Source organism: Streptomyces sp. 35G-GA-8 (assembly GCF_023534745.1).
In the GTDB taxonomy this organism is placed as follows: Bacteria; Actinomycetota; Actinomycetes; order Streptomycetales; family Streptomycetaceae; genus Streptomyces.
Genome location: NZ_JAMHJQ010000002.1, coordinates 411,938 through 469,608 on the forward strand (window position 1 = coordinate 411,938; position 57,671 = coordinate 469,608).

Sequence of the window (57,671 nt, forward strand, 5' to 3'; positions counted from 1 at the left end):
CCCGGGAGAGGGTGCGGGCCCACGCGCGTGGTGCCCTGCGGAGAGGCGGGATTCAGCCCGCGAGGATGGCGCGGGCGAGCCCGGCCGTCTCGGTCGGCGTCTTGCCGACCTTCACACCTGCGGCCTCCAGGGCCTCCTTCTTCGCCTGGGCGGTGCCGGAGGAGCCGGAGACGATGGCGCCGGCGTGGCCCATGGTCTTGCCCTCGGGCGCGGTGAAGCCCGCGACGTAGCCGACGACCGGCTTGGTGACGTTCTTGGCGATGAAGTCCGCCGCGCGCTCCTCGGCGTCGCCGCCGATCTCGCCGATCATCACGATCAGGTCGGTGTCGGGGTCGGCCTCGAACGCGGCGAGCGCGTCGATGTGCGTCGTACCGATGACCGGGTCGCCGCCGATGCCGACGGCCGAGGAGAAGCCGATGTCACGGAGCTCGTACATCATCTGGTAGGTCAGCGTGCCGGACTTGGACACGAGACCGATCCGGCCGGGCTTGGTGATGTCGCCCGGGATGATGCCCGCGTTGGACTGGCCGGGGGTGATCAGGCCGGGGCAGTTCGGACCGATGATCCGGGTCTTGTTACCCTTGCTGCCCGCGTACGCCCAGAAGGCGGCGGAGTCGTGCACCGCGATGCCCTCGGTGATCACGACGGCCAGGCCGATCTCGGCGTCGATCGCCTCGATGACGGCGGCCTTGGCGAAGGCCGGCGGCACGAAGACGACGGACACGTCGGCGCCGGTCTTCTCGATGGCCTCGGCGACGGAGCCGAAGACCGGTACGGACGTGCCGTCGAAGTCGACGGACGTGCCGGCCTTGCGCGGGTTCACACCGCCGACGATGTTGGTGCCGTCAGCGAGCATGAGCTTGGTGTGCTTCATGCCGGTGGCGCCGGTCATCCCCTGGACGATGACCTTGCTTTCCTTGGTCAGGAAAATAGCCATGGTGTTGGAGTCCCTGTCCCTTACTTCGCAGCCGCGAGCTCGGCGGCCTTGTCGGCCGCGCCGTCCATGGTGTCCACGCGCTGCACGAGCGGGTGGTTGGCGTCGGACAGGATCTTGCGACCCAGCTCCGCGTTGTTGCCGTCCAGACGCACGACCAGCGGCTTGGTGACGTCCTCGCCCTTGGTCTTGAGCAGCTCAAGGGCCTGGACGATGCCGTTGGCGACCTCGTCGCAGGCGGTGATGCCACCGAAGACATTGACGAACACGGACTTGACGTCCGGGTCGCCGAGGATGATCTCCAGGCCGTTCGCCATGACCTCGGCGGAGGCGCCGCCGCCGATGTCGAGGAAGTTGGCGGGCTTCACGCCGTTGTGGGCCTCACCGGCGTACGCGACGACGTCGAGGGTCGACATGACCAGACCCGCGCCGTTGCCGATGATGCCGACCTCGCCGTCGAGCTTGACGTAGTTGAGGTTCTTGGCCTTGGCCGCGGCCTCCAGCGGGTTGGCGGCGGCCTTGTCCTCAAGTGCCTCGTGCTCCGGCTGGCGGAAGTCGGCGTTCTCGTCGAGCGAGACCTTGCCGTCGAGCGCGATGATCTTGCCGTCACCGGACTTGATCAGCGGGTTGACCTCGACGAGGAGGGCGTCTTCCTTGATGAAGACGGTCCACAGCTTCTGCAGGACGTCGGCGACCTGGTCGGCGATCTCGGCCGGGAACTTCGCGGCGGCGACGATCTCGGCGGCCTTCTCGGGCGTGCAGCCCTCGTTGGCGTCGACCGGGATCTTGGCGAGCGCGTCGGGGTTCTCCTCCGCGACGACCTCGATCTCCACGCCGCCCTCGACGGAGGCCATGGCGAGGAAGGTGCGGTTGGTGCGGTCCAGCAGGAAGGAGACGTAGTACTCCTCCGCGATGTCCGCGGTCTGGGCCAGCATCACCTTGTGGACCGTGTGGCCCTTGATGTCCATGCCCAGGATCTGACCGGCCTTCTCGACGGCGTCCGCCGGGTCGGCGGCCAGCTTCACGCCACCCGCCTTCCCGCGCCCGCCGACCTTGACCTGCGCCTTGACGACGGCCTTGCCGCCGAGCCGCTCGGCCACCTCGCGAGCCGCGTCAGGCGTCGTGATGACTTCACCGGCCAGCACCGGTACACCGTGCTTGGCGAAGAGGTCCCTCGCCTGATACTCGAACAGGTCCACGCGTGTCCGTCCCTTGTGTCTTTTAAACCGCAGCCTGGTGATCGCGGGTTCGTTGTCTGCGTGGGCGTGCCGCGAAGGGCAACGTGACTGCGCTGTCACAGAGGGAGGCGTACTCGCTGTCCGGTACGCGGCATGTCCGTCTCGCAGGTTATCCCCGTGAACCGTGGCTCCCTAAATCAAGGATCACAGATGAGCGGTGATACCTGTCACAGAGCGGAGAGACGCGTCACACCAGGCGCGGGAGCCCTCCGTATCACCGGGAGATCACCGGGAGACCGCCCGGCTCGGCAGCTCCTTGTCCGGCAGGGGAAGGGGACGCTTCTCGATCGCCGCCGCCATCACCTCCGGGAAGAGATCGGGGGTGCAGGCGAAGGCCGGCGCACCGAGCGCGGCGAGGGCCGCCGCGTGCTCGCGGTCGTACGCGGGCGCTCCCTCGTCGGACAGCGCGAGCAGCGCCACGAACTGCACGCCCGACGCCTTCATCGCCGCGACGCGCTTGAGCATCCCGTCGCGTATCCCGCCCTCGTAGAGGTCGCTGATCAGGACGACCACGGTGTCCGCGGGCCGGGTGATCCGCGACTGGCAGTAGGTGAGCGCGCGGTTGATGTCGGTGCCCCCGCCGAGCTGCGTGCCGAACAGCACGTCGACGGGGTCGTCGAGCTGATCCGTGAGATCGACGACGGCGGTGTCGAAGACGACGAGCCGGGTGGCGAGGGAGCGCATGGAGGCCAGGACAGCGCCGAAGACGGAGGCGTAGACGACCGAGGCCGCCATCGAACCGGACTGGTCGATGCAGAGGATCACCTCCTTCTTCACGGACTGCGCGGCGCGGCCGTAGCCGATGAGCCGCTCCGGCACCACCGTGCCGTGCTCGGGGAGGTAGTTCTTGAGGTTCGCGCGGATCGTACGGTCCCAGTCGATGTCCCGGTGGCGCGGCCGGTTGACGCGCGCGGACCGGTCGAGCGCGCCGGTCAGGGTGGCGCGGGTACGGGTGGCGAGCCGCTTCTCGATGTCCGCGACCACCTTGCGCACGACGGCGCGCGCCGTCTCCTTGGTCGTCTCGGGCATCGCCTTGTTGAGCGAGAGCAGTGTGCCGACGAGATGGACGTCGGCCTCGACGGCCTCCAGCATCTCCGGCTCCAGGAGCAGCGCGGAGAGCCCGAGCCGGTCGATCGCGTCACGCTGCATGACCTGCACGACGGAGCTGGGGAAGTACGTACGGATGTCCCCGAGCCAGCGGGCGACGGCGGGCGCGGAGGCGCCGAGCCCGGCGGAGCGGTCGGTGCCGGCCGCTCCGCCCTTCTCCTTGCCCGAGCCGTAGAGGGCGGACAGCGCGCCGTCCATCGCCGCGTCCCTGCCGGAGAGCGCGCGGCCCGTCCCGTCGGCGCTCTCGCCGCCGAGCACCATCCGCCAGCGGCGCAGCCGCTCGTCGGCGGCGCGGTCCGTGCCGTCGGTGCCGACGCCGTCGCCCATTCCACCGCTCATCCCGCCGCTCATCCCGCCGCTCGTCGCGCCGCTCATCCCGTCGCCTCCAGAAGGTCGTCGCTGTCGTCGGTGGTTCCGCTGCCTTCGGCGCCCAGCAGCAGACGGAGCACCGGCAGTACGGCGTCCGCGCGCGCCTCGTCGAGCCCCGGGCCGAAGCCGGGCGCGGCGGCCTCGGACGCCACCGGGCCGCCCTGCGCGGGCCCGCGTCTGACCAGCTCGCCCAGCGTGCGCCGCACGCCCGGCTCGTACGCGGAGAACGTGCGGCGCAGCAGCGGGAGCACATCCGTGAAGGCCTCGGCCGACACCCCGGTCAGCCAGGCGTCCACGAGGCCGAGGAGGCGTTCGTCATGGACCAGGAGCATGCCGCCCGCGCTGCTCCCCGCCTGCCGGCGCCCCGCACCGGCCGGTCCGCCGACGAAGCCCTCGATCCAGGCCGCCGCGTCGGTCGGCGGCGTTCCTGGCGAGAGCGCGAGCCCCATGAACCGCGCGGCCTCGTCCTCGGCGAGCCGGCCGTCGTCCAGCAGCAGCCGGGCGGCCCGGCCCCTGATCACCCCCGGGACGGTGTCCCGTCCGGCGAGCTTGTGCAGGACGGCTTCCCAGCGCCCGGCCAGATCCCGGCCGCGGTCGTCCGGGAGGAGGCCGACGGCGATATGGACGCTGTCGAGATGCCCCCGCATCTCGGCCGCTCCGTCCGCGTCGAGCCCCGCGCAGGCGGGCGGCAGACCGACGCAGATCCGCTCGGCCAGCCCCGCAGCCACCTCACCGAGGGCACCGGTGTCGGTGGAGCGCACGTCCCCGTACCGCAGCGAGCGGGCCAGCGCGGGCAGCGCCTGGGCGAGCCGGCCGACGTCGGCGTCGAGCGCGGCGCGATCGGCCAGGGCCCGCATCACCACGGGCAGGGCGTCGGGAAGCGCGGCGAGCAGACAGCGCTCGGCCAGCGCCGTGACCTCCGCGAGCGCGGTCGCGGAGAGGGCCCGTGACTCGGCCTTGGCGGTGGCGGCGGAGAGCACGGTCGTGCCCCATACACCGGCCTCCGCGACCCGTACGTACAGCTCGGGCTCCCAGCGCAGCCGCCAGGTCTCCCGGAACGTGCCGGTGCTCCCCCGCCCCGCGGCCGGTTCGCCCCAGTCGATACCGAGCAGTCGCAGCCGGTGCAGGAGCCTGCCGCGCTCGGCGTCGGTCTCCTTACGGAGGTCGAGGTCCAGCTCGCGCTCCAGCGCCTCCGGCTTGAGCCGCAGCGTGCGCTGGAGCGCGGTCAGATCCCGCTGGAGCGGCACGGCGGGGGCCGCGTCCGGAACCTCACCGAGCACCTCGCCGACGATGAGCCGGTCGTGGATGAGGCCGAGCGGCACATCCGATCCCTCGCACATCACGGCCCGGACCGCGTCGGTGGTCTCGGTCAGTCCGGCGAGCGGACGTCCGCGCATGGCGGCCAGCGTCTCGGCGAGCCGTACCGCCTCGATGACATGGGCCGAGGAGACGGTCCTGTCCTCCTCCCTGAGCAGACCGGCGACCTTGGTGAGCCAGCGCTCCACGGGGCGGTCGGGCACACCGAAGAGATGCCCGTACCAGCCGGGCGAGTCGATGCCCGCGCCGTAGCCGCTGTGCCGGGCCAGCCTGCGGTGGGTCCAGGGCACCCATGTCATCCCGGTCTTGACCTTGGGCAGGCCCTTCAGCAGCGCGCGGTCCGCGGCGGCGGTGGTCTTCCGGCCGAGCGCGGGCACATGCCAGGCACCGCAGACCACGGCGACGCCGTCGTCCCCGAACTCCTTGCGCGCGGCCCTGAGCCGACCGCGCATATGGGCCTCACGGACGAGATCGCGCCGGGGTCCGCCGTCGCCGTACCGCTCGCGCAGCGCGCCCATGGCCTCGGCGACGGCGGCGAACGGCGCGAAGGGGTCGTCCGCGCCGCCCGCGCCCTGATGCTCGACGACGTCCTCCCACCAGCGCTCGGGGTCGTCGTACCCGGCGGCCTCGGCGAGAACGGCGAGCGGATCGATCCGCAGGCTCGCGTCGTCCCGGGACGCGTCGGACTCGGCGGGGTCGTCGGACTCGGCCGACTCGGCGTCGCCGGAAGCCTCGTCCGCCGCGGCGAGCGCCAGTGAGTGCGCGGCGGGCAGATCGATGAACCGGGCCGGTACGTCATGCGCCAGCGCCCAGCGGATCGCGACCCACTCCGGGGAGAACTCGGCCAGCGGCCAGAACGCCGCGCGCCCCGGATCGTCCACCGCGTGCGCCAGGAGCGCGACGGGCGGGCGCATCGCCTCGTCGGCGGCGAGCGCCAGCAGCGCGTCCCCCTCGGGCGGGCCCTCGATGAGGACGACCCGGGGCGCCGCCGCGTCGAGCGCCGCCCGTACCGCACGCGCGGACCCAGGCCCGTGATGCCGGACCCCGAGCAGCGTCGGTCCGTGCGCCGTGGTCACGCGCTCACCTCGCGGCAGGCGCGGTAGAAGTCCTTCCAGCCGTCGCGCTCGCGGACCACCGTCTCGACATACTCCTGCCAGATCACCCGGTCCGCCGCCGGGTCGCGGACCACCGCGCCGAGGATGCCCGCCGCGACATCGCCCGGCCGCAGCACGCCGTCCCCGAAGTGGGCGGCGAGCGCGAGGCCGTTGGTGACCACGGAGATCGCCTCGGCCGTGGAGAGCGTCCCCGAGGGGGACTTGAGTTTCGTACGGCCGTCGGTCGTGACGCCGTCGCGCAGTTCACGGAAGACCGTGACGACCCGGCGGATCTCGTCGATGCCCTCCGGCCCGGCAGGCAGATCGAGCGAGCGTCCCATCTGGTCCACCCGCCGGGAGACGATGTCGACCTCGGCCTCGGGGGTGGCCGGCAGCGGCAGGACCACGGTGTTGAAGCGGCGGCGCAGCGCGCTGGAGAGGTCGTTGACCCCCCGGTCGCGGTCATTGGCCGTGGCGATCAGATTGAACCCCCGGACGGCCTGCACCTCTTGTCCCAGCTCGGGGACCGGCAGGGTCTTCTCCGACAGGATCGTGATGAGCGAGTCCTGCACATCGGCGGGGATACGGGTCAGCTCCTCGACGCGCGCGGTCATCCCCTCCGACATGGCCCGCATCACCGGACTGGGCACCAGCGCGTCACGGCTGGGGCCGTGGGCGAGCAGCTGCGCGTAGTTCCAGCCGTAGCGGATCGCCTCCTCGGGCGTGCCGGCCGTGCCCTGCACGAGCAGGGTCGAGTCGCCGCTGACGGCCGCCGCGAGATGCTCGGACACCCAGGTCTTGGCGGTGCCCGGCACACCGAGGAGCAGCAGCGCCCGGTCGGTGGCGAGCGTGGTGACCGCCACTTCGACGATCCGCCGCGGTCCCACGTACTTCGGTGTGATCACCGTCCCGTCGGCCAGCGTGCCACCGAGCAGATACGTGGCCACGGCCCAGGGCGACAGCCGCCACCTGACGGGCCGCTGCCGGTCGTCGGCCGCGGCCAGCGCTTTCAGCTCGTCGGCGAACGCGTCCTCGGCGTGCGGGCGCAGCGCCTCCTCGGTCCCGGCGGGCGCGGTGTTTTCGGGCACGGTCATGGATCCCCCTCCAGATCGGTCGACCGGATGTGAGTTCCACGGTGCACCACGCCACTGACAATCGACCGTCGCCGCGGGCCGGGCGGGACCTCGCGGACGCGCCCGCGTACGAGGGGAGTTGCCGACGACGGCGATCACCGGTGATGACCGGTGCGGGGAGTTACCCGGCGATCGGGGACACCGCGATGCAGCCGCCCGCCGCGGCCTTGCCCGCGTCCGTCTCCTCCTTGATGACCTCACCCTTGTAGATGATCTTGCAGGTGACCTCGGCGCCTGCCGGGTCCAGGGCGGTCGGCATGACGCCGGGCGGCATGATGCCGCGCAGCGTGACCGTCTTCGTCCACGGCAGCGTGGGCTTCTCGACCGTCTCGATCTTGGGTTCCATGGCCTCGCCGCCCCCGCCGTGGTAGTCGATCGTGTCGATGTTCTTGCCGGTGACCTCGTAGGTGACCTCGTAGGTCTCGTTGACGGCCTTGTCGACCTCGTCGGTCACGGCCTTGTCCACCCGCTCCGCGGCCTCGGAACAGGCGCCGAGGCCCAGCGCGAGACCGGTGACGGCGAGGGTGGAGAGGGCGGCGCGGACAGTGCGGTTCATTGGTGATCCCCCCGGATCGTGGCGTAGGAAGCTCGCACGATATAGCAAAGAGAAAGTAAAGTCATGCTGCCGTTTGTTCGTTGAATCCGCAGGTCAGAGCGATTGTCAGTGGGGCGCTCTAACGTCGTGGACATGAATCAAACGGGGGTGCGCTGGACGACGGAACAGGTGCTCGCTCTTGCTCCTGACGAAGCGTCACGCAAAGCGGGCAACAAACTGAGCACGGCCGGACCGTGGTCGGAGGCGGGCAGCGGCTCCGCGGGGGCCGTGTGGGGTCTGTGCAAGGGCAGCGGCAGTAAGCCGTATCAGACCATTGTGGACACAACGGGCCCTGCCTACAAGTGCAGTTGCCCCAGCCGGAAGTTTCCGTGCAAGCACGCGCTGGGGCTGCTGCTGCTCTGGGCCGCGGACGAGCGAAGCGTGCCGGAGGCGGCGGAGGAGCCCGGCTGGGCCGGGGAATGGCTCGAAGGGCGCCGGAAGAAGAGCGAGGAGCGGGACGCGGGGGATGCCGGCGCGGCCGGGTCCGGGAAGCCCGCCGATCCCGAGGCCGCGCGGCGCAGGGCGGAGCGCAGGGCCACCCGGATCAGCGCGGGTGCCTCGGAGCTCGACCAGCGGCTGACGGATCTCCTGCGCGGCGGGCTGGCCTCGGCGGAGCAGTCGGGGTACGGGCTGTGGGAGGAGACGGCGGCCCGCATGGTCGACGCGCAGGCGCCGGGGCTCGCCGGCCGGGTGCGGGAGCTGGGAGCCATCCCCGGCTCGGGCCCCGGCTGGCCGGTACGACTGCTGGAGGAGTCCGCGCTGCTGCATCTGCTGACCACGGCATGGCTCGGCCGCGACCGGCTGCCGGAGCCGCTGGCGACGACGGTACGTACGAGGATCGGTCTCCCGTCACCGGCCGGGGGTCCGCCGGTCAGGGACCACTGGCTGGTCCTGGCGCAGTACGACTCCTCGGACGGCAAGCTCCTCACCCGCCGGATCCGGTTGTACGGACGGGATTCGGGGCGTTCCGCGCTGCTGCTCGCCTTCGGCGCGGCGGGGCGCTCCCCGCAACTGGGCCTGCCGGTCGGCCTGATGATCGAGGCCGAGATCACCCCGCACGGCGGCGCGGGGCAGCTACGGGCCGACTGGGGGCGGCAGTTCGGCGCCCCGGCCCCGATCCCGGGACCGCCGCCCGGCGGCTCCACGACAGCGGCGATAGAGGCGTACGGCGCGGCGCTGCGCGCGGATCCCTGGCTGGACGCCTGGCCGGTGACGCTGACCGACGTCATACCCGTGCCGGCGCCGGGCGGTGGCTGGCAACTGGCGGACGCGGACGGGGAATCCGCGCTGCCCATCACGGGCTCGGCCCTCTCGGGGCCCGGTCCCTGGAAGCTGGCCGCGCTGTCCGGCGGCGGTCCGGTCACGGTCTTCGGCGAGTGCGGCCACCGCGGCTTCCATCCGCTCGCGGCCTGGGCCGAGGACGGTGCCGCTCATCCGCCGGTCCCGCTGACCTGACGGTCCCGCCGGCCCGACGGTCCCGCTGGCCCGACGGTCCTGCCGCCCTGACCGTCCCGCTGACCCGACGGTCCTGCCGCCCTGGCGGCCCCGTTCACCCATTGGTCCCGCTCAGCCGACCGCGCCGACAACGGAGGGCTCCATGACGGACACGACTCGCACCATCGACCCGGCCGGCCCCACCGGCACGCCCCGCGTCACGACGCTCTGGGAAGGGCTGGTCACCTCCGCCCTGCTCGGTACGGAGCGCCGCACCCCGCCCACGGAGATCCTGGCCCCGGGCAAGGAGGCGCCGGTGGCCCTGCTGGACGCCGCCGCGCTGCACACCGTACGGCGCAGGGCCGGGCTCCTTCCGGCGCGCGCCGCCGCCCGCCCGGAGCGCGCGCCCCACGACGGCCGGGCGCGGCTGCCGGAGGCGGCGGGACGACGGCTCGGCCAGCTGCTGGCCGACCGTTCGGGGTCCTCCGGCGGAGGGCGGCGCGGCGCGGCGCCCGACCTCACCGAACTGCTCCCGCAGTGGCTCGCCGCCGCGAATGAGCACGGCTACCGCGCGCCCGCCGCCGTACTGCCCGCGCTGCTCGACGCGGCCCGCGCGCGTACCGATCTGCGACCGCAGGCGCTGACGTTCGCCGGGCCGCGCGGGCTCTGGCTCGCCCGGCTCAACCCGGAGTGGAAGTTCGCGCTGCGGGGTGCGTCCGGCGGAGCCCTGCTGCCCGATCCACGGGACGGCGAGGCGGTCCGACTGCTCTGGGAGGAGGGCCTGTTCGCCGAGCGGGTCGCGCTGCTCGCCGCCGTACGGGCCCATGACGCGGAGGCTTCCCGGGCGCTGCTCGCCTCGACCTGGACCACCGAGCGCGCCGAGGACCGGCTGATGTTCCTCGACTCGCTGCGTACGGGGCTGTCGGGGGCCGACGAGCCGTTCCTGGAGCGGGCCCTGTCGGACCGCAGCCGCAACGTCCGCCATACCGCCGCCGAGTTGCTCTCCGCGCTGCCGGGCTCCGCCCTCGCAGGAAGGATGGCGGCCCGCGCGGCGACCTGCGTCAGCATGGACCGTACGGGCGGCGGACAGGTCATCTCGGTGGAGGCGCCGCACGAATGCGACGCGGACATGCAGCGCGACGGCGTGGTCCCGGCCCCGCCGGCCGGCCGGGGGGAACGGTCCTGGTGGCTGGGCCAGTTGGTCGAGGCGGCCCCGCTGGCCACCTGGCCCGCCAGGCTGGGCGGCCGTACCCCCGAGGAGATCGTCGCGCTGCCCGTCCTGGACGACTGGGCGGCCGAACTGCACGCCGCGTGGTGCCGGGCGGCCGTACGGCAGCGGGACGCGCGCTGGTCCACGGCCCTGCTGGGCGCCCCGGCCGCCTCCCCGGCCGCCGGCCCCGGCACCTCGTCACTGGCGGAACGGGCGAAACTCCTGGCCACGCTGGAGCCCGCCGAACGAGCCTCCTGGGTGGCCGCGTTCATAGCCGCCCACGGTCTCTCGGAGGCGTTCCAGCTGCTCGGCGTCTGCGCGGTGCCGTGGGCGGAGCCCCTGGGCCGCGCGGTCGTGGACGCGCTGGACATCGCCCGGGACGCGGGAAGCTACCCCTGGAGCTTCAGCGGGGTCATGGGCCTCGCCGAGCGATGCCTCGACCCCGCAGAGGCGGGCCGGCTGGAGCTGCTCACCGCGGCCCAGGACGAGCCGGAGGACGCGTCACCGGGCGCGGGCGGCTACTGGTCGGAAGCCTTCCTGCGACTGGTCTCCACGCTGCGTCTGCGCGCGTCGATGCTGGCGGAACTCAAGGGACTCGACGGGCTCGACGGGCTCGACAGATCCGACGGGTCCGGCGGATCCGGCGGGTCCGACGACCTCGGCCACGTCGCCGAACTCACCGAACCCGCGACGCCATGAACGACGGCGCGCGTCACACGCCCTGGCGGACATTGGCGTTGACCCACGTGACGATGGAGGTCGTCGTCGCGCCGGGGGTGAAGATCTCGGCCACGCCCAGCTCCTTGAGCGGGGCGATGTCCGCGTCCGGGATGATGCCGCCGCCGAAGACCTTGATGTCCGCCGCGTCCCGGTCCTTGAGCAGTTCGATCACCTTCGCGAAGAGCGTGTTGTGCGCCCCGGAGAGAATCGACAGACCGATCGCCTCGGCGTCCTCCTGGATCGCGGTGTCCACGATCTGCTCGGGCGTCTGATGGAGCCCCGTGTAGATGACCTCCATCCCCGCGTCCCGCAGCGCTCGCGCGATCACCTTGGCCCCGCGGTCGTGTCCGTCGAGCCCCGGCTTCGCCACCACCACCCGGATCGGCCCGCCGGCCGCGTGCGCTCCGCTCGTCCCGTCCTGGCTCCGCGACTGATTCTCCGGATGCTGATTCTCCGGATCCCAGGCCACACCCATCACTGCCTCCACATACCGACCGCACTGTCATTGGCACGGGTCCCCGCGCCCCGGTCCGGTCGGGACCGGGCACACGGAAGTGAACGAACGTTATCCACAGCATCCCGCACGCGGCTGTTTCGCGGAGGACGGCGAGGGGGAAATCACACGTGGGACATGTTCGCTTTGCGTCGTTCCGGTATGACTCGGCATACCCGGCCGGGTCGGGACGACCGCAAGGGGAGCCGCAAGAGGAGTCGCCACACGGGCGCCGTTCCACCGTGCCGCCAGCCGCGCGGCGCGGTGGCACGGCTCGTGTGTACCGACCCCGGCACTTCAGGCGTGCCGGAAGCCATCCGACCCGCCCGGCGGCGCCCCGTGAGGGCACGCGGGGGTCAGAGCCGCCCCCCGGGTGTCGTTCGGAGGTCGGCCATGAAGGTTTCGCCGTTCTTGCCGCTCTTTCCCTTCGTTCCGCCGCTCCTGCGCCAGGCCGGCCGCGTGTGGAACGCCACGCCCGCCGCCGATCTGCTCCGCGCCACCGCGCTCGATCTGGCGGTGCTCAGCGGCCATCTCGTCCTCTACCCGGCCGGAATCGTCCAGGAGCGCCGTGCCGAGCCCCTGCCCCCGGAAACCGCCCAGCTGCCCACGGAGGGCCGCGCACACCCCCCTGTGGTCCTGCTCCACGGCCTCGTCGACAACCGGTCCGTCTTCGTCCTGCTGCGCCGCTCTCTCGCCCGGCACGGCTGGACCCGTCTTGTATCGCTCAACTACTCGCCGCTGACCTGCGACATCCGCACCGCGGCCGAGTCTCTCGCCGAGTACGTCGAGGAGATCTGCGCCCGCACCGGCCACCGCCAGGTCGATGTGATCGGACACAGCCTCGGCGGCCTGATCGCGCGGTATTACGTACAGCGTCTGGGCGGTGACACTCGGGTACGTACGCTGATCACGATCGCCACGCCGCACGAGGGCACGGCCGTCGTCCCGCTGGCGAACGCCCACCCCGTCGTACGGCAGATGCGGCCCGGTTCGGACCTGATCGAGGAGTTGCGGCTGCCCGCGCCCGGCTGCCGAACGCGGTTCGTGAGCTTCTGGAGCGATCTCGACCAACTGATGGCGCCGGCCCTCACCGCGCGTATCACGCACCCTGATCTGCTGGCGGAGAACGTGCTGGTGAGCGGCGTGGGACATCTCGCCATGACGGTGCACCCCGGAGTCGCGGCCGGCATCCGGCACGCGCTCGAATCTCCCGACCACATAGGCGAATCCGGGCTGGACTCGGTCAACTCCGGCCTCGCGCCCGGGGAATCCGGGGAGGCGTCCACGGACGAATCCGGGGACGAGCCGGGGGACGAGTCCGGGGAGAACGGCCCACGCTTCGACGGACCGGCCTCCGCCGCCTGACGCGTGACTCCCGACGCCTGACGCCTGACGCCTGACGGGCGTGACTCCTGGCGGCGCGTGACTCCTCGAAAACGCCTCTCGAATTCCCGCTCCCCTTTCGAACAAATTTCGAACGTAGGGCCAAGTCTGCGCCCGTCGTCCGCCGAAACACGGCCGAATGCCCGTTTCAACGGAACGCAAAACCTGCCGAAGATTGTCGCCGTCCTATACCGCCGGGTACAGTCGCGGCCACTGCTTTCACTCAGGGGGCCCTGTCGTCCGACAGGCTCCCGGAGGAAACCCTGGTTCTGCTGCCGAGGCGAGAGAGAAGTTGGTGAACGACCAGCACGCCCACGCCGGGTACGCCGCATACGACGGCTACCAGACCGGCAGCTTCGAGACCGACCCACTCTTCGGCACCCTGCCGGACGGCTCGGGCGGCTACGAGAACCCCCAGGCCACCACCGGCCAGTACGACAGCACGCAGTGGCAGACCGGCGCCCATCAGACGACCGGCGGATACGACGCGTACGCCACACCGCAGTACGACACCAGCGGCCAGTGGGCCACCGTCACAGCCCCGCCCGACAACGGCTATCAGCAGGTTCCGGGCATTCCGGGCCAGTCGGCGGAGCCGGATGTCACGGGCCAATGGGACGCCGACGCCTGGAATCAGGCGAACCAGGCGAGCCACGCGCATCCGACCGACCAGCTGAACGGGACGGACAGCACAGGGCAGTTCGACTCCACGCAGTTCGGTTACGGCATCTCGGAGCACACCGCCGCGACACCGTTCGACCCTGCCGCACAGTTCGCGGGCGCACAGTTCGAGACCGCGCAGTTCGACGCCACGCGGCTTGACGCCACGCAGTTCGAGGCAGCGCAGTTCGGGTACGAGGCGACCGCGCAGTGGGCGGCGGCGCCCGCGTTCGACACCGGCGCGTACGACGCCACCGCCTGGAACTCGCCCGGTACGACGCCGGGTACGACGGCCGATACCGCGTACGACGCCGCGCACGAGCACTACGGCCAGGACGGCGGCCCCGGCCCGTACGAGCAGTACGACCTCGCCCAGGGCGCCGAGTACGGCGCCCCCGGGCCGGAGCCTGAACACGCCTTCGACGCGGACCCCGGCTACGACGCGGAACCCGGCTACGACGCCGAGACCGGCACGGAGAAAGACGCCCACGCCGAGGCCGAAGAGGCCGGGCGCGAAGGCGATACGGACGCGGACTCCGCTCCCGAGGCCGAACTGCCGCACATGCACATGGCGGAGACGATGACCGCCCCCGTCGTCAGTCTGCCGCCCCGTGGCGAACGCCGGGCCGGTGGCAGCCCGGTCGGCGGCCGGAGCCGGCGCCGTAGCCCCGCCAAGCGCTCCGCGCTCCTCACCGTCGCCGTCCCCTCCGCCTGTGTGATGGGCGTCGCCGGTGTCGCCGCCGCCTCCGTCGGTGGCCTCGGCGCGGGCGAGGAGCCCCAGGCGGACAAGACCACGACCGCCGCGGCCGCCGATCCCGGCTCCGTGAAGCCCGTGGCCGCGAACAACAAGCTGGACACCCAGCTCGCCGCACTCAACGCGGACGCCCGTGACTTCGGTGACCGGGCCAGCCGTACGCAGGAGCGCATCGACCTCCAGGCGCGGCAGGAAGCGGAGAGGAAGAAGCGCGAGGCGGAGGCGGCCCGCAAGGAGGCCGAGCGCCCCAAGTTCGTCCTCCCCGTCTCGCAGCATGGACTCAGCGCGTACTACGGCCAGGCCGGGGTCAACTGGATGTCCATGCACACCGGGATCGACTTCCCCGTGTCGTACGGTACGCCGGTGATGGCCGCGACGGACGGCACCGTACGCACGCAGTACAACAGCGCCTACGGCAACATGGCCATCGTGACCTCACCCGATGGCACCGAGACCTGGTACTGCCATCTCAGCACCACGAAGATCCGCTCCGGTTCGGTCAAGGCCGGTGATGTGATCGCGTATTCGGGGAACTCGGGCAACTCCACCGGACCCCACCTGCACTTCGAGGTACGGCCCGGTGGTGGCGCCTCGATCGACCCGCTGGCCTGGCTCCGCAGCCACGGCGTCGACCCGACGTAAGCACTCCGCGCCCGGCGCGCCGCGCGTCGGGTACGGCGCGGTCCCGTACGTTCGCCCCGCGCCGCGCCCCGCTCCCCGACCCGCCCCTACAGCTTCTCGACGGGCGCGTACCGCAGCAGCAGCCGCTTGGGCTTCGTGTCGCCGAAGTCGACCGTCGCCTGCGTGTCCGCGCCCGTACCCGTCACCGCCATGACCGTGCCGAGACCGAACTGGTCGTGCGTCACGCGGTCCCCGACCGCCAGCGCGATCACCGGCTTCTCGGTGGTGCGCCGCGTGGCGAAGCCCGAGGGGCCACCGCCCGACCTCGACCGCGAGGCGGCCGACAAGGACGACGACAGCGAGGACGTGACCCCGGACGTGGGCCCCGCCGGGATCTGCGCGCCGGTCCGCTTCCACTCCAGATGGTGTCCGGGGATCTCCTCCAGGAACCTCGACGGCGGGTTGTACGAGGGCTGGCCCCACGCGCTCCGCATCGACGACCGGGTCAGATACAGACGCTCGCGGGCGCGGGTGATGCCCACATACGCCAGCCGCCGCTCCTCCTCCAGCTCCTTCGTCTGGCCGAGGGCGCGCATGTGCGGGAAGACGCCGTCCTCCATGCCGGACAGGAACACGACAGGGAACTCAAGGCCCTTGGCGGTGTGCAGCGTCATCAGCGTGATGACACCGGAGCCGTCCTCGTCCTCGTCGGGGATCTGGTCGGAGTCGGCGACGAGCGCCACCTTCTCCAGGAATTCGGCGAGCGTACCGGCCGTAGCAGTCGGACCGGTCGCCTCCGCGGCTGCCTGGCCGCGCTCCTGCTCGAACTCCAGCGCCACTGCGGCCAGTTCCTGAAGGTTCTCGATACGCGTCTCGTCCTGCGGATCGGTCGACGCCTGCAACTCGGCCAGATAGCCGGTCCGTTCGAGCACGGCCTCCAGGATCGTCGCGGGCCCGGCGCCGGACTCGACGACCGTACGCAACTCCTCCATCAGCGTGTTGAACCGCTTGACGGCGTTGGCCGAGCGGGCGGCCATTCCGTACGCCTCGTCCACCCGCCGCAGCGCCTGCGGGAAGGTGATCTTCTCGCGCAGCGCGAGCGCGTCGATCATCGCCTCCGCGCGGTCCCCGATGCCGCGCTTGGGCACATTGAGGATCCGGCGCAGCGGGACATTGTCCTCCGGGTTGGCCAGAACGCGCAGATAGGCCAGCACATCGCGGACCTCCTTGCGCTCGTAGAAGCGCACCCCGCCGACGACCTTGTAGGGCAGGCCGACGCGGATGAAGATCTCCTCGAAGACACGGGACTGCGCGTTCGTACGGTAGAAGACCGCGACATCGCCCGCCTTGGCCTCGCCCGCGTCCGTCAGCCGGTCGATCTCATCGGCGACGAACTGTGCCTCGTCGTGCTCCGTGTCCGCGACATAGCCGGTGATCTGGGCGCCCGCGCCGGCCTTCGTCCACAGATTCTTCGGCCGGCGGCTCTCGTTCCGCTCGATGACGGCGTTGGCGGCGCTCAGGATCGTCTGTGTGGAGCGGTAGTTCTGCTCCAGCAAAATAGTCGTCGCGTCCGGGTAGTCCTCCTCGAACTGGAGGATGTTACGGATCGTGGCGCCCCGGAAGGCGTAGATCGACTGGTCGGCGTCCCCGACGACACACAGCTCGGCCGGGTCGTGCTCCTCGCCGGAGGGGCCCACCAGCTCGCGTACGAGGGTGTACTGCGCGTGGTTGGTGTCCTGGTACTCGTCCACCAGGACATGCCGGAAGCGCCGCCGGTAGTGCTCGGCGACATCGGGGAACGCCTGGAGCAGATGGACGGTGGTCATGATGATGTCGTCGAAGTCCAGCGCGTTGGCCTCGCGCAGCCGCGCCTGGTATATCCGGTAGGCCTCGGCGAGCATCTTCTCGAAGCCGTCGGTGGCCTGGTCGGCGAAGGTCTCCTCGTCGATCAGCTCGTTCTTCAGATTCGAGATCTTGGCGCTGAAGGACTTGGGCGGGTAGCGCTTGGGGTCGAGGTCCAGATCACGGCAGACCAGGGCCATCAGACGCTTGGAGTCGGCGGCGTCGTAGATGGAGAACGACGAGGTGAACCCGAGCCTCTTCGACTCGCGCCGCAGGATCCGTACGCAGGCGCTGTGGAACGTCATGACCCACATGGCGTTGGCGCGCGGGCCGACGAGCTGGCCGACGCGCTCCTTCATCTCGCCCGCGGCCTTGTTGGTGAACGTGATCGCCAGTATCTGACCGGGGTGGACACCGCGGCTGCCCAGCAGATACGCGATCCGGTGGGTCAGCACCCGGGTCTTGCCCGACCCGGCCCCGGCCACGATGAGCAGCGGCGAGCCGGTGTGCACGACGGCGGCGCGCTGCTCCTCGTTCAGCCCTTCGAGCAGCGCGGCGGGGTCCACGACCGTGCGCGGGGCGCCGTCCCGGTGGTACGGGTCCCGCGCCGGAGGCGCGTCGTAGGCCCCCTGGAAGAGGTCGTCGGGCACCTGCTCCGGTGCGTGCTCGGCGTCGTCCTCGGGCGGCGGTGGATGCTCGTCGCCGGAGGGCTGGAGGTCCGCCAGGAAACTGTCGTCAAAGAGGCTGCTCATCGCTTTCCGAGTCTAGGCCGCCGCACTGACACACCGCGCCCGCCTTCGGGATTCCCCGCCATTCCCCCGGCCGCCGTCACCCACGCCGTCACCCTCGCCGCAGCCCCCGTCGCCATCACCACGGGCGGCACCCCGGTCACTCATCGTGGCGGAAAGGCGCCGCCGGCCCCCTTCGCACATCGCACGCGCAAATGGTCACGAAAATGTATCGGGCATTTCGGCCATCGACCTTCACACCAGCACCACACTTTGGCTAGCGTGCTCGATCAGGCAGCCCGTACCCCCAACGGCGACCCACGCCAAGCGGGCGGCCCACGCCGAATTCGGACTTTTCCTAAGGAAGTTCGGAACCGGGGACCCACACTGCACAACCGGGGTGAATCGGGCCTTTCGCTCAAGGCCCGTAGGGCAGCCTTCCGTTCCGCCCGAACCCGACAGCTAGGGCCTGTCGTTTGGATCAGGCCGGATCAGGGAGCGGGGTCTGGTGCCGTGGATCGCAAGGCGGAGGAGGGAGCCCACGCGGAGCGTAGGCGACCGACGACAACGCGGCGAGGCGCGGTACCAGGGCACGCGAGCCCGGCATGATCCAAACGACAGGCCCTGACCCGGTAGGCGGTCCACGGAAGGAGATGCAGACCTTGGCGTCGCATCGCAAGCCGCGCAGTCTCAGCGGAGTACGTACCGCCTCTCCCGCCGTCGGGCTCACGACAGCCGCGCTCGCCTCGGTCACACTGCTCTCGACGCAGAGCGCGAGCGCCACGCCCGTCGAGCCGAAGCCGTCCATGGAAGAGGTACAGAAGAAGGTCGACGATCTGTACCGCCAGGCCGGGAGCGAGACACAGAAGTACAACAGGGCGAAAGAGGCCACGCAGAAGCAGAAGCGCGCGGTCGACCGCGTGCTCGACGAGGTCGCCAAGCGCGCGGACAAGCTGAATGAGGCCCGGCGTACGCTCGGCTCGTTCGCGGCCGCGCAGTACCGCGAAGGCGCGGTCACCCCGACCGCCGCCCTGCTCTTCGCGGACAGCCCGCAGGCGTTCTTCGAGCAGAAGCAGGTGACGGACCGGCTGACGGAGCGTCAGCGCGGTGTCCTCACCGACTACCAGACGCAGCAGGCCGCCGCCGCGAAGCAGCGGGCGCAGGCGTCGAAGGACCTGGAGTCGCTCACCGCCTCGCAGGCCGCGCTGCGCACCAGCAAGCAGAGCGTGCAGCAGAAGCTCGGCGCGGCGCGTGCGCTGCTGTCGAAGCTGACCACGGAGGAGAAGGCGCGGCTGGCCGCGCTGGAGCGCAAGAAGGAAGAGGAGGCCCGCCGCAAGGCGGAGGCGCGGGCCAAGCTGGAGGCCCGCGCGAAGGCGGAGGCCGAGCGCAAGCGCAAGGAACAGCAGGCCCAGAACCCGTCGACCGATACGAGCACGGGCACGGGCTCGGGGACAGGCTCAGGCACAGGCTCAGGAACGGGCTCGGGCCAGAGCGGCACAGGCTCCGGTACGGACACCGGCAGCGGCAGCGGCAGCGGCAGCGGCAGCGGCAGCAGCACCGGGTCCGGCACGAGCGGCGGCACGGGAGCCTCGGACGGCAGCTACGCCACCAAGGCCGCCAAGGTCCTCTCCTTCGCCCGCGCCCAGATAGGCAAGCCGTACGTCTGGGGCGCCACGGGCCCCAGCTCGTACGACTGCTCGGGCCTGACCCAGGCCGCCTGGAAGGCGGCGGGCGTGGAGCTGCCGCGCACCACCTGGGAACAGGTGAAGGCCGGCACGCGCGTCGCGACCGACGATCTGCTCCCCGGTGACCTGGTCTTCTTCTACGACGACATCAGCCATGTCGGGATCTATATCGGCGACGGCATGATGATCCACGCCCCCAAGCCGGGCGCGAACGTCCGCGAGGAGTCGATCTACTACATGCCGATCTACGGGAGCATCCGCCCCGCCTGACGGACTGTCAGCGGCGCGGGGACGCGCCCACGCGCGCTGGGGCAATGATTTCGGAAAGATCCGCCACACCAAGAACTTCCACCGTAGATCTTTACGTCTGACCTTATGAAAATCGCGCGGAGCAGAGCCGATGGCCCCCCGGCCGAAGCACACCTTCGCGCGATGAACCGAGGTCCTCAGGCGTGCGGGCCCGGCGCGGCGCTGGTCGGTTACCACGTCGCGCCTCGTCGTGCTGCGGCCTGAGGCATGGTGACGACATAGGGAAGTTCATGCATTTTCGAAAGACGATCCCCGCGATCGCTCTCGGTGTGGTGTCACTGACGGCTCCCCTCGCCGTCGCGGGTACCAGCACCGCGGCGACGGCGCTCGAAGCGACGGCGGCGGATTCCTCCCAGGTCTCCGACACCACGCTCACCGACGGCAACGGCAAGCCCGCCGGCACCCTGTCGGCGAAGGCGGGATCAGGGACCGGGAAGGTGTTCTCCACGGGTGAGATCACCGGTGAGCGCTTCTCGTCGATCGGCCTCAGCTGGAAGAAGGAGTCCGCCGTCGACGACGGACTGACCGCCGAGACGCGGGTCCACCGCGACGGGGCCTGGGAATCGTGGCGGGAGGTTCCCCTGGAGCTCGACGAGGGTGTGGCCGAGGAGGCGAAGCGGGCCGGCGCGCCCGCCTTCTACACGGACGACGCGGACGGGGTGGAGGTCCGCTTCACGTCTCCGCAGGGCAGCCTCCCGCAGGACCTGCGGCTGTCGTTCATCGACCCGGCCCAGAGCCAGGCCGCCTCTTCCCCGGACCGCCGGCCGCGCTCCACGGGGACCGGACAGCCGGACGTGAAGCTGCGGAAGGACTGGGGCGCGGACGAGACGCTGTCCGATCCCGGGTACAAGACCCAGCCCTCGATCAAGGCCGCCCTCATCCACCACACCGTGACGGGGAACAACTCCTACACCCAGGAGCAGGTGCCGCAGATCATCAACGGCATCTACGTCCAGCACATCAAGGTCCTCGGCTACGGCGACTTCCCCTACCACTTCATCGTCGACCGCTTCGGCGGCATCTGGGAGGGCCGCAAGGGCTCCATCGAGATGCGGCCGGGCACCGAGATTCCCGGCATCCTCGGCGGCCACGCGTCCGGCTTCAACACCAACACCTTCGGTGTCGCGATGCTCGGCAACTTCGAGCCGAACAACAGCGAGGGCGGCGAGGACACCGGCCCCGACCCGAAGCCGACCGACGCCATGGTCAAGAGCCTGGCCGACGTGCTCGCCTGGAAGACCGGCCAGTACCAGCTGAACCCGGAAGGCTCCACGCAGCTCGTCTCGGCCGGCGGAGGCGGCACCAACCCGCACCCGGTGGGCACGGTGCTCGACGTACCGGTCATCTCCAGCCACCGGGACGTGAATGTGACGGCCTGCCCGGGCGCCAAGCTCTACGAAATGCTTCCTGACCTGCGCAAGCAGGTGGCCGACCAGCTCGGCTGAGAGGCGTGAGGGGCGCCCCTGTCCGCCGGGACACGGGCGCCCCGGTCCACATCCGAGCGCGCCGTGCCGGGTCCCGGTATCAGGTCCAGAGCGTGGCGATGAAGATATTGGCCACCGTCAGCCCGCCCACCGCGCCGAACAGCGGCTTCGGGGCGGTCTCGTCGTCGCGCTTCACGTACACCACGGCCAGGATCACGACCAGCACCGCGAGCTTGATGCCGATCTTGATGTTGTTCACCGTCTGGTCGTCGGCCTGGTTGAGGCCCACGAGGGCGACGCCCGTGATGAGCATCGTCAGCGCGCCGTGCAGCATCGCCTTGTTGAAGCGGGCCGTGCCCGTGCTCATCGACTTCATCTGAGTGAGAAAGCCGCCGAGCAGCGAGGCTATGCCGATGATGTGGAGCGCGACGAAGACATTGATGAGTACGTCCATGCCCGGAGCCTATCGAGGGCCATATCACCGCCGAGCGGCGAGGTGGGGCCCCGTTCCGATATCGGTCGGGTACGGACGGAAAGGCATGCCGAGTTCGCGATCATGCCGGTCATAAGACAGCCCTGTTCCGCCACCTCTCGCCAATACCGGCCATGCCGAGGCCGGACTGTGACCTTGCGCCCTAGCGTCCTTCTCCTGGCGACCGGCCATGACCCACCGTGACCGACTAGGGAAGAGGTTCCACCCCCGTGGCAGCGCACCGAAAGCCCAGACAGCGCACGCTCACCGGCCCCGCCGGCCGTACCGCCGCCACCCTCGCGCTCGCCGGAGCCGCGACCGCCACCGCGCTCGACGGCGCCGCACACGCCGAACCACAGCTCACCCCGGCCCAGGTCAAGGCCGAGGTCGACGCGTTGTACGAGCAGGCGGAGACCGCCACCGAGCGGTACAACGGCACGAAGGTGAAGGCGGACAAGGCCCGTACCGCGCTCACGCGGCTGCGGGACGAGGCCACGCGCAGGACGGAACGGCTCAACAGCTCGCGCAACGCGCTCGGTTCGATCGCCTCCGCGCAGTACCGGGCCGGTGGGCTCGACCCCGCCGTACAACTCGCGCTCAGCTCCTCGCCCGAGGAGTACCTGGAAGGCGCCTCGCTCGCCGAACGTGCCGGTTCCCGGCAGGCCGCCAGGATCACCGCGATCCGCAAGGAACTCGCCCGGATCGCCGAACTGCGCACCCGGGCCGACGGGCGGCTCGCGGAACTGACGGCCTCTCAGTCCGAGCTGGCCCGCCACAGATCCGCCATCCAGGAGAAGATCGGCGCGGCCCAGCGGCTGCTCGACCGGCTCACCACGCAGCAGCGTGCGGGGTACGACCAGGAGCGGGACGGCAGGGGCGCGAACGCCGCGTCCGCGGCGCCCGGTGCGGTGCGGGCCCCGAACGCCCGCGCCGCCGCGGCCGTCGCCTTCGCCTACGGGGCGATCGGCAAGCCGTACGTCTGGGGCGCGACCGGGCCCGGCGCCTTCGACTGCTCCGGGCTCACCCAGGCCGCCTGGCGCTCCGCGGGCGTCGCCCTCCCCCGTACCACCTACACCCAGATCAACACGGGACAGCGGGTCTCACGGGGCGCTCTCGCCCCCGGCGACCTGGTGTTCTTCTTCTCCGGCATCAGCCATGTGGGGATCTACGTGGGCGGCGGCCAGATGGTGCACGCCCCCCGGCCCGGCTCGGCGGTCCGGCTGGCGCCGATCGACCAGATGCCGTTCGCCGGGGCGAGCCGGCCGGCCTAGAAACGCCGGTCGGACGACCTGGAAACGGTGGCCGGACCGCCCCGGAAAACTCTCACGGACCCCCCTCAGGGCCTGTCCGGTGCCGAACGGCCCACGCCGGAATGCCGGTTCGCCGTCCCCGGGTCACTATGGCAGCAGTATCCCGTCTGCCCTGAAGGGGGAGCCGTGAGACGTGCCACCGCCGTCAGAGGAACGGTTCTCGCCGTGGGCGCCGTTCTCGTTCTGGCGCCCGTCGGCCTCACCCCCCGAGGGTGCGGCGATCTCTCCGGCGGCCGGCTCTGTATCGAGGGCCCGGTGGGCGGCGCAGGACCGTTCACCGTGCGCTATGTCCAGTACCCGGGCCACCCCAGTGTCGCCGTACGCCTCGGCTACCAGCGCAAGGACGACCGGATCACCGCGTTCCCCGGCTGGCTCGGCACTCAGCAGACCTGGCACGGCCGCGCCGAGCAGACGGGCAGGCTCGACACCGCCGCGGGCGAGTGCATCCGCGGCGTGATGGAGCACCGGGACCGGACGTACGTCACCGAGTGGCACTGCTCATAGAGCAGCCCTCCCAGGAGTCCCGGAATCCGGAAGTGCGGAAGTCTCAGACCAGCCGGCGCGCCGTCGCCCAGCGCGTCAGTTCGTGCCGGTTGGAGAGCTGGAGCTTCCTCAGTACCGCCGAGACATGGGATTCCACGGTCTTCACGGAGATGAAGAGCTGCTTGGCGATCTCCTTGTACGCGTACCCGCGCGCGATGAGCCGCAGCACCTCGCGCTCGCGCTGCGTCAGCCGGTCCAGGTCCTCGTCCACCGGCGGCGCGTCCGTCGAGGCGAAGGCGTCCAGGACGAAGCCGGCCAGCCGGGGCGAGAAGACCGCGTCCCCCTCCTGCACCCGGAAGATCGAGTCGACCAGGTCCGTGCCGGTGATCGTCTTGGTGACATAGCCGCGGGCGCCGCCCCTGATCACCCCGATCACGTCCTCGGCGGCGTCCGAGACCGACAGCGCCAGGAAGCGCACCGGGTTCTCGCCCGCCCCCATCATCGGCGCGCAGCGGCGCAGCACCTCCACCCCGCCGCCGCCCGGGAGGTGGACATCGAGGAGCACGACCTCGGGCCGGGTCGCCGTGATGACGGTGACCGCCTGGTCGACATCGGCCGCCTCGCCGACGACCTCGACGCCCGTCTCCTCCGTACGGCCGATCTCGGCCTGCACTCCGGTACGGAACATCCGGTGGTCGTCGACGAGCACGACCCGTACGCGCCGGCCGTACGCCGTCGCGCCGCCGCCGCTCTCCGCACCGGTGGCCCCGGCCTGTGCGCCCTCGCTCATGGTCTCTGCCCCTCGCCCTAGTCGTTCGTCGGCCCGTACGGGTCCGGCACGTACGGACCCGTACCCGTCGTACGTCCGTACGCGCCCGTTCTCAGTCTGCCCGTTCCATCTCCAGCTCGACCTCCGTACCGTTGCCGGGCACCGACCGCAGCCGGGCCGTACCGCCGTTGCGCTGCATCCGGCCGATGATCGATTCCCGTACGCCCATCCGGTCGGCGGGCACCGCGTCCGGGTCGAAGCCGGGGCCGCGGTCCCGTACGGAGAGGAAGACCGTACGGCCCTCCACCTCCGCGAAGACCTGTACGGCGCCGCCCTCGCCACCGTACTTGGCGGCGTTGACCATCGCCTCGCGCGCGGCCTGCATCTGCGCGGCCAGCTTCTCGTCGAGCGGGCAGTCGCCCACGACCACGACCTCGATCGGGACCCCGTGGTAGTCCTCCACCTCCGCCGCCGTGCGCTTCACCGCCTCGGCGAGGGTGGTGGGTTCGTCCTCCTCGTCCTTGCCCGTGCCCTCGGGTTTGTAGAGCCAGGCGCGCAGCTCCCGTTCCTGGGCGCGGGCGAGCCTGCGTACCTCGCCCCCGTCGTCGGCGTTGCGCTGGATGAGCGTGAGGGTGTGCAGCACGGAGTCATGGACATGCGCGGCGACCTCGGCCCGTTCCTGCGCGCGTATGCGCATCAGCCGTTCCTCGGAGAGGTCCTGTGTCATCCGTACGAGCCAGGGCCCGGCGAGCAGGGCGACTCCGGCGACGACCGCGATCGCCCCCGTCAGAATGTTGCCGAACTGGGCCGTCGCGCCGCGCACCACCATGAAGACGGCCAGACCGAGGCCGACCAGCGCGACGCCCGCGAGGCCGCGGGCGAGCTGGAAGATCCGACGGCGTCTGCCGATCTCGGTCCAGCGGGCGCGGCGGGCGTTGTCCGCCTGCCGCCAGACCAGGACGACTCCCGCGCCGATCAGCAGGGTGGGCCAGATGTAGCGGTCGGCCTGGCTGCGGCCCAGATTGACGCTGCCGACGAAGACGGACGCGCCGATCAGCAGCGCGATGAGCGCGAAGATCTGGCCCTTGTCGGGTTTGCGGAGCCGTCGTCGGCCGTCCGGGCTGATCTCGAAGAGGGTGCGCGGTTCGCTCGCCGTACCGCCGACCCCGAGCGGTACGACGATCCAGAAGACGGCGTAGAGCAGCGCGCCGAGGCCCTGGCCGAAGAAGAGGCCGAGGAAGACCAGCCGTACCCAGACGACCGGCAGCCCGAGATGCCCGGCCAGCCCGCGCGCGACACCGCCCAGCATCCGGCCGTCCGCGCTGCGGTAGAGCTTGCGCGGGGCCTGTTCCTCGGGCACCGGGGCGCGGGGGGCTGAGGTCGCGGCGCGTGGCGGGGCGGCTGGCATGTCATCGATGGTCACATGGCGCGGTGTGCGGGGACATCAGGGTCGGGCCCCTGAGGCGACCCTGAGACCTGGGGGATACCTCGGGGACACCTGGGGTGGTGTCGGCGGGGTGTCAGGAGTGGTGTCCGCTGTCATGGAGTGGTGTCCGCTGCCATGGAGTGGTGTCCTCTGTCATACCTAGGGCGAGTCCTGGGCCAATATCAGGGACAGACCGGGGTCGGGGCCGCTGGAGCCCGCGCCCCCGCGCCGTCACCATGGATGTATGACCCAGCCGCCTCCCGTGCCGCCCGCCGCGCCGCCCCCGGCGTCGGCCCCCGGCCCCGCGCCGTCCCGTCCCTTCTCCCAGGACCTGCGGCGCAGCCCCCGGCAGAAGATGGTCGCCGGGGTGTGCGGCGGCCTGGGCCGGTACTGCGACATCGACCCGGTGATCTTCCGGATCGTGATCGGGGTGCTCACGGTGACCGGCGGCATCGGGCTGATCTTCTACGCCTTCGCCTGGCTCCTCGTACCGCTGGAGGGCGAGGACGAGAACGAGCTGCGCAGGCTGCTGTCGGGCCGGGTCGACGGCTCGTCACTGATCGCGGTGCTGATCGCGCTGGTCGGCTGCGGACTGCTCCTGTCGACGCTGGGCAACGACGGCACGCTCTCCTTCGCCGTGATGCTGTCGGTCGCGGTCGCGGGCTCGGCCGTCTGGTCGCAGCGCCGACGCCAGATCGCCTCCGACGGCGCCACCGCCGCGTCCGCGGGCGCCCATGCCGCGCCGGAGGCGCCCCCCGAGACCATGGCACCGCCGACACCCGGCGGCACCTCCTCGTGGTGGCGTGACCCGATCGTCAAGGACGGCACCACGGGCCGCTCCGCCGGCGCCCCCTATCTATGGGGTCCGCGGGATGCCGCCGAGGAGGGTACGGGGCGGGGCGACGGCGCGACCCCGCTGCTGTCACGGGTGCCACGCCCCCGGGGTCCGAACGGGATCGGCGGCACGGTACTCATGTTCGCCCTGGTGGCGGGCGGGCTCGGCACGGGCCTGACGTGGGACAGCCGGCCGTTCGGTACGAGCCTGCAGATCGGTCTGGCCGCCGCGCTCGCGGTCTTCGGTCTCGGGATGGTGGTCAGCAGCTTCCTGGGCCGGACCGGCCTGGGCACGATCTTTCTGGCGGTGGTGACCGCCGGGCTGCTCGCGGCGAGCGCGGCGGTGCCCAAGGACATCACCACGGACTGGGGCCGCAAGCAGTGGACCCCGGCTTCGGTCGCGTCCGTGGAGCCCCGGTACAGACTGGGCTCCGGCATCGGCACTCTCGATCTGACCGGCTTCGCCGTACCCGAGGGCCAGACGGTCCGTACGTCCGCCGAGGTGGGCGCCGGGCAGCTCAAAGTCGTCGTACCGGAAGGAGCGACCGTGAAGGTACGTGCCACGGCCGGACTCGGGGATGTCCGGCTCCCCAGGGAGCCACCGAACGATGTGGACATCTCCCCGAACCAGTCGCGCGAGCGCACTCTGTCGCCGCGCGCCGGATCCGCTCCGGCGGGCACGCTGGAGCTGGATCTCGAAGTCGGCCTCGGCCAGGTGGAGGTGACCCGTGCTGCGTCATGAGTTCAGGCCGGGCCGGCTGGTCGCGGGCCTGGCGGTGCTGGGCGCGGCCGTCACCTACGCGGGAGACGCGGCCGACTTCTGGCACACACCGTGGTACATGTCCCTCGTCGTGGTCTGGGACGGTCTCTGTCTGGCGGCCCTGGTGGCCTGGACGCACTACCGCATACGCCGTCGCCGGTCGGCCAGGACGGCGTCCAGCGAGAACACCGGCGCACCGGCGAGCACCAGCGGAAGCCAGGCCATGAGATAGGCGAGGTCGTTGCCGTAGTAGTAGGGCGTGCTCTGCCAGCTGACCGTCAGCCACAGGCTCAGCGAGATCAGCGCGCCGCCGAAAGCGGCGAGCCGGCCGAGCACGCCGAACAGGGTGCCAAGTCCCACGGCGAGTTCGCCGATGGCGATGGCGTATCCGAACCCCGAGGGGCTCTTGAGCGCCAGATCCACCAGCGCCGGGACGGCCGAGCTGTCCCGGACGGCACGCATCATCTCGCCGACGGACCCCGCGCCGGTCGCCGAGAAGAATCCGCTCTGGGTCAGTTTGTCGATCCCCGCGTAGATGAAGGTGACGCCGAGGAAGATCCGCAGCGGCAGAAGGGCGTAGCGCGAGGCGTTCTCGCGCCAACCCGTCCGCTCGCCGCCGAGCCGCCCGTAGGTGTCCGTCCGGTAGCCGTGCGCCATCGCCGGTCCGCCTCTCCGTGTCCCGCGCCGTTGCCGCGAGGGCGACTGTCCCCGCGTGCCTTGTCCATGCATACGCAGCAGGACACGTCCGGCACTCAGTGAACCGGCCAACAGCCTGTCGGAATCGGACAGTCTTCAACAGACCTTGAACAGCATGCGGCCGGATACGTTCAGTACCTGACCCGGACGACCCGGACGACCCGGACGGACAGGACCTAGGCCCTGTCTGACAAATCCCGCCTGGCTCGCGACGCCTGGCACGCGCGCTCGCCGCGTTGTCGGGTCACCCCAGTACGTCCAGTACTGGGGAGACCCTCCGCCTTGCGATCGCACGCACCAGACGCCGCGAGCCCCGCCCTCCGGGCGGACGGCGCTATTTGTCAGACAGGACCTAGTCCATGACCTCGACGATCACACGGTTGGTCTCGATTCCGGCCGCCGTCACCACCTGCACCTCGACGGGGCCCGGCTCCACATCCACCGGTACGGGCACGGTCAGCGAGGTGTCCGACGGATTCGCGAAGCCGCCTGGGACCGGCACGAGCGGGACATGGACATGGACCGCGCCGATCCTGACGACCATCCGGGCCAGCCGGTCGGGGGTGCCCGCGCCCGGCGGTACGAAACCGGCCCCGCGGATCTCGATGTCGTCGCCGGTGCGGATCGGGGCGTCCAGATCGCCCGCCTCCCTGGCCCGTACCACCGACAGGACGACCGGCCGGCCGCCCTCCGCGTACTTCCCCGCGAAGTAGGTGGCGGCGGAGACCGCGACCAGCAGCGCCAGCGCCCAGGGCAGATCGGGCAGTTGCTCGGGCCGCCGGGCCAGCCGGACCGCCGAGAAGACCACGGCGACGGCGCTCACCAGCGTGTACTGCACATCCGTGAAGCTGCCGCGCCCGGCGTCGTCGCAGAGCAGATCGGCCAGCCGGGGCCGCGCGGCCCGTACCTTCTGGAGCCGCTGGCCCAGTACGCGCACGGCCACCACGCGGCGTACGACCACGGCGATGGCGCACACCACGGCCAGTACGGTCACCAGGCCCGCGCCCCGGGCCAGTTCGAGGCCGGCGATCAGCTCGTCGCGCCGGCCGGGGCCCGAGGCGCCGGCCAGCTGGAGCGCGAGGACGAGCACGGCGAAGACGGCGAGCAGGACCCAGGCGGAGGCGACGGTCCGCGAGGTCGACAGCCGGTTGTCCTCGCCGATGAGCGGCGCCAGCAGGCCGCCGCGGCTGCGGTGCAGCCGGGCGGCGGTGGTCAGCAGCCCGGCGACGACCAGGGCGGCGAGCAGTCCCGCCGTACGCGCGAGCGTCCAGCCGGCCCCTATCGCGGTCACGGACTGGACCAGCGCGAGCAGGGCGACCCCGCCCCACACGATCAGCAGCGTGCGCCGCCAGACGGCGTGCAGCCAGGCGTCGCCCGCCTCACGGCTGCGGTCGGCCACCGCGTTGGCGGACTGGGTGAGTTCGTCGGAGACCCACTGGCGGGAGGCCCCCGCCGAGTGCGCCACCGCGGCGGGCAGCCCCTGTCCCGCGGCCAGTTCGTCCCGCTTCACCAGGAACGCGGCCACCGCCCGTCGGTGCCCCTCCCGCGCTCCGTGCGGGCAGTCCCCGCACGTGCAGCCTCCGCCGTGCGCGCCCTGCCTCGCCTCTTGCACCGCCACGCCGAACGCCGCCTTCCCCGCCCCGTCCACCGAACTTCCTTGCAACGCAAGGGAATTCTGCCGCACGGAGGGCAACCCGCGCGCCGTAGGGGCGGTCCGGGCGGGTGACAACAGCGTTACGGTGTTGACGAGCGTTACGGTGCGGACGCTGCGGGCGCCCGGCCCGTCACTCCCACTCGATGGTGCCCGGCGGCTTGCTCGTCACATCGAGGACCACGCGGTTGACCTCCGCGACCTCATTGGTGATCCGCGTGGAGATCCGCGCCAGCACCTCGTACGGCATCCGCGTCCAGTCGGCGGTCATCGCGTCCTCGGACGAGACGGGCCTGAGCACGATCGGATGGCCGTACGTACGCCCGTCGCCCTGCACACCCACGGACCGCACATCCGCGAGGAGGACCACCGGGCACTGCCAGATGTCCCGGTCGAGCCCGGCCGCGGTCAGCTCCTCGCGGGCGATCGCGTCGGCCTCGCGCAGCAGATCGAGCCGTTCGCGCGTGACCTCGCCGACGATCCGGATACCGAGGCCGGGGCCCGGGAAGGGCTGGCGCTGGACGATCTCGTCCGGCAGCCCCAGCTCCTGGCCGACCATCCTGACCTCGTCCTTGAACAGCTTGCGCAGCGGCTCGACGAGCTCGAACTCGATGTCGTCGGGGAGCCCGCCGACATTGTGGTGCGACTTGATGTTGGCGGTGCCGGTGCCGCCGCCCGACTCGACCACGTCCGGGTACAGCGTGCCCTGGACGAGGAACGCGACATCCTCGCCGTCCGCGCCCGCCTCGGCGACGATCTCGGCCTGCGCCTGCTCGAAGACCCGGATGAACTCACGGCCGATGATCTTCCGCTTCTGCTCGGGGTCGGAGACCCCGGCCAGCGCGGTGAGGAAGCGCTCCTCGGCGTCGACGACCCTGAGCTGTACGCCGGTGGCGGCGACGAAGTCCTTCTCGACCTGCTCGGTCTCGCCCTTGCGCATCAGCCCGTGGTCGACATACACACAGGTCAGCTGGGAACCGATGGCCTTCTGCACGAGGGCGGCGGCCACGGCCGAGTCCACCCCGCCCGACAGCCCGCAGATGGCGCGCTTGGTGCCGACCTGCTCACGGATGAGGGCGACCTGCTCGTCCACCACATTGGCGGTGGTCCAGGTCGGCTCGATACCGGCGCCGCGGTAGAGGAAGTGCTCCAGTACCTGCTGGCCGTAGGTGGAGTGCATGACCTCGGGGTGGTGCTGCACCCCGTACAGCTTCTTCTCGTCGTTCTCGAACGCGGCGACCGGTACGACATCGGTGGAGGCCGTGACGGTGAATCCGGCGGGCGCGGCGGAGCAGGCGTCGCCGTGCGACATCCAGACGGACTGCTCGGCCGGGGTGCCCGCGAAGAGGGTGGAGCCGGTCTGGGAGACCCGCAGCTCCGTACGGCCGTACTCCCGCGCCCCCGTGTTGTCGACGGTGCCGCCGAGCGAGGTCGCCATCAGCTGGAAGCCGTAGCACATGCCGAAGACGGGGACGCCGGCCTCGAAGAGCGCGCGGTCCACGCTCGGGGCGTTCTCGGCGTACACGGAGGACGGGCCGCCGGAGAGGATGATCGCCCGGGGGTTCTTGGCCAGCATCTCGGCCACCGGCATCGAGGACGGGACGATCTCGCTGTAGACCCGTGCCTCGCGCACGCGGCGGGCGATGAGCTGGGCGTACTGCGCGCCGAAGTCGACGACGAGTACGACGTCGGGAGCGGCGGCGGGGGGTGCTGCTGGCACGGGGCGGCCTTCCGGCGGTGATGGAACGATGAACGAACGTGGGATGTCGTGCTGCCAATTCTAACGGCGGGCGCATACCTGCCCGGGACGCCTTCTCGTCTCACCATCCGAACCCGCGTTGCCGCGCCCGGGTGCGCGGGGTCCATACTGTCCCCATGCACACGCAGCTGACCTTCGTCTTTACCTATGGCACCGGCCCGTCCGGCTGCCATGGTCGTGCTGCTTGAGCTGACAAGCGACCTCCCAGGCGCCCCGGGCCGACAAGGCCCGGGGCGTCTGTCGCGTTCGGGGCCCTGTGGCCGCCGGGACATCTGGCTTCCCGACCACTCCCCCGAAGAGGAACCCCGCATGACTGTCACGGAGAACACCGGCGCCCGTACCGAAGAGGCCGCCACGCTCATCGCGGACGCGCGCGAACGCGTCGACGCGCTGGACGACCGGATCATCGGCCTCGTCCAGGAACGGATGGCGGTCTCGGCCGTCATCCAGGACGCCCGGATCTCCTCCGGCGGCCGTCGCGTCAATCTCTCCCGCGAGATGGAGATCCTCGGCCGCTACCGGGAAGCCCTCGGCAAACCGGGTACGGCGCTGGCGATGACCCTGCTTGAGCTGAGCCGGGGCCGTGTCTGAGCCAGGCCGTGGGCCGCGCCCTGCCGCATCTGAGTTCGGGTGCCGCTCTCACCCGTACGGCGCGTGACCGGGTCCCGCGGGCCTTCGTTGGACCGTGCGTCCGTGCCCAGCCAGGGGCGGCGAGCGTGCAGAGAAGTTGAGGAAAGCCACGCGTGGCTCCGCCGGGGCGTGCGACGTACCGCAGGTGCGTCGTGGGACCTCGCCCCGGTGTCCGTGACCGGTCGGCAGGGGACAGCAGCCCGGTCACCCATGGGCGGTCGGCTCCGGGGACGCCCGGAACCGACCGCCCTTCCTGTGAGATCCCTGTGACACAGACCACTTAAAGATTCTGTGAAGGACGCGGCAACCATTCCCGCACGTCACAGGTCTTGCTTGCGAAATCAACGGCCTCACCCGTGAACCCCACATCTTGGGAGGGCCCCACGACTCGCACCGCCCCCGGCGGTGTGCCGTACTTCGCTGAGGTCGGTCTTCATGAAGCTCCGCCGTGCCATGGCCGTCGCCGCCGCGACCGCCGTCATAGCCCCCGCCGCCTTCTTCTCCGCCCCGGCCGCTTTCGCGACCGACGGCGAGAGCACCCCGCCGCCCGCCACGAGCGAGGCCCCCGAGGTCCCCGAGTCGCCTGAGCCCACCGGGGCGGAGACCACCGGGACGAGCGTGCCCCCGCCGGCCGCCGGTGAGACCCCCGAGGCCCCCGTGGCGGGCGAAGAAGGCGCGAGGTCCGAGGAGGAGGCCCCCGCGCCCGGGACGGAGCCCTTCGAGGCGGAGGACACGAAGCCCTCCAAGCCGGCGCCCGAGTCGTCCGACCTGACGGCCAAGCCGGGCGACGAGCCGGGCGACAAGCCGAGCGACGGCCCTGTCGAGTGCGTCGACACCGACGAGGGCATCTTCGACGACCAGCTTCGGACCAGCCTCTCCGGACTGCCGGAGCGGGTTGTCGCGGGCAGCGGCTTCCAGTCCTTCCAGCTCAATGTCTCGAACAAGAGCGAGCACGACTACGAGCGCGTCGACCTCGGCGTCTTCGCGTTCCAGATCGACGAGAAGTCCTGGGACCTGAACACCGGTTACCTCACGCTCCAGTACAAGGACCCCGAGTCCGGCGTCTGGACCCCCATCTCCCTGGACGAGGAGGACGAGGGCTCCGGCTATCTCGGCTACACGGGCCTCAAGGCGAAGGAGTCGTTCTCCGTCGACCTGCGTCTGAGCGTGGCCAAATCCGCCCCGGCCGGGCTCGGTTACGCCTTCAGCGTCGGTGTCTACGCCGACGACGAGGGCAACTGCGTCTCCTCGGACGACGAGTCGTTCTACGAGTTCGAGATCGTCGCGGCCGGTACGGACCCGGGCAAGCCGAACGAGGCCAAGCCCCAGGAAGGCGGAAAGAAGCCCATCCCCGCCAAGCCGGCGGGCAACACCGAGATCAAGCCGCAGGGGCACCTCGCCGAGACCGGCTCCTCCTCGGTGGTTCCCGTCATCGGCATGGCCGGTGGCATCGCCATCGTGGCGGGCGCCGGAGTGATGTTCGCGATGAAGCGCCGCAGGAGCGACGCCGCCGCGTAAACAGCGGGCAGGCGTACACACGCGTAGGGACGCACGACAGGACGCCACGTCACACAGAGGCTCAGCGAGGCGCTGCACTCGGAGGGGGGTGCAGCGCCTCGCTGCACCCCGGCGGTCGTCACGCCCGCTTCGGCGGGACCTCGGGCATCGCCACGAACGGCAGCCGCAGCGCCCCGAACGCCTCCTCCGGCACCGCGGGGGACACCGGCGCGACCGGATCCTGTCCGACATACGCGGCCCCTTGCTCGGGGCGGGGGTCGGGATCGCCCTTGTTCGGCCAGAAGGACATCGCGCGTTCGGCCTGGGCCGTGATCGTCAGGGACGGGTTCACCCCCAGGTTCGCCGAGACCGCCGAGCCGTCGACCACCGAGATGCCGGGGTGTCCGTACAGCCGGTGGTACGGGTCGATCACGCCCTCCTCCGCCGAGGCCCCGATGACACAGCCGCCCAGGAAGTGCGCGGTCAGCGGCGTACCCATCAGTTCGCCCACATTGCTGCCCGCGAAGCCGTTGATCTCCTCCGCGATCAGCGTCGCGGCCCGGGTCGCCTCGGGTATCTGCTTCGGGTTGGGGGCGCCGTGTCCCTGGCGCGCGGTGAGCAGTCCCTTGCCCACGCCGCCCGGTTTCCGGTAGGTCGTCAGGGAGTTGTCCAGCGACTGCATGACGAGGCCGATGATGGTCCGCTCCGACCAGCGGCGGTTGGAGAGCGAGCGGAGCGTCAGCAGGGGGTGCCTGGCCGCGTTCCCGAGCCAGCTCCGCACCCGCCGCTCGCTGTACGGCACCTGAAGGAGCGTCAGCAGGCCCATGGCGTTGGAGCCCTTGCCGTAACGCACCGGCTCGATATGCGTGGTGTCGTTCGGATGGATCGAGGACGTGATGGCGACGCCCCGCGTGAAGTCGGCCTTCGCCTCGCCGTGCCGCGCGCGGTAGCGCCGGTTGTCGGTCCCCGCGCCCACCAGGGCCTCGGAGTTGCTACGGGTCAGCTCGCCGAGCCGGGCCGAGAGGCGCGGCAGCAGTCCCCGGTCCCGCATGGTGTGCAGCAGGGTCTGCGTGCCGTACGTACCGGCCGCGATCACGACCCGGCGGGCGCGCAGGACGCGCGCCCGGCCCTTCTGGCGGCCCTTGCCGCGCACCCGCGTGGGGACGGTCGTGACGCGGAAGCCGCCCTCCCCGTCCTCCGTCACCGCGACCACCGAGGTCATCGGGTGGACGACCGCCCCGGCGCGCTCGGCCAGATACAGATAGTTCTCGTTGAGGGTGTTCTTGGCGCCGTGCCGGCAGCCCGTCATGCACTCGCCGCACTGCCGGCAGGCGTTGCGCGAGGGGCCGGTCCCGCCGAAGTACGGGTCGTCCACGGCCGCCCCGGGCGGGGTCTTCGCCGTACCGTCGGCGTCCCGGCCGTCCCCGAAGAAGACCCCGACCGGCGCGAGATGGAAGCTCTCGCCGACGCCCATCGCCTCGGCCGCCGCCTTCAGATGGACGTCCGAGGGGGTCATGGTCGGGTTGAGCCGTACGCCGAGCATGCGGCGCGCCTGGTCGTAGTACGGCTTCAGCTCCCGCTGCCAGTCGGTGATGGCGGCCCACTGCGGATCGTCGAAGAACGCGGCGGGCGGTACGTACAGCGTGTTGGCGTAGTTGAGGGAGCCGCCGCCGACCCCGGCGCCCGCGAGCACCATCACATTGCCGAGGAGATGGACGCGCTGGATGCCGTACAGCCCGAGCGCGGGGGCCCACAGATAGTTCTTGAGGTCCCAGGAGTTCTTGGGGAGGGTGGCGCGGGTGAAGCGGCGGCCCGCCTCCAGGACGCCGACGCGGTATCCCTTCTCGGTCAGCCGCAGCGCGGAGACCGAGCCGCCGAAGCCGGAGCCCACGACGATCACGTCGTAGTCGTACACCGCGTCGTCGTATCGGTCGTCGTGAGGCGACTCGTCGTGGTTCTCGTTCTGCTTCCGGGCATGGCTGTCCTGTGCCACTGGCTCTCCTCATTGAGAACGACCGTGTGCTGAACCACCGCGTCACGAATCACCGCGTCACGAACCATCGCGTCGGGAACTACCGCAGCCGCAGTGCCTTCATGATCCGCAGACTGCGGCTCATGAGAGCCGCGTGCCTCTCGTCGTCCATCCCGAAGGACGGCGCCATGGGCAGGATCCGCTGCTGCGCGACCGTCTGGGCCTCGGTGAACTTGAGGATCCCCTCGGCGCCGTGCCGCCGGCCGAGACCGGAATCCTTCATGCCGCCCATCGGCGACCGCACGCTGCCGTACGCCGGCGCGTATCCCTCGTTGATGTTGACCGTGCCGGTACGCAGCCGGGCCGCGATCGCGTGGCCGCGCCGGGAGTCCTTCGTCCATACGCTCGCGTTGAGGCCGTAGGGCGTGGCGTTGGCGAGGCCGACCACCTCGTCCTCGTCGCTGAACCGGTAGACGGAGACGACCGGGCCGAACGTCTCCTCCGCGCACACCGCCATCGGCGCGTCGACCCCGTCCAGGATGGTCGGCTCGTAGAAGAGCGGCCCGATGTCGGGACGCGCGACCCCGCCCGCGACGACCGTGGCGCCCTTGGCGACGGCCTCCTCGACATGGCGGGTGACCGTCTCCAGCTGGCGTTCGCCCACCAGGGAGCCCATGTCGGCGCCGTACGCGAGGGAGTTGCCGAGCCGCATGGCCTTCGTACGGGCGGCGAACCGCTGGAGGAACACATCGGCGACCGAGTCATGGACGTACAGCCGCTCGATGGAGATGCAGAGCTGGCCGGCGGAGGAGAAGCAGGCGCGCACCGCGCCCGCCGCCGCCTTCTCGACGTCGGCGTCCGCGAGGACCAGCATGGCGTTCTTGCCGCCGAGTTCGAGCGAGACGCCGACGAGCCGGTCGGCGGCTCCCCTGGCGACCTCGCGGCCGGTACGGGTCGAGCCGGTGAAGGAGACGTAGTCGGCGTGCCTGACGACCTCCGGGCCGATGACCGGGCCCTCGCCGAGGACCACCAGGAAGACCTCGGGCGGCAGCCCGGCCTCGATCAGCAGATCACGGGCCCACAGCGCGGTGAGCGCGGTCTCGGTGTCGGGCTTCATCACGACGGCGTTGCCCGCCACGAACGCGGGCAGCGCGTCGCCCGCGGACAGCTCCAAGGGGTAGTTCCAGGGCACGATCTGGCCGATGACACCGCGCGGCTGACGCAGCTCGGTGACCTTCGTCAGGGTCGGCACGACGCCGGTGTGGCGCTTCGGCCGCAGATACGACGCCGCCGCCCGGCCGTAGTGCCGGGCTTCGACGGCCAGCCCCTGGACCTCTTCGTGCGCGTGCAGCCTGGCCTTGCCGGTCTCCAGCTGGATCAGATCGAGCACCTCGGCCTGGCGTTCCAGCAGCAGATCGTGGAAGCGGAGCAGCACCGCGGCCCGCTGCCTGATGGGCAGCGCCGCCCAGAGCGGCTGGGCGGCGCGGGCGCGCTCGAAGGCCGTCACCACGTCCTCGGGCGTGGACTCGGGCAGGACCGCCAGCCGCTCCCCGGTGAAGGGGGCGTGGTTCTCGGTACGGCCGGAGCCGACGACACCGCGTATGAGCCGGGCGACCACCTCGGGGGTGACCACATCGGCCGCGGTGCGCACTCCGGCCGGGGCGGTGGCCACCGGGTTGGTGCCGAGGGAACCGGGAGGGGCGGCGGAGGGGGCGGTGGGTGCCTGCGAGTCCGTCATGGGCCGAGCGTATGCCGCATCCGAAACTTTGGATACCCGGCGGTAACACCTTTTCCCGGAGCGCTCATATCACGCCAGTGATCGCTGGCAGATATCCCCTGATCAGCGGCTACGGCGAGGTCAGGAGGCCCCCGCCGACGCGGCCCCCGACTCCTCGACGACGAGATGACCGACGACGTCCGAGAACAGTTCCTCGCCGTCCCGCACGGCCGCTCCCTCCGCGGGCATGGCCACCCTCAGCCGCAGATAGGTGTTGTCCTTGCCGGGGATGACGAGTTCGTGCCAGCGGTGGCGGACGGGAAAGTCGTCCGAATCGGTGTAGTCGGTGAAGTCGACGACCGTCTCGAAGCCCGGCTTGCCCTGGTGCTCGACATCCTTGGTGGTGACCTCGGCGTCCTTGATCTCCGTGCCGTTCTCACCACCGCGCTCGTAGTGCCTCTTCCAGACGTCCGCCTTCGGTTCCAGCAGATCGCTGTCCGGCAGCAGCTGTTTCCGCTCGATGAAGATGCCGAAGACACCGCTGGGGTCGTAGTACGTGACACCGGTGTCATCGGTCGTCTGCTCGCGCCGGTAGTCGCCGGGGACAGAGACCTTCGCGCCGAGAATCTCGTTCTCCGGACGGACCCCCCAGCCCTCCGGGAGCTCGTCGCCGCCGAAGGGGTTGACGAGGATCAGTACGAGGGCGGCGGCCACGGCCAGCACCCCCGCGCCCAGCCCGTACCGCGCCGGACGGCTCCGCCGGAGCACCGGCGGGACCCAGCCGCCGAGGCCCGTGGCCGACGCCTCGGGGCCGGTCCCCGCGTACGGCCGGGCCCCGGCCGGCGGGCGGGCCTCCGACTCCAGGACCGCCCGGATCTCCGCCGCGTCCGGCCGCGCCGCCGGGTCCTTGCGCAGCAGCCCCATCACGAGCGTGCCGAACGCCCCCGCGCCGCGCGCGGGCATCTGCGGCTCCGCCGACAGCACGGCCTGGAGCGTGGCGGGGACATGGGAGCGACGGAACGGCGACATGCCCTCGACCGCCGCGTACAGCACCACGCCCAGCGACCACAGGTCCGACTCCGGCCCCGGCTGCCGGCCGAGCACCCGCTCGGGCGCGATGAACTCGGGCGAGCCGACGAACGCGCCGGTCTCGGTCAGCCCCTGCTCGCCCTCGACCTGGGCGATCCCGAAGTCGCTGAGGACGACCCGGTCTCCGCGGCCGAGGAGCACATTGTCCGGCTTGACGTCACGGTGCAGTACGCCGTTCTCGTGGGCCGCCGTGAGCGCGTCCAGTACGGCGAGTCCGATCCTGGCCGCCTCGCGCGGGTCGAGCGTGCCCTCCTGGAGCCGGTCGGCGAGCGACCGACCGCGCACCAGCTCCATCACGATCCACGGCTTGGCGTCCTCGATCACCACATCGTGCATGGTGACGACGGCGGGGTGCTCGATCCTGGCGGCGGCGCGCGCCTCTCGCCGCATCCGCACGTACACGCGGTCCCGGTCGCGCTCGGCCACGTTGTCCGGGACCCGCGGCTCCTTGATCGCCACCTCGCGGTCCACGACCTCGTCGTGTGCCAGCCAGACCGTGCCCATTCCGCCGTGTCCGAGCCGGGAGACCAGCCGGTAGCGGCCACCGAGCAGGCGGCGGGTGGCCGGATCGGCCGGGTGGGCGGCGGGTGGCCGCGCCCCCGGCGGCGCCTGCGGTGGCACCTGCGGTGGCGCCTGCGGCACGTCCGGCGGTCTCAGTTCATAGCTCGTGGGCTCGTTCACCCGTCCCCCGTCGTAGGTCATGTACGTGATCCTCACGAAGTCCGGCCGCGCTCGCGCGGCGTTTCACTGGCCGGTATCGCCCGGTGGCGCCTGCCAGCTGCGCAGTACGGCGTCGAACTGCTTGCGCGTCGTCTCCCAGTCCTCCTCGGGACCGGCCATGTAGATCGCGTACTCCGTGGCGCTGTCGTCGGAGAAGTAGATCTGGTCGATCGCGTGCCGTTTGCCGGGCTGCCCGGTCTTCTCGGTCCAGGTGAACTCCCAGAGAGCGGCCTTCGCCTTGTCGCGGTAGGCGTTGGGGGCCAGTTCGAGCCTGAGGTAGTCCGGGAATTTCTGGACGGTCTTCTCCATGCTCAGCATGTGCGCGTACGGAGTGTCGAAGTCGGGTGAGCCGACGCTGATCCGGATGAGATGACGGCCGTTGTCCGGGGTGTAGTCGATCTGGTCGCCGTTCGTCTGCCGTTCCCAGCCCTCGGGGACGTTGAGGCTGAAACCCTCCTCGGCCTCGACCCGGGTCCAGCCCTCGGGCACGGTCTCGCTGCCTGTGTCTCCCTTGCCCGCCGTATCGCCGGCTGTGTCGCCCGCCGCGCCGTCGGCCGTGTCGTCGGCCGTGTCGTCGGCCTGGCCACCGCCCTTCGTGGCGTCGTTCGCGGAGCTGCCGCCCGCGTTGCCGGCGGGGGTACCGTCACCGGCGAACTTCAGCAAGGCGAAGCCGATGCCACCGCCGAGGACCGCCGCGACGACCACGGCCACCACCGTCGTACGCCAACGGCCCCGGCGGGCGGGGCCCGAGGGCGCGGCCGAGGGCGCGGGCAGGGTCGGGGAGGAGCCCGAAGCGGGGCCGGTGGCGACGTACGCCGGGCCGGTGCCGACGTGCGCGGGGCCCGACTCGGCGGGCGCGAAGGACGGCCCGGCGGGGGGCGGCTGCGAGGGCCCGGCGGGCGGCAGCTGCGAGGTGGCCGACTGCCGTTCTCCGTACGGCAGATGACGCGTCGTCGCGTGCTCGTCCTGCCCGGCGGCCGTCAGGCCCTCCGACACATCGCGCAGCATGCGCTCGGTCCGCTCCGCGTCGGGCCGTCCGTCCGGGTCCTTGCGCAGCAGCGCCGCGATGACGGGCGCGAGCGGGCCCGCCTGGCCGGGGTGGTCCGGCTCGTCCGTCACCACGGCCTGCATGGTGGTCAGCGGGGAACTCCGGCGGAACGGCGAGACCCCCTGCACCGCCGTGTAGAGCGTCGCACCGAGCGACCAGAGGTCGGAGGAGGGGCCGGGATCGCCGCCCCGTACCCGCTCGGGCGCCAGATAGTCGATGGAGCCGACGAGTTCACCGGTCCTGGTGATGGTCGAGTCGCCCTCTATCGCCGCGATCCCGAAGTCGGTGAGCAGCACCCGGCCGTCGCGCGCGAGCAGGACATTGCCCGGCTTCACATCGCGGTGCAGCACCCCGGCCGCGTGCGCCGCGCGCAACGCGTCAAGGACCGCGAGACCGATTCCGGCCGCCTCGCGGTAGCCGATCGGGCCGGACTCCTTCGCGGCGTCGGCGAGCGAGGGGCCGTCGACGTACTGCATGACGATCCACGGCCGGCCGTCGTGCTCCAGCACATCGTGGACCGTGACGACACCCGGGTGGCTGATCCGGGCGGCGGCCCGTGCCTCCTTCTGGGTCCGCTGGTGCAGTACGGCCCGGTCGGCCTCGGAGACATACCGCCCCGCGGTCAACTCCTTGATGGCGACGACCCGGTGCAGCACTTCGTCATGCGCGCGCCACACCTTGCCCATGCCGCCGCGGCCGATGCACTCGGCGAGTCGGTAACGCCCGGCGAGCAGCGGTCCCGCGCCGCTCGCGTCCCTGTCCGAGCCCGCGCCCGCGCTCGTCCCCGTGCTCTGTATGTGCTCCACGTCCCAGCCCCGATCCTTGGGATCACAGATTACGGAGGGGGCATACGGACAAGGAACCTCGGGTCGGTCACGGAAACCGCACTGTGATGAGTAACCGGCGTTGTACGGGGCACAAGTTGGGACTCTTGCCTCAGCGGGTGGTCCGGTAGGCGGCGGTCGCCTGCTGGTAGATCTCGTCGACCTTGTCCCGCTGCCCGTCCGGTCCGATGACCTGGATGACGTGGTACCGGCCGTCGACGATCATCGCGAGATTCCGTACGAACACCGCGCGCCCGCTGCTGTCCGTCCAGGTGTACTGGCCCTCCGCCATGGCCTGCCGACCCACATCGATCCGGCGTACACCGGAGGCGCTGGACCAGGACGAGTCACGGAACGGCTGGAGCTCCCGCTCCGTGTCGCGCTGGTAGGCGATCGGGTCGTCGCCGTTCTCCGCCACGCTGTCCCGGCCGGGAACGACGATCAGGGTGAAGTCGCCCCCGACGTAGCGGACTTGCCCGCTGTCGTTGATGGGGCGCCGCTGCCAGCTCTTGTCGACCCCGATCCGGAAGCCCTCGGTGTCCGTACGCAGGACATAGCCGTCGGCGAGACTGGCGTCGGATCCCGAGGTCTGGGGCGCGGAGGCATTGGGCGGGGCCGAACCCGAATTGCCCGGAGCCGGTGATTCCGGCGCGGCGGACGAGCTGGGACCCGCCTCACCGACGCTCTGGCCCTGCTGCCCCGTTTCCGCCTTGGGCAGGAACATCACGGCGTAGACGACGGCCGCCACGAGCATCAACAGGATCAGGATGAGCAGGTTCCGGCCGAGGGAACGGGGGCCGCGCCCCGGGCCCTTCTCGGCCCTGTCGAACCTGTCCGCGCTCTCGAACCTGTCCGCACTCTCGAATCTGTCCGAACTGTCGAACCGACCGGACCTGCCGGACCTTTCCGACCGGTCCGTCCTGTCGAACCGCTCCGGTCCCGCCGTCCGCTCGGGCCCGTCCAGCAGGCTGTCCAGCCGTTCCGTGATCTCGCGTTCCGAGCCGTCCTGGAGCGCGTCGGCCCCGAGCGCGTGCCCGTGCTCCTGCTCGTACTTCCGTCGCTCGTCGAGACCGGCCCCCCGGCCGCCCTTCTCCTTGCGCTCCTTGCCCTTCTTGTGGCGGTGGCGTCCGCCCAGGTCACGGCCGCGCCCGCGGCGACGGCGCACCAGCTCGCCCCGGCGGCGCACGATCGGCAGCCGGGTCTCGTCCGCCGGCACCGGTACGACATCGAGACCGGCCTCCGGCTCGGGCGCGGACCGCACGAGCGAGCGCAGCCAGCCGCGCAGCTCCTCGAAGTCCGGGCGCTCGGTGGGGTCCTGACGCAGCAGCGACTCCACGACGGGGCGCAGCGGTCCGCACTCCTCGGCGAAGGCGGGCGGCTCGGCGCAGACGAGCTGCACCAGCTCGATGGCGCTCTCTTCGGGGTACGGGGCATGGCCCTGCACCGCGCGGTACAGCAGCGCGCCGAGGGCCCACAGGTCGGTGGCGGGCCCGATGGGCGGTGCCAGCTGCCAGTTCTCGTGGACGGGACCGGCCTGCTCGGGCGCCCAGCGCTCGGTGACGGCGCCGACGACCGCGATACGGGCCTGCCGGGCGCGCTCGGCGGCGAGCGGCGTGGCGGGGCCGCGGTACGCGGGCAGGGAGCCGCTCGCGACTATCTCGTCCCAGCGCCCGGCGCCCGCGCCCTGCCCGGTGACGGCGGGCAGCTGGGCGGACTGCCGCTGCGAGTCGGCGCGGAACGCGTCGCGCGCTCCACCGGACTGCCAGTTGCCGCTTCCTCGCCCGCTGTCGCTGCCGGGTCCGGAGTAGGGGGTGTCGCCGCCGCGGGCCACGACGGCACCTGAACCGGTGCCAGAACCGGCACCGGAGCCGCCGGGCGGCAGCGCGGGAAGGCCGGACGTACCACCGGCTGACGTACCACCGGCGTTCGGCCCGTCGCCGCGCGCGCCGGAGCCGCCCCCGAAGGGGCCGGCCGAGTCGGGGCCGTACGGGCTGCCGCTGCCGCCGGCCGGTACGGAGCCCGACGCGTCGTTCCAGGGAGCCGGGCCGTCGCGCCAGACACCGGCCAGCTGAGGGCGGTAGGGGGTGGGCGGGTCGTCGTCCTCGTCGGCTTCGGCGTCGGCGTCCGTGTCCGCGAAGGTGCGTGGCCGCGCCCACCAGTCCGGGTCGAGGCTCGCACCCTGCGGACCGCTGCCGGTGCCGGGGCCGCTCCGGGGAGGCTCCTGCGCACCCGAACCGGTGGTCGTACCCCCCGTACCCGCCGTACCCGCCGGGAGACCAGTAACCCCCGTACCGCCCGAGGCTCCCGGAACGGCCGGGACGCCCGTACTGCTCGTACCGCTCGCACCGGAGCCCTGGTCCTCCGTGGCGCGCGCGGCGGCGCGCGCCCCCGCGCGATACGCGGCGATGGCTCCGGCGCGCGCGGCGCGGATGTCGCCGGAAGCGCTCCCGCCCGGCAGCGCCGGCTGACCGCCGTACGGCGCCGGGATGCCGGGGGTGCCGTGATGCGGACGCGGCATCGCGCCGGACGTACCGGACGAGGTGCCGTCGTCGTAGGGGCTGTCCCCGCCCCGGCCCGTCCCCAGCGCGGCGCGGCCCGGCGCGCCGGGCACCCCCGCCGTCGGCCCGGGGTCGTACGGCAGGGAGGCCGTCGGCGAGCCGGAGGGCCCTTCCGTCGCCGCGTACTGTCCGGGCGGTCCGAGCTGTTCGTAGGAGCCCTGTTGCCCCTGCGCCCCCAGCTCCTCGTGCGGCGCGTGGGCCTCGTCGAGTCCGTGGGGCTCATGGAGTCCGGGTGACTCATGGAGTCCGTGGGGCGCCCGCTGCCCCTGGTGGTCCGGCTCCTCGAACCGGTCCGGCGGCTCGGGCACCGGCGCGTATCCGCACAGCGCCTCTTCCGCCGCGCCCGCGGCGAGCCCGGTCAGCACCACGCGCCCGTCGTCACAGACGAGCACCGTACGGACGGTGATGTTCCGGTGCGTCCAGCCGTGCGCGTGCACCACCCGCACCGCGGTCAGCACATCGGAGGCGATCTCGGCGGCCCGGAAGGGGTTCAACGGGCGCTCGGCGAGCAGCGCGGCGAGCGGTCTGGCCGCGACCAGTTCACTCACTATCCACAGCGAACCGGCCTCCGCGAACACGTCGAAGACCTGGTCGAGCCGGGGATGATCGGGGATCTGGGCGGCGCTCTGCGCGGCCTCGATGGCCCGTCGCACCGCCGGATCCGTATGCCTGCGTGCCGAGCGCCCCGAGGTCCGGCGCGGCGCCGCGACGCCGTCCGCGTCCACCACCTCCGCGTCCACGACCTCCGGCAACGGCACCTGCCTGACGAGGACTTCCTGCCCGCTGTACGTATCGAAGGCGCGGGTCTCGACAAGGTCGTACTCATCGGAGGGTGGCAACGGAAGGCGATAGCGGTCGGCAAGCACCCGTCCCGCGTAGTCGTCCACAACGCCTCCCCACCACATGCCGTCTCCCGGTCCCGGAGACCCGCGAAACCGCCAATTCCGGTCGTTTACCGGCTCATTGTGGATGCGTACGGTTCGCGAGCTCTCACGATACGTGGCCGCGGGCCAACATGCCGCCGGGTCGCGGCAACCCGCTGCGTAACGTTCGGTTCTCGTACGCCGAACTACCCACCACAGCGCCCGGAACTCATCGCTCCGCCCACTGGCTCGTCGGCATTTCAGGCGGCCGATTCAGACCGCCGATCCGGACAGCCGACCCGGACAGCCGACCCGGACGGTCGTTCAGGCCACCGCTCAGGCCGTCGGCTCAAATGTCTCGAACGCCGTCTTGCGCAGCGTCTCGCACTCCGAGTCGTTCCACTCGCTCGCCTCGCAGCTGACCATGATCGAGTAGCCGCGCTTGGCGTCGATCTTGAAGCCCCGGTTGAGGACCCTGATCCGCTCACCGTTCTGGTTGCGCTCGAACTCCCAGTCGGCGACGGTCTGATAGCCGTTGTAGTCGACCTTCTTGATCCCACGCAGCTTGTAGTTGTCGCTACTGCCCCGGACCGCCGACTGGAGCCCCTGCCATGCGGCCACCGCGTCATCGGTCGGGCTGTCGTTGAAGTCGACCTGGACCCTGGGGAATTCGCCGTCCTCGCTGAAAATGCCGCCGGAGTTGGCACCCGCTATGCCGGTTCTGTGGAACCCCTCGGGCATCGCCATCGAGAAGTGGAACCGGTCGTCGGAGACCTTGGCGTAGCCCTCGGGCAGCGCGCCGCCCTTCTTTCCGCCGCCCTCCTTGCCCCCGCCCGAGTCGCCCGACGGATCGGAACCGGAACCGGAATCGCCGGACCCCTGCCCGTTCGTGGCGGCGGTGTCCCCCTTGCCGTCCCCCGCCGCGCTCGCGTCCGGCGCCGGGCTCTGCCCCGTGCCGTCGCCCGGCGCGTCCTCATCGGCGGTGGCCCCGGCCGAGGCGGTCGAGGAGTCCTTGCCCTGGTTGCTTCCTGATGAGTCGTCGGAGTTCCCGTTCAGCGCGACGATCAGGACGGTGGAGATGAGCGCGAGCGCGGCGACGACCGCGATGATCACCAGCGTGCGCCGGGGCACCACATCGGTGAGCGACGCGCGCGGGGGCGCGGGCCGCTGCGGAACGGCGGGCTCCGGAGCCGGCCGGCTCTCGGGCCTGCCGGCCGCCGCGTTCCGTACGGAGCGCAGCGCGCCGCGCACCCGGTCCGCGTCCCCGGCGGAACCCGACGCCGACCGCGCGGCCGGGGCCTCGCCGGGCACCGGCGGCAGCGGCACGACCCGGGTGGCGTCCGCCGCCGGCTCCGCGGCCCCCCGGGGCTGCTCGGGCGCGTCGACGATGTCCTGAAGGAGCGCCCGCGCGCCCGCGTCGTCGAGCCGCTGCTCGGGGTCCTTCGCGAGCAGCCCGTAGATGACCTCTTCGAGCGGGCCCGCGTTCTTGGGCGGGTCCAGCGGCTCGGTCATCACGGCGGTGAGCGTGGCGATGGCGGAGCCCTTGTCGTACGGAGGGCAGCCCTCCACCGACGCGTACAGCAGACCGCCGAGCGACCACAGATCGGCCGCGGGTCCTGGCTTGTGGCCGCGGGCGCGCTCCGGCGAGATGTACGAGGGGGCGCCGACGAGCATGCCGGTCGAGGTGACCGACGGGTCGCCCTCGACCTGGGCGATACCGAAGTCGGTGAGGACCACGCGTCCGTCCTCGGCGATCAGCACATTGGACGGCTTCACATCGCGGTGCAGGATGCCCTCGCGGTGCGCGGAGCGCAGCACATCGAGGATGGCGAGCCCGACCTCGGCGGCCCGCCTGGGCGTCAGCAGCCCGTCCTCCCGGACGGCTTCGGCGAGCGACTTGCCCTCGACCAGCTCCATGACGATCCAGGGCCGGTCGTCCTCGTCCACGACGTCATAGACCGTCACCGCGCCGTTGTTGCGGATCCGCGCGATCGCCTTGGCCTCGCGCAGTGTGCGCGTGATCAGCCGGCGCTTCTCGTCCTCGTCGATGCTGGAGGGAAAGCGCAGTTCCTTCACCGCGACCGTACGGCCGAGCGTCTCGTCGAGCGCCCGCCAGACCGTGCCCATGCCACCGCGCCCCAGCACCCCGCCGAGCCGGTACCTGCCCGCGAGCAGGCGCCCTTCCGGAGTGCCGTCGGCGCTCTTCCTCGCGTCCTGCTGGGGCTCCTGCGCCGTGTCCCGCGACTGCTCCGACTGCGACATGCGTCCCCTCTGCGATCCCTGATCCTGGCCCGCGACTCCACCCGCCCGCGCGGTGCCGTAACGCGCCCTGGCAGAGGCTTCATTGTCCCTCACTCCGGGACCGTCACCGCTCCCGGGTCCGGCGTCCAGGAGGATGACGCCGGACGAAGGGACACCCACCATGCCACTCCCCCTGGCCCGGGTGACCACCCCGCCGGTCATAACTCTGTTCGATAGAGGCACTTGTGTGCCAGGCATCGGCGTTACGGCTGTGCCGCACGGGGCGGCTGTGGCCCCGCCCGTACGCCCACACCACCTCGCCACCCGCCCCCACCACCCCCCGGACCGCGCGCCGTCCCGCGCTCGCGCACGCACCGACGGCGCCCGGCTCGGGGCCCTGCTCCCCTACGGATTACGTCCTGCCCGGCCTCGTCGTCAAGAAGGTGACGGGCCGTTCGTACGCGGCCGAGGCCAAGGACCGCATCAGCGTCCCCCTCGGTCTCACCGGCACCTCCTCCCCCGGCGCACGCGCCGCGCTCCCCTCCCCGTACGGCCGGCGCGCACCGGCCACGGTGCGTCAGATCGGCACGATGTCCGGCGCACCGAGCCGCGCCGCGTCCGCCGTCTGGTCGTCCGGCTGCCGCTGCGACTCGCGCTCCGCCTCCACCCTCTTCTCGTAGTGCTCGACCTCCCGCTCGATCCGGTCCTTGTCCCAGCCGAGCACCGGCGCCATCAGCTCCGCGCACTCCCGCGCGCTGCGGGTGCCGCGGTCGAACGTCTCGATCGAGATCCGGGTCCGCCGCGTCAGTACGTCGTCGAGATGACGCGCCCCTTCGTGGGAGGCCGCGTAGACGATCTCGGCGCGCAGATAGTCGTCGGCGGCGGCCAGCGGCTCACCGAGACCCGGGTCCGCCGCGATCAGTTCGAGCAGTTCCTCGACGAGCGTCCCGTACCGGTTCAGCAGATGCTCCACGCGGGCGACATGGATCCCGGTCCGCGCGGCCATCCTCGCCCGCGCGTTCCACAGCGCGTGATACCCCTCGGCACCGAGCAGCGGCACATCCTCGGTGACGCACTCCGCCACCCGCTGGTCGAGGCCGTGCACCGCCTCGTCCACCGCGTCCTTGGCCATCACCCGGTACGTCGTGTACTTGCCACCGGCGACGACCACCATGCCGGGCACCGGATGCGCGACGGTGTGCTCGCGCGACAGCTTGCTGGTGGCGTCGGACTCCCCGGCGAGCAGCGGACGCAGTCCCGCGTACACCCCCTGTACGTCGTCCCTGGTCAGCGGCGTGTGCAGCACCGAATTCACATGTTCGAGCAGATAGTCGATATCTGCGCTGGAGGCCGCCGGATGGGCCTTGTCCAGATCCCAGTCGGTGTCGGTGGTGCCCACGATCCAGTGCCGGCCCCAGGGGATGACGAACAGCACCGATTTCTCGGTCCGCAGGATCAGCCCCGTCGTCGAGTGGATCCGGTCCTTGGGCACGACCAGATGGATGCCCTTGGAGGCCCGGACATGGAACTGCCCGCGCTCGGCGATCAGCGCCTGGGTGTCGTCCGTCCAGACCCCGGTGGCGTTGACGACCTGCTTGGCCCGGATCTCGTACTCCCCAGCCCCTTCCCGCCCTGAGCTCTCCACGTCCCTCACACGAGCCCCGACCACCCGCTCGCCCTCGCGCAGAAAGCCGATGACCCGCGCCCGGCTGGCGACATGCGCGCCATAGGTCGCCGCCGTACGCACCAGCGTCGCCACATAGCGCGCGTCGTCCATCTGCGCGTCGTAGTACTGCAACGCCCCCACCAGCGCGTCCTTCTTGAGGCAGGGCGCCACCCGCAGCGCGTGGCGCCGGGAGAGATGGCGGTGGACGGGCAGCCCGCGGCCGTGTCCTGACGAGACGGACATCGCGTCGTACAGCGCGACGCCCGAGCCCGCGTAGAGCCGCTCCCAGCCCTTGTGCCGCAACGGGTAGAGGAAGGGCACCGGCTTCACCAGATGGGGCGCCAGCTTCTCCAGCAGCAGCCCGCGTTCCTTGAGCGCCTCACGGACGAGCGCGAAGTCCAGCATCTCCAGATAGCGCAGCCCGCCATGGATCAGCTTGCTCGACCTGCTGGAGGTGCCGGACGCCCAGTCGCGCGCCTCGACGAGGCCGGTCGCCAGCCCTCGGGTCACGGCATCGAGGGCGGTCCCCGCTCCGACCACACCCGCGCCCACGACCAGCACGTCCAGTTCACGCTCGGCCATCGCCGCGAGCGCCTGGCCGCGCTCCGCAGGTCCCAGTGTCGCTGTTCTCACCGCTGCCTCCCGTCGTCCCCCGTGTGGTCGGGCTCACACCATCGATTCTGTCCGCACTCCACGACTTCAGCCACTGCCTGTGGATAACACCGGTCACACAGCTGTCGACGAATAGCGCCGTCCCTCTCGCGAAACGGACTTCCCCGGCCGCGTAATGCCGCATAACGGTCATATTTACGCCTAGTCTGACATTGCGCATGCCCATTCTGTCCACAGGGTTTGCGCTCTCTGTCCACTCCGGCTAAGGGAAGGGCGGTCATCGCCGTGCCCGCAGATCTCGCCGTCATCGGACTCGGCCATCTCGGCCTGCCCCTCGCCCACGCCGCCGTGGCCGCCGGTATCGAGACCATCGGCTTCGACACCGACCCGCGGCCCGTCGCCGAGCTGGCCGCCGGCCACTCCCCGGTCGACGGCCCGCTCACCGCCTCCGACGTACGCCGGATGCTCTCGGGGGGCTTCCGGCCGACCACCAACCCCACCGATCTCGGCCGGGTCCGTACGGCCGTCATCTGCGCGCCCACCCCGCTCGGCGCCGACCGCACCCCCGACCTGACCGCGATCGGCGACGCGGCCCGCGCGCTGGCCGCCCGGCTGCGCCCGCACACCACCGTGCTGCTGGAGTCACCCGCCGCGCCCGGCACCACCGAGGGATTCCTCCGCACCATCCTGGAGGAGGGCTCAGGACTGCGCGCCGGACGCGACTTCCATCTCGCCTACTCCCCCGGCCGGCTCGACCCCGGCAACCGCACGCACGGCTTCGCCAACACCCCCAAGGTGATCGGTGGCCTCACCCCCGCCTGCACCGAGTCGGCGGCGGCCTTCTACAGCCGCCTCACCGACAAGGTCGTCCGGGCGCGCGGACCGCGCGAGGCCGAGACGGTCAAGCTTCTCGAAACCAACTTCCGGCACGTCAACATCGCCCTGGTCAACGAGATGGCCGTGCTCTGCCATGACCTCGGCGTCGACCTCTGGGACGTCATCCGCTGCGCCGAGACCAAGCCCTTCGGCTTCCAGGCCTTCCGGCCGGGCCCCGGCGTCGGCGGCCATGGCGCGCCGATGGATCCCAGCTATCTGCCGCACGCCGGCCGCACGCCGGGCCATCCGCTGCGGATGGTCGGCCTCGCCCAGGAGATCAACTCCCGGATGCCGCAGTACGTCATCCAGCGCAGCGCCACCCTCCTCAACGAGCACGGCAAGTCCGCGCGCGGCGCCCGCGTACTGCTCCTCGGCGTCACCTACAAGCCCGACCTCGCCGACCAGGAGAACTCACCGGCCACCGAGATCGCCTGCCGGCTGATGGATCTGGGCGCCACCGTCAGCTACCACGATCCCTACGTCCCGGACTGGCGCGTACGCGAACTCCCCGTCCCACGCGCGGACTCGCTCTACGAGGCCGCCGCCAACGCGGATCTGACGGTGCTGCTCCAGCACCACCGCACGTACGACCTCCAAGGTCTGGCGGTCAAGGCGCAGTTGCTGCTGGACACCAGGGGCGCGAGCCCGGCGGGCGCCGCGTACCGCCTCTGAAACCGGGCGTACCACGCTGAAACCGGTACGGGACTGTCCGAGCCGACTGCTACTGTCCAGGGCCATCGAGCGCAGATCATGCGCACGACATTTTCCCTGGGGGGATTCTCAGCATGAGCCAGTCCGTTCCACCACCCGGCAACCCGTTCGCGGGCGGCGCCGTTCCGCCCGGCCCGTACACCCCGCCCCCACCGCCCGCGCCCGCGCGCGACAATCTCGCGCTCGGTCTGGTGGCGGCCCTGGTCGCCGCGCTCGTCGCCGGCGGGGTCTACGGCGGGATCGCCGGGGGCCTTGAGCGCGAGATCGGCTTCGCCGCCATCGGCGTCGGCTTCCTCGTCGGGTTCGCCGCCGGCAAGGTCGGCGGGCCCAACCCCGTACTGCCGGTCGTCGGCGCCGTGCTGTCCCTGGGCGCGGTCTACCTGGGCCAGCTCCTCGGCATCGCGATCATCGTCGCCAAGGAACTGAACGTGTCCACGACGGACGTCTTCCTCGACAACTTCGGTCTGCTGACCGAGGCGTGGAACGAGAGCAAGGACATCATGACGTTCCTGTTCTTCGCGCTCGCCGCCTTCGCGGCCTTCTCCGGAGCGAAGAAGGCCGCCGAATAAGGCGGCCCTTCACACAGCCGAATGCCCCGGGCCGCGCGACGCGGCCCGGGGCATTCCGCCTCAGAAGTCCTCACGAGTCCTCAGGAGTCATGAGCCCGACGCTCCTCAGCGGCGGTGCTGCGAGTCCGCCACCGTCACCTCGACGCGCTGGAACTCCTTGAGCTCGCTGTAGCCCGTCGTCGCCATGGCCCGCCTCAGCGCGCCGAAGAAGTTCATCGACCCGTCCGGGATGTGCGAGGGGCCGGTAAGGACCTCCTCCGTCGTCCCGACGATGCCCAGATCCACCAGCTTGCCGCGCGGCACGTCCTCGTGGACCGCCTCCATGCCCCAGTGGCGCCCCTTGCCCGGCGCGTCCGTGGCCCGCGCCAGCGGCGAGCCGATCATCACCGAGTCCGCTCCGCACGCGATCGCCTTGGGCAGATCACCCGACCAGCCGACCCCGCCGTCCGCGATGACATGCACATACCGGCCACCGGACTCGTCCATGTAGTCCCGGCGGGCCGCCGCGACATCCGCGACGGCGGTCGCCATCGGGACCTGGATGCCCAGCACATTGCGGGTGGTGTGCGCGGCGCCGCCGCCGAAGCCGACCAGCACGCCCGCCGCGCCCGTACGCATCAGATGCAGGGCCGCGGTGTACGTGGCGCAGCCGCCGACGATGACCGGCACATCCAGCTCGTAGATGAACTGCTTCAGGTTCAGCGGCTCCGCGGCCCCCGAGACATGCTCGGCGGAGACGGTCGTCCCGCGGATGACGAAGATGTCGACCCCGGCGTCCACCACGGCCTTGGAGAACTGCGCGGTGCGCTGCGGCGAGAGCGCGGCGGCCGTGACCACGCCCGATTCCCGCACCTCCTTGATGCGCTGCCCGATCAGCTCTTCCTTGATCGGCTCGGCGTAGATCTCCTGGAGCCTGCGGTTGGCGGTGGCCTCCTCAAGACCGGCGATCTCGTCGAGCAGCGGCTCCGGGTCCTCGTAGCGGGTCCACAGGCCCTCCAGGTTGAGCACCCCCAGACCGCCCATCTCACCGATCCGGATCGCGGTCCGCGGGGAGACGACGGAGTCCATGGGAGCGGCCAGGAAGGGCAGCTCGAACCGATAGGCGTCGATCTGCCAGGCGATCGAGACCTCCTTCGGGTCCCGGGTGCGCCGGCTGGGGACGACGGCGATGTCGTCGAAGGCGTACGCCCTGCGGCCGCGCTTGCCGCGCCCAATCTCGATCTCAGTCACGATGTGTGGCCTTTCCCTCTACGTCTGCCCGTCCAGTATCCCCGACGCGCCCGTGAGGGGCGGTCCCGGAAACCGGGGCCGCCCCTCACGGAAACATGTGCTTATCTCACGGTCTCAGTTCGCGGTGTAGTTCGGTGCCTCGACCGTCATCTGGATGTCGTGCGGGTGGCTTTCCTTGAGGCCCGCCGAGGTGATCCGTACGAAGCGGCCCTTGCGCTCCATCTCGTCGATGGAGGCGGCGCCCACGTACCCCATGGTCTGGCGCAGCCCGCCGACCAGCTGGTGCAGTACGGCGGCGAGCGGACCGCGGAAGGGGACCTGGCCCTCGATGCCCTCGGGCACCAGCTTGTCGTCCGAGGACACCTCGGCCTGGAAGTAGCGGTCCTTGGAGAACGAACGCCCCTGGCCGCGCGACTGCATCGCGCCGAGCGACCCCATGCCCCGGTACGACTTGAACTGCTTGCCGTTGATGAACTGGAGCTCGCCGGGCGACTCCTCGCAGCCCGCGAGCAGACTGCCCAGCATGACCGTGCTGGCTCCGGCGGCGAGCGCCTTGCCGATGTCGCCGGAGTACTGGAGGCCGCCGTCGCCGATGACCGGGATACCGGCGGCCTGACAGGCGACCGCCGCCTCGTAGATCGCCGTGACCTGCGGGACCCCGATACCGGCGACCACGCGGGTGGTGCAGATCGAGCCGGGTCCGACACCGACCTTGACGCCGTCCACACCCGCGTCGATCAACGCCTGGGCGCCCTCGCGGGTGGCGACATTGCCGCCGATGATGTCGACCGGGACACTCGACTTGATCTTGGACATCCAGCTGAGCGCGTTGCTGTTGTGACCGTGCGAAGTGTCCACGACCAGGAAGTCCACACCCGCCGCCACCAGCGCCTGGGCACGCTCCAGCGCCTCCGGGCTGGCCCCCACGGCGGCACCGACCAGCAGCCGGCCCTCCGCGTCCTTGGCCGCCTGCGGGTACTTCTCCGCCTTGACGAAGTCCTTGACCGTGATCAGGCCCTTGAGGATGCCCGCGTCGTCGACCAGCGGCAGCTTCTCGATCTTGTGCCGGCGCAGCAGCCCCATGGCGTCCACACCGGAGATGCCGACCTTGCCGGTGACCAGCGGCATCGGGGTCATGACCTCGCGCACCTGGCGCGTACGGTCCGGCTCGAAGGCCATGTCACGGTTGGTGACGATGCCGAGCAGCTTGCCCGCGCGGTCGGTGACCGGGACACCGCTGATCCGGAACTTGGCGCAGAGCTGGTCGGCCTCGGCGAGCGTCGCGTCGGGGTGCACCGTGATCGGGTCGGTGACCATGCCGGACTCGGAGCGCTTCACCAGATCGACCTGGTTGGCCTGGTCCGCGATGGAGAGATTGCGGTGCAGCACACCGACGCCGCCCTGCCGCGCCATGGCGATCGCCATCCGGGCCTCGGTGACCTTGTCCATCGCCGCGGACAGCAGCGGGATGTTCACCTTGACGTTCCGCGAGACCAGTGAGGCGGTGTCCACCTGGTTCGGCAGCACTTCCGAGGCCCCCGGAAGCAGCAGCACGTCGTCGTATGTCAGCCCGAGCGTCGCGAATTTCTCGGGCACTCCGTCGACGTTTGCAGTCATGACACCTTCCCCAAATGGCCTTGATCGGTGCGGATGTCCATGCTAACGGGCTTCGCGGGCCACTCATTCCACGATCGAGATCACCGATCGGCTTCGTATGTTCATACGTTCGCGGGCCTTCGAACGCCGCTCGCGGTGACCGCCGGGCGGGCGGACGCCGGTACGACCGCCGGTACGACCGTCCGTTCAGGAGCCCGGACGACCGCCCCGGTTCACTGCTCGGCCAGGGCCCGCAGCCTGCTGAGCGCGCGGTGCTGGGCGACCCGTACGGCGCCCGGCGACATCCCCAGCATCTGCCCGGTCTCCTCGGCGGTCAGCCCGACCGCGACCCGCAGCACCAGCAGCTCGCGCTGGTTCTCCGGCAGATTGGCGAGCAGTTTCTTGGCCCACTCCGCGTCACTGCTGAGCAGCGCGCGCTCCTCGGGGCCCAGGGAGTCGTCCGGCCGCTCGGGCATCTCGTCGGACGGCACAGCCGTGGATCCCGGGTGCCGCATGGCGGCGCGCTGGAGATCGGCGACCTTGTGCCCGGCGATGGCGAAGACGAACGCCTCGAAGGGCCGGCCGGTGTCGCGGTAGCGCGGCAGCGCCATGAGGACGGCGACACAGACTTCCTGTGCGAGGTCCTCCACGAAGTGCCGCGCGTCACCGGGCAGCCGGTTCAGTCGCGTACGGCAGTAACGCAGCGCGAGCGGATGGACCCGGGCCAGCAGATCGTGCGTGGCCTGTTCGTCGCCGTCGACGGCACGGTGAACGAGCGCACCAATCACCGTGGTCTCGTCATCGCGCATCGGTCCATGGTGCCTTGGCGGCTGCTGATCGGTGGCACCGCGTCCATAGTTGTGCACCGAAGCGTTATGAGCGGGTGCGGCAGAACTCATTTCCTGCGCTCTCCCCTCGCGCTCGTCCGACTCGTCCCCGAGGAACTCCACAACTCAAGGATGCGGCATCGCGCGGGAAACGAGTGTGTACGAGCGTACGTTGCCCCGCCCGCCGGGGGTCCACCGCGAGGGACACGGCGGAATCAGCGGCGGGCGGGGACGGCTACGGCGTGTCAGCGGACGAGGCCCCAGCGGAAGCCGAGCGCCACCGCGTGCGCGCGGTCCGAGGCGCCGAGCTTCTTGAAGAGCCGCCGGGCGTGTGTCTTGACCGTGTCCTCGGAGAGGAACAGCTCACGGCCGATCTCCGCGTTCGACCGGCCATGGCTCATGCCTTCGAGCACCTGGATCTCGCGCGCGGTGAGCGTGGGCGCCGCGCCCATCTCGGCCGAGCGGAGCCGGCGCGGCGCGAGCCGCCAGGTCGGATCGGCGAGCGCCTGTGTGACGGTCGCGCGCAGTTCGGCACGCGAGGCGTCCTTGTGGAGATAGCCGCGGGCACCGGCGGCGACCGCGAGCGCGACACCGTCCAGGTCCTCGGCGACGGTCAGCATGATGATCCGGGCGCCGGGGTCCGCCGAGAGCAGCCGGCGGACTGTCTCGACACCGCCCAGCCCCGGCATGCGTACATCCATCAGAATCAGGTCGGACCGGTCGGCACCCCAGCGGCGGAGGACTTCCTCGCCGTTGGCCGCGGTCGTCACGCGCTCGACGCCGGGCACGGTCGCGACCGCGCGGCGAAGCGCCTCTCGGGCAAGCGGGGAGTCGTCGCAGACGAGGACGGATGTCATGACCGTCCTCCGCAGCTGATGCGCGTCACCTTGAGCCTCCAGGCTGGGTACATATCGTCACCTGTGCGATTGACGCCCTCGGACATGCGCCCGAGCGCTCATTCTCTCAACCGCCTCGCACATTCAACGATGGTCACTCGAAAGAGTTACGGGTCGGACAGCCCTCTTCGACACTCCCTGTGAGGGGTCGCACACGGAGGAGAGCGCCAGGGGTTGACCGGTACCCAATCGGAGGTATGCCCCATTTAGCGGCTTTTCTTCACTTTTACTGGTGTCTGTGGCTAGATTCGCAATGAGTCATATTTACATCTACTTACATAGTAGATGTACGGTCGTGAGCACCGGTGCGTGTACGCGCCGGGCTCGTACCCGGCGTCCAAGCGGCCCGTATCCGCCTCAGCACGGTTTCAAGGGGACATGAGCAATGGCAGATTTCTCCCGCCTTCCCGGACCGAACGCAGACCTGTGGGACTGGCAGCTCCTCGCGGCATGTCGGGGTGTCGACAGTTCGCTCTTCTTCCACCCCGAAGGGGAAAGAGGCGCGGCACGAAGCGCGCGTGAGAACTCGGCGAAAGAGGTGTGCATGAGGTGCCCCGTCCGCGCGGAGTGCGCGGCACACGCCCTGGCGGTGCGGGAGCCGTACGGCGTGTGGGGCGGACTGACCGAGGACGAACGCGAGGAGCTGATGGGGCGGGCGCGGACCCGGCTGATCACGGCGTCGACCTCGGGTCACGGCACCGGCACCGGCACCGGCACCGGTCACGGCCAGGGCCACCACGGGAGCCACGAGAACGGCTGACCGTCCGCCGCCGCATGAGCGAAGAAACGTTCCTCCAGGTAAGGCCACACCGCACATCCCGCACCACCCCCCTGCGGCGCCCTCTCAGCGCGCGCCCGCCAGGACCAGCTGATCCAGCGTCGCCGCCACGGCCGGGACCTGAGCGAGATCGGGCAGGGTCAGCGCGACGATCTCCCGGTGAACGGACGGCTCGACAGCGAGCGTACGAACGCCCTCGGTACGTACGGACTCCATCGCCAGCTCCGGCAGCACCGCCACCCCCAGCCCCGCCGCGACCAGGCCGATCACGGCCGGATAGTCATCCGTCGCGAAGTCGATCCGGGGCGTGAATCCCGCCGCCTCACACGCGTCGACCAGCTGGGTACGACAGCGGGGACAGCCCGCGATCCAGGACTCGGCGGCCAGCTCGGCGATCGCGACCGTACCGGCGTCCGCGAGCCGGTGATCCTCGGGGACCAGACCGACGAGCCGGTCCACGAGCAGCGGGCGCACGACGAGGTCGTCCCACTCCGCGCCGGAGCCGCCGTACCGGAACGCCAGCGCCACATCGCACTCACCGTCCCGCAGCATCACCGCCGAACTCGGCGGCTCGGCCTCGACCAGCGAGACGCGCGTGCCCGGATGGGCCGCGCGCAGGGCGGCCAGCGCGGTCGGCACCAGCGTGGAACTGCCGCTGGGGAAGGACACCAGTCTGACCCGGCCGGCCCGCAGCCCGGCGATGGCCGCGATCTCCTCCTCCGCCGCGGTGAGTCCGGCGAGGATGCCCGTCGCGTGCCGTACCAGCGCCTCGCCGGCCTGCGTCAGCCGCATCTCGCGGCCGGTACGGACGATCAGCGGGGTGCCCGCGGACGATTCGAGCGCCTTCATCTGCTGGCTGACGGCCGGCTGCGTACAGCCCAGTTCACGGGCCGCGGCGGAGAAGGAGCCCGTGGCGGCCACGGTGCGCAGGACACGGAGATGACGGGCTTCGATCACCCTTCGAGTATAAGTGCATCTTTGGGGTAGCGATGAGTAATGGGTGGAATCTTTGAGAGTGGGGTGGATAGCGTGGCGCGTATGAAGCTTCTGACCGTGAATGTGGGGCGGCCGACGGCCGTGGAGTACACGGACGCCCCGGGCGGGTTCACCGGGATCGACAAGCGTCCGACCGACGGTCCGGTCCGGGTGTCGGATCCCGGGTCCAAGGGCGAGGGCGGCAGCGGCGTCGCCGGTGACACGGTCTGCGATCTGCGCCATCACGGCGGCTCCGACCAGGCGGTGTACGCGTTCGCCAGGGAGGATCTGGACTTCTGGGAGCGGGAGTTGGGACGGCCGCTGGCCAATGGCGCCTTCGGGGAGAATCTCACCACGTCCGGCGTGGACATCATGGGCGCCAGGATCGGCGAGCGCTGGCGTATCGGCTCCGAGGTGGTGCTGGAGACGACGAGCGGGCGGATTCCGTGCCGTACGTTCCAGGGCTGGCTCGGCGAGAAGGGCTGGGTGCGGCGGTTCACCGGGCAGGCCGTGACCGGTGCGTATCTGCGCGTCATCACCCCAGGCGAGATCCGCGCGGGCGATCC

General features: G+C 71.2%; 42 protein-coding genes and 1 riboswitch (1 of these 43 cut by a window edge). Of the genes, 16 read left to right on the forward strand and 26 right to left on the reverse strand.

Annotated elements, in window-relative coordinates; translation table 11 throughout:
- Nucleotides 1–52: 52 nt before the first annotated feature.
- The 6 genes from sucD to M1203_RS05025 form a co-directional block, all read right to left on the reverse strand.
- Complete coding sequence (sucD, locus tag M1203_RS05000) at nt 53–937, reverse strand: succinate--CoA ligase subunit alpha (RefSeq protein WP_249948262.1); 885 nt, start codon at nt 935–937, stop codon at nt 53–55.
- A 20-nt stretch (nt 938–957) separates the two neighbouring features.
- Entirely contained in the window at nt 958–2,133 is a 1,176-nt protein-coding gene (gene sucC / locus M1203_RS05005) for an ADP-forming succinate--CoA ligase subunit beta (protein WP_030351522.1), read from the reverse strand.
- A 264-nt stretch (nt 2,134–2,397) separates the two neighbouring features.
- Entirely contained in the window at nt 2,398–3,606 is a 1,209-nt protein-coding gene (locus M1203_RS05010) for a VWA domain-containing protein (protein WP_249948524.1), read from the reverse strand.
- Between the two features lie 44 nt (nt 3,607–3,650).
- Nucleotides 3,651–6,041, reverse strand: coding sequence for a DUF5682 family protein (locus M1203_RS05015; RefSeq protein ID WP_249948263.1), 2,391 nt, complete (start codon nt 6,039–6,041; stop codon nt 3,651–3,653).
- Nucleotides 6,038–7,153 carry an AAA family ATPase gene (locus M1203_RS05020; protein ID WP_249948264.1) on the reverse strand — a complete coding sequence of 372 codons (1,116 nt, stop codon included), beginning with the start codon at nt 7,151–7,153 and terminating at the stop codon, nt 6,038–6,040. Before M1203_RS05020 ends, M1203_RS05015 begins: the two co-directional genes overlap by 4 nt.
- A 160-nt stretch (nt 7,154–7,313) precedes the next feature.
- Nucleotides 7,314–7,748: an MmpS family transport accessory protein gene (locus tag M1203_RS05025; protein ID WP_249948265.1), complete on the reverse strand. Its 435-nt coding sequence runs from the start codon at nt 7,746–7,748 to the stop codon at nt 7,314–7,316.
- 132 nt (nt 7,749–7,880) lie between these two features.
- Here M1203_RS05025 and M1203_RS05030 point away from each other — a divergent pair, with 132 nt between their 5' ends.
- Nucleotides 7,881–9,242: an SWIM zinc finger family protein gene (locus M1203_RS05030; RefSeq protein ID WP_249948266.1), complete on the forward strand. Its 1,362-nt coding sequence runs from the start codon at nt 7,881–7,883 to the stop codon at nt 9,240–9,242.
- Between the two features lie 142 nt (nt 9,243–9,384).
- Nucleotides 9,385–11,130 (forward strand): DUF5691 domain-containing protein, encoded by a 1,746-nt coding sequence (locus M1203_RS05035; protein ID WP_249948267.1) that lies wholly within the window; start codon nt 9,385–9,387, stop codon nt 11,128–11,130.
- A gap of 13 nt (nt 11,131–11,143) precedes the next feature.
- Here M1203_RS05035 and M1203_RS05040 read toward each other — a convergent pair whose 3' ends face one another.
- Entirely contained in the window at nt 11,144–11,626 is a 483-nt protein-coding gene (locus tag M1203_RS05040; protein WP_249948268.1) for a cobalamin B12-binding domain-containing protein, read from the reverse strand.
- Nucleotides 11,627–12,037: 411 nt separating this feature from the next.
- On the opposite strand from M1203_RS05040, the gene M1203_RS05045 reads away from it, so the two are divergent.
- A complete protein-coding gene (locus tag M1203_RS05045) occupies nt 12,038–13,009 on the forward strand; it encodes a triacylglycerol lipase (protein WP_249948269.1) in 972 nt (323 codons plus the stop codon).
- Between the two features lie 313 nt (nt 13,010–13,322).
- Nucleotides 13,323–15,083 (forward strand): M23 family metallopeptidase, encoded by a 1,761-nt coding sequence (locus M1203_RS05050; RefSeq protein WP_249948270.1) that lies wholly within the window; start codon nt 13,323–13,325, stop codon nt 15,081–15,083.
- 86 nt (nt 15,084–15,169) lie between these two features.
- Here the strand turns inward: M1203_RS05050 and pcrA are convergent, their stop codons facing one another.
- The gene (gene pcrA, locus M1203_RS05055) at nt 15,170–17,656 is read right to left on the reverse strand and encodes a DNA helicase PcrA (protein ID WP_249948271.1); all 2,487 of its coding nucleotides are present in this window, start codon (nt 17,654–17,656) and stop codon (nt 15,170–15,172) included.
- A gap of 315 nt (nt 17,657–17,971) precedes the next feature.
- Nucleotides 17,972–18,126: riboswitch (cyclic di-AMP (ydaO/yuaA leader) on the forward strand.
- A 168-nt stretch (nt 18,127–18,294) separates the two neighbouring features.
- Between pcrA and M1203_RS05060 the strand changes: the two genes are divergently transcribed.
- Both M1203_RS05060 and M1203_RS05065 read left to right on the forward strand, forming a co-directional pair.
- Nucleotides 18,295–19,587: an NlpC/P60 family protein gene (locus M1203_RS05060; RefSeq protein ID WP_249948272.1), complete on the forward strand. Its 1,293-nt coding sequence runs from the start codon at nt 18,295–18,297 to the stop codon at nt 19,585–19,587.
- A 269-nt stretch (nt 19,588–19,856) separates the two neighbouring features.
- Nucleotides 19,857–21,071 (forward strand): N-acetylmuramoyl-L-alanine amidase, encoded by a 1,215-nt coding sequence (locus tag M1203_RS05065; protein ID WP_249948273.1) that lies wholly within the window; start codon nt 19,857–19,859, stop codon nt 21,069–21,071.
- Between the two features lie 79 nt (nt 21,072–21,150).
- Here the strand turns inward: M1203_RS05065 and M1203_RS05070 are convergent, their stop codons facing one another.
- Entirely contained in the window at nt 21,151–21,504 is a 354-nt protein-coding gene (locus M1203_RS05070) for a hypothetical protein (RefSeq protein ID WP_249948274.1), read from the reverse strand.
- 248 nt (nt 21,505–21,752) lie between these two features.
- Here M1203_RS05070 and M1203_RS05075 point away from each other — a divergent pair, with 248 nt between their 5' ends.
- Nucleotides 21,753–22,793 (forward strand): C40 family peptidase, encoded by a 1,041-nt coding sequence (locus M1203_RS05075; protein ID WP_249948275.1) that lies wholly within the window; start codon nt 21,753–21,755, stop codon nt 22,791–22,793.
- A 165-nt stretch (nt 22,794–22,958) separates the two neighbouring features.
- Nucleotides 22,959–23,336 (forward strand): hypothetical protein, encoded by a 378-nt coding sequence (locus M1203_RS05080; protein WP_249948276.1) that lies wholly within the window; start codon nt 22,959–22,961, stop codon nt 23,334–23,336.
- Nucleotides 23,337–23,379: 43 nt separating this feature from the next.
- On the opposite strand, the gene M1203_RS05085 is transcribed toward M1203_RS05080, so the two are convergent.
- Together M1203_RS05085 and M1203_RS05090 are read right to left on the reverse strand one after the other, a co-directional pair.
- Nucleotides 23,380–24,105 (reverse strand): response regulator transcription factor, encoded by a 726-nt coding sequence (locus M1203_RS05085; RefSeq protein WP_283958189.1) that lies wholly within the window; start codon nt 24,103–24,105, stop codon nt 23,380–23,382.
- A 91-nt stretch (nt 24,106–24,196) separates the two neighbouring features.
- Entirely contained in the window at nt 24,197–25,492 is a 1,296-nt protein-coding gene (locus M1203_RS05090) for an ATP-binding protein (protein ID WP_249948277.1), read from the reverse strand.
- A 262-nt stretch (nt 25,493–25,754) separates the two neighbouring features.
- Here M1203_RS05090 and M1203_RS05095 point away from each other — a divergent pair, with 262 nt between their 5' ends.
- The gene (locus M1203_RS05095; protein ID WP_249948278.1) at nt 25,755–27,086 is read left to right on the forward strand and encodes a PspC domain-containing protein; all 1,332 of its coding nucleotides are present in this window, start codon (nt 25,755–25,757) and stop codon (nt 27,084–27,086) included.
- A gap of 156 nt (nt 27,087–27,242) precedes the next feature.
- Here M1203_RS05095 and M1203_RS05105 read toward each other — a convergent pair whose 3' ends face one another.
- The 3 genes from M1203_RS05105 to guaA all read right to left on the reverse strand — a co-directional run bounded on the left by M1203_RS05105 (nt 27,243) and on the right by guaA (nt 31,171).
- Nucleotides 27,243–27,761 carry a DoxX family protein gene (locus M1203_RS05105; RefSeq protein ID WP_249948280.1) on the reverse strand — a complete coding sequence of 173 codons (519 nt, stop codon included), beginning with the start codon at nt 27,759–27,761 and terminating at the stop codon, nt 27,243–27,245.
- 391 nt (nt 27,762–28,152) lie between these two features.
- Nucleotides 28,153–29,418: a hypothetical protein gene (locus M1203_RS05110; protein ID WP_249948526.1), complete on the reverse strand. Its 1,266-nt coding sequence runs from the start codon at nt 29,416–29,418 to the stop codon at nt 28,153–28,155.
- Between the two features lie 166 nt (nt 29,419–29,584).
- Nucleotides 29,585–31,171: a glutamine-hydrolyzing GMP synthase gene (gene guaA / locus M1203_RS05115; protein WP_249948281.1), complete on the reverse strand. Its 1,587-nt coding sequence runs from the start codon at nt 31,169–31,171 to the stop codon at nt 29,585–29,587.
- A gap of 309 nt (nt 31,172–31,480) precedes the next feature.
- On the opposite strand from guaA, the gene M1203_RS05120 reads away from it, so the two are divergent.
- Entirely contained in the window at nt 31,481–31,801 is a 321-nt protein-coding gene (locus M1203_RS05120; protein ID WP_374402110.1) for a chorismate mutase, read from the forward strand.
- Nucleotides 31,802–32,275: 474 nt separating this feature from the next.
- Nucleotides 32,276–33,358, forward strand: coding sequence for a hypothetical protein (locus M1203_RS05125; protein WP_249948283.1), 1,083 nt, complete (start codon nt 32,276–32,278; stop codon nt 33,356–33,358).
- 118 nt (nt 33,359–33,476) lie between these two features.
- On the opposite strand, the gene M1203_RS05130 is transcribed toward M1203_RS05125, so the two are convergent.
- The 6 genes from M1203_RS05130 to M1203_RS05155 form a co-directional block, all read right to left on the reverse strand.
- On the reverse strand, nt 33,477–35,330 hold the full coding sequence (locus tag M1203_RS05130; protein ID WP_308404835.1) for a GMC family oxidoreductase: 1,854 nt from the start codon (nt 35,328–35,330) through the stop codon (nt 33,477–33,479).
- A 79-nt stretch (nt 35,331–35,409) separates the two neighbouring features.
- On the reverse strand, nt 35,410–37,047 hold the full coding sequence (locus tag M1203_RS05135; RefSeq protein WP_249948284.1) for a succinic semialdehyde dehydrogenase: 1,638 nt from the start codon (nt 37,045–37,047) through the stop codon (nt 35,410–35,412).
- Between the two features lie 120 nt (nt 37,048–37,167).
- Nucleotides 37,168–38,817, reverse strand: a complete 1,650-nt coding sequence (locus M1203_RS05140) for a serine/threonine-protein kinase (RefSeq protein ID WP_249948285.1) — start codon at nt 38,815–38,817, stop codon at nt 37,168–37,170.
- Between the two features lie 42 nt (nt 38,818–38,859).
- Nucleotides 38,860–40,689: a serine/threonine-protein kinase gene (locus M1203_RS05145; RefSeq protein WP_374401935.1), complete on the reverse strand. Its 1,830-nt coding sequence runs from the start codon at nt 40,687–40,689 to the stop codon at nt 38,860–38,862.
- Nucleotides 40,690–40,819: 130 nt separating this feature from the next.
- Nucleotides 40,820–44,152, reverse strand: coding sequence for a serine/threonine protein kinase (locus M1203_RS05150; protein WP_249948286.1), 3,333 nt, complete (start codon nt 44,150–44,152; stop codon nt 40,820–40,822).
- A gap of 312 nt (nt 44,153–44,464) precedes the next feature.
- Nucleotides 44,465–46,390 carry a serine/threonine-protein kinase gene (locus M1203_RS05155; RefSeq protein ID WP_249948287.1) on the reverse strand — a complete coding sequence of 642 codons (1,926 nt, stop codon included), beginning with the start codon at nt 46,388–46,390 and terminating at the stop codon, nt 44,465–44,467.
- Between the two features lie 224 nt (nt 46,391–46,614).
- On the opposite strand from M1203_RS05155, the gene M1203_RS38995 reads away from it, so the two are divergent.
- Nucleotides 46,615–47,049, forward strand: coding sequence for a hypothetical protein (locus tag M1203_RS38995; protein WP_308404836.1), 435 nt, complete (start codon nt 46,615–46,617; stop codon nt 47,047–47,049).
- On the opposite strand, the gene M1203_RS05165 is transcribed toward M1203_RS38995, so the two are convergent.
- Nucleotides 46,947–48,668, reverse strand: coding sequence for a glycerol-3-phosphate dehydrogenase/oxidase (locus tag M1203_RS05165; RefSeq protein WP_249948288.1), 1,722 nt, complete (start codon nt 48,666–48,668; stop codon nt 46,947–46,949). The genes M1203_RS38995 and M1203_RS05165 overlap by 103 nt on opposite strands.
- A 264-nt stretch (nt 48,669–48,932) precedes the next feature.
- Between M1203_RS05165 and M1203_RS05170 the strand changes: the two genes are divergently transcribed.
- Nucleotides 48,933–50,195: a nucleotide sugar dehydrogenase gene (locus M1203_RS05170; RefSeq protein WP_249948289.1), complete on the forward strand. Its 1,263-nt coding sequence runs from the start codon at nt 48,933–48,935 to the stop codon at nt 50,193–50,195.
- A 113-nt stretch (nt 50,196–50,308) separates the two neighbouring features.
- The gene (locus tag M1203_RS05175; RefSeq protein ID WP_249948290.1) at nt 50,309–50,803 is read left to right on the forward strand and encodes a hypothetical protein; all 495 of its coding nucleotides are present in this window, start codon (nt 50,309–50,311) and stop codon (nt 50,801–50,803) included.
- Between the two features lie 105 nt (nt 50,804–50,908).
- On the opposite strand, the gene M1203_RS05180 is transcribed toward M1203_RS05175, so the two are convergent.
- From M1203_RS05180 to M1203_RS05195, 4 genes are all read right to left on the reverse strand, one after another.
- Nucleotides 50,909–52,033, reverse strand: coding sequence for a GuaB3 family IMP dehydrogenase-related protein (locus M1203_RS05180; protein ID WP_249948291.1), 1,125 nt, complete (start codon nt 52,031–52,033; stop codon nt 50,909–50,911).
- A 114-nt stretch (nt 52,034–52,147) separates the two neighbouring features.
- Nucleotides 52,148–53,650, reverse strand: a complete 1,503-nt coding sequence (gene guaB, locus M1203_RS05185; RefSeq protein ID WP_249948292.1) for an IMP dehydrogenase — start codon at nt 53,648–53,650, stop codon at nt 52,148–52,150.
- Nucleotides 53,651–53,862: 212 nt separating this feature from the next.
- Nucleotides 53,863–54,438 (reverse strand): sigma-70 family RNA polymerase sigma factor, encoded by a 576-nt coding sequence (locus tag M1203_RS05190; RefSeq protein WP_030351487.1) that lies wholly within the window; start codon nt 54,436–54,438, stop codon nt 53,863–53,865.
- Between the two features lie 263 nt (nt 54,439–54,701).
- Entirely contained in the window at nt 54,702–55,313 is a 612-nt protein-coding gene (locus tag M1203_RS05195) for a response regulator transcription factor (RefSeq protein ID WP_003948568.1), read from the reverse strand.
- Nucleotides 55,314–55,737: 424 nt separating this feature from the next.
- Here M1203_RS05195 and M1203_RS05200 point away from each other — a divergent pair, with 424 nt between their 5' ends.
- The gene (locus M1203_RS05200) at nt 55,738–56,112 is read left to right on the forward strand and encodes a WhiB family transcriptional regulator (RefSeq protein WP_249948293.1); all 375 of its coding nucleotides are present in this window, start codon (nt 55,738–55,740) and stop codon (nt 56,110–56,112) included.
- An 84-nt stretch (nt 56,113–56,196) separates the two neighbouring features.
- Here the strand turns inward: M1203_RS05200 and M1203_RS05205 are convergent, their stop codons facing one another.
- Nucleotides 56,197–57,087, reverse strand: coding sequence for a LysR family transcriptional regulator (locus M1203_RS05205; protein WP_249948294.1), 891 nt, complete (start codon nt 57,085–57,087; stop codon nt 56,197–56,199).
- A gap of 81 nt (nt 57,088–57,168) precedes the next feature.
- Between M1203_RS05205 and M1203_RS05210 the strand changes: the two genes are divergently transcribed.
- Nucleotides 57,169–57,671, forward strand: partial view of an MOSC domain-containing protein gene (locus M1203_RS05210; RefSeq protein WP_249948295.1) — the 5' portion only. The gene runs 181 nt beyond the window's last position; 503 of the gene's 684 nt are visible here — the first part of the coding sequence; the start codon lies at nt 57,169–57,171; the stop codon falls past the right edge of the window.

Excerpts from the sequence above, each read along its gene's own strand:
- sucD (WP_249948262.1), bottom strand. The coding sequence starts at position 937 with ATGGCTATTTTCCTGACCAAGGAAAGCAAGGTCATCGTCCAGGGGATG.
- M1203_RS05010 (WP_249948524.1), bottom strand. The coding sequence starts at position 3,606 with ATGGGCGACGGCGTCGGCACCGACGGCACGGACCGCGCCGCCGACGAG.
- M1203_RS05020 (WP_249948264.1), bottom strand. The coding sequence starts at position 7,153 with ATGACCGTGCCCGAAAACACCGCGCCCGCCGGGACCGAGGAGGCGCTG.
- M1203_RS05025 (WP_249948265.1), bottom strand. The coding sequence starts at position 7,748 with ATGAACCGCACTGTCCGCGCCGCCCTCTCCACCCTCGCCGTCACCGGT.
- M1203_RS05030 (WP_249948266.1), top strand. The coding sequence starts at position 7,881 with ATGAATCAAACGGGGGTGCGCTGGACGACGGAACAGGTGCTCGCTCTT.
- M1203_RS05035 (WP_249948267.1), top strand. The coding sequence starts at position 9,385 with ATGACGGACACGACTCGCACCATCGACCCGGCCGGCCCCACCGGCACG.
- M1203_RS05040 (WP_249948268.1), bottom strand. The coding sequence starts at position 11,626 with ATGGGTGTGGCCTGGGATCCGGAGAATCAGCATCCGGAGAATCAGTCG.
- M1203_RS05045 (WP_249948269.1), top strand. The coding sequence starts at position 12,038 with ATGAAGGTTTCGCCGTTCTTGCCGCTCTTTCCCTTCGTTCCGCCGCTC.
- pcrA (WP_249948271.1), bottom strand. The coding sequence starts at position 17,656 with ATGAGCAGCCTCTTTGACGACAGTTTCCTGGCGGACCTCCAGCCCTCC.
- M1203_RS05065 (WP_249948273.1), top strand. The coding sequence starts at position 19,857 with ATGCATTTTCGAAAGACGATCCCCGCGATCGCTCTCGGTGTGGTGTCA.
- M1203_RS05070 (WP_249948274.1), bottom strand. The coding sequence starts at position 21,504 with ATGGACGTACTCATCAATGTCTTCGTCGCGCTCCACATCATCGGCATA.
- M1203_RS05085 (WP_283958189.1), bottom strand. The coding sequence starts at position 24,105 with ATGAGCGAGGGCGCACAGGCCGGGGCCACCGGTGCGGAGAGCGGCGGC.
- M1203_RS05090 (WP_249948277.1), bottom strand. The coding sequence starts at position 25,492 with ATGCCAGCCGCCCCGCCACGCGCCGCGACCTCAGCCCCCCGCGCCCCG.
- M1203_RS05095 (WP_249948278.1), top strand. The coding sequence starts at position 25,755 with ATGACCCAGCCGCCTCCCGTGCCGCCCGCCGCGCCGCCCCCGGCGTCG.
- M1203_RS05105 (WP_249948280.1), bottom strand. The coding sequence starts at position 27,761 with ATGGCGCACGGCTACCGGACGGACACCTACGGGCGGCTCGGCGGCGAG.
- M1203_RS05125 (WP_249948283.1), top strand. The coding sequence starts at position 32,276 with ATGAAGCTCCGCCGTGCCATGGCCGTCGCCGCCGCGACCGCCGTCATA.
- M1203_RS05135 (WP_249948284.1), bottom strand. The coding sequence starts at position 37,047 with ATGACGGACTCGCAGGCACCCACCGCCCCCTCCGCCGCCCCTCCCGGT.
- M1203_RS05140 (WP_249948285.1), bottom strand. The coding sequence starts at position 38,817 with ATGACCTACGACGGGGGACGGGTGAACGAGCCCACGAGCTATGAACTG.
- M1203_RS05155 (WP_249948287.1), bottom strand. The coding sequence starts at position 46,390 with ATGTCGCAGTCGGAGCAGTCGCGGGACACGGCGCAGGAGCCCCAGCAG.
- M1203_RS05175 (WP_249948290.1), top strand. The coding sequence starts at position 50,309 with ATGAGCCAGTCCGTTCCACCACCCGGCAACCCGTTCGCGGGCGGCGCC.
- guaB (WP_249948292.1), bottom strand. The coding sequence starts at position 53,650 with ATGACTGCAAACGTCGACGGAGTGCCCGAGAAATTCGCGACGCTCGGG.
- M1203_RS05190 (WP_030351487.1), bottom strand. The coding sequence starts at position 54,438 with ATGCGCGATGACGAGACCACGGTGATTGGTGCGCTCGTTCACCGTGCC.
- M1203_RS05195 (WP_003948568.1), bottom strand. The coding sequence starts at position 55,313 with ATGACATCCGTCCTCGTCTGCGACGACTCCCCGCTTGCCCGAGAGGCG.
- M1203_RS05200 (WP_249948293.1), top strand. The coding sequence starts at position 55,738 with ATGGCAGATTTCTCCCGCCTTCCCGGACCGAACGCAGACCTGTGGGAC.